Source organism: Moorena sp. SIO3B2 (genome assembly GCF_010692525.1).
In the GTDB taxonomy this organism is placed as follows: domain Bacteria; phylum Cyanobacteriota; class Cyanobacteriia; order Cyanobacteriales; family Coleofasciculaceae; genus Moorena; species Moorena producens.
The window spans coordinates 1-57,671 of record NZ_JAAHHE010000025.1 but is presented as its reverse complement, the minus strand read 5'-3'; the positions used below and the strand labels follow the sequence as shown (position 1 = coordinate 57,671).

Sequence of the window (57,671 nt, the reverse complement as noted above, 5' to 3'; positions counted from 1 at the left end):
TAGCCACCGCTACGGATGCTAACATAATTGTCAATTATCCCAATCCCAAGCGACTGCGACCCACTCAAGTGGCAACTCGTGCTGATGTGGCAGCGTTTATCTATCAAGCTTTGGCGTATTTGGGTCAGGTGCCAGACCTAAACTCAAAATACACGGTTGCTTTCCAAACCACTAGGGAGGTTAGCCATCAGCGAGAGTTTCGGGGAGTTTGGGTTGCCAGTGTCTGGAACATTGACTGGCCCTCTGAAAAGGGTCTAGCTGTAGAAAAACAGCAAGAGGAACTGATCGAGATTATTGACCGGATTGAGGAACTTAACCTCAATGCTATGTTTTTCCAGGTACGACCGACGGGAGATGCGTTATATGCCTCAGAATTAGAACCTTGGAGTGAATGGCTAACAGGTACCCAAGGGCAAGCACCAGAACCGTTTTACGACCCGCTGGAGTTTGCGATCGCAGAATGTCACAAACGCAATATTGAACTACACGCCTGGTTTAACCCGTTCCGCGCTGCAACAGGATCACAAGTTTCCGCAAAAGTCAAGCCTCACATCAGCGTTACCCATTCAAACTATGTGTATCAACACGGTAAACAATTGTGGATGGATCCAGGAGTAAAAACAGTTCAGGACTGGACTTATAACGTGATTCTGGATGTAGTGGGTCGTTATGATGTCGATGGGATTCATCTGGATGACTATTTCTATCCTTATCCTATCAAAGATCAAGATTTTCCTGATCAAAAAACCTATGAAGCTGATCAGGAAGCTGGGGGTGAACTGAGTTTGGGGGATTGGCGCAGGGACAATGTGAATAAGATGGTTGAGCGTCTCTACACTGGCATTAAAGCTACTAAGCCAAAAGTTAAATTTGGGATTAGTCCCTTTGGAATTTATCGTCCTGGACAACCTCCTCAAATTAAGGGATTAGATCAATATGAAGCTATCTATGCTGACCCGAAAAAATGGTTAGAAGAAGGCTGGGTCGATTATATTGCTCCTCAACTTTACTGGCGCATTGAGCCTCCTGCCCAAAGTTATCCGGTTTTACTGCAATGGTGGACAGAAAATAATCCTAAAAATCGACACATTTATTCTGGGAATAGACTCAGTAAGTTAGATGGACAAGAGTGGCCGATTTCTGAGTATGAAGAACAAGTTGAAATTAGCCGCGATCTAGTGTCTCAACTCTCCCTAGGGAATATTTTCTATAGCATGAAAGTATTCACAGAAAATCGTTTAGAGGTGGTTGATCAGTTGAAAAGCTCTATTTATTCTGAACCTGCTGTTGTTCCTACTATGGAGTGGTTAAAGACTGAGCCACCTAAGACACCAGGTAATGTCAGAGCAAGAGATGGTAAGCTAATTTGGCAGAAAGTTTGTGATGGAGAGATTTGTTATTGGACTCTTTATCGACAACAAGATGGGGTTTGGAGGTTGTACAAAATTCTGAATTCAGCCACGCTAGAGATAGCGCTAGAGTCGGGAATCTATGCCTTGTCAGCAGTGGATAGGATTGGGAACGAAAGTTTAGGAGTTGTGGTATCGTTGGGTTAAAGGTTGTTCGCCCTTGGCATCCCTATTAGGGTAGGTTCAATGGTTAAGGCAGATGTTGGCTAAACTCATCTAAAGAATTAGCTGTTAATGCCGTTGTCATTAAGGTGTCCAGTTGTTGGATATTTAAGCCTTGTATTGTTTCAGATATCTTTGAAGGAATCGTTCCAAATCGTAGTTGGAGTATTCGCTCCAAGTTAGCACGACGTTCTTGTTGAATGCCTTCTAATATCCCCTCTTCTCTACCCTGTTTTATGCCCTCTTCTCTGCCCCTTAATTCTCCGACTGCCTCTGCCCCTTCTAGCATACTAATTTCATACCGTTTATCTTCCAGATATTTCTGATAGGCTGCCTTTTCTGTATTTGGTAGACTCTCAATCCTCAGGTTTTCCTTGGCTTGGGCTAATCCCCTGGCTTGGAATTCCTCCTTGATTTCACTATTTTTCAGGAAATATATCCATTCATCCAAACTGTTTCTAGTCACATCATTAAACTGTTTCACTCTCAAGATGTAATATTCGGGAAATATCTGGTACACCTGCTCAATTTTGAACAACTCCTTCTGGAGATTTGATGGCTCTAGTCTATCCTGGATATGACGTCCGATAAAATCTAATTTCCCCTCATATATGTAATCTTCTCCTTGGCCGAGGGGAAAGTAAACTATATTAATGGAGTAGACCTTTTTGACTTTACTATAAGGCTCTCCTTTATCCAGATATTCGGTAATCAGAGTCGAAACTCCAAATAACATCCGCTGAAAGTAATCATTTTCCGAACTATTTTGCACCTCCACCAGCAATAACTCTCCCGCACTATTGAGAGCTAGAATATCCACCCGGTTGAGTTTATTGTCTTGTGTCCCTCGATTACTTTCGCTTTCTAATATCGATTCAATGGTAATCACTTCCCCGAGTAATTCGCTGATAAAGCCTTCGAGGACAACATAATTAGCTTTATCCCGCAGTTGTTTTTTGATCGCCCAGTCAAAGCGTATGTGTGTTGCTGCCATGATTAGTCTTGCTATCTACAAGCACTATGCCATCTCGACTTAATTTCCTTTAGACTTCTAGTTTAACACCTGGCCATTACTTCGGCAGATGTTGGCTAAACTCATCTAAAGAACTAGCTGTTAATGCCGTTGCCATCAAGTTGTCCAGTTGTTGGATATCTAAGCCTTGGATTTTACCAGATATCTCTGAAGGAATCGTTCCAAATCTTAGTTGGAGTATTCGCTCCAAGCTAGCACGACGTTCTTGTTTTATGCCCTGTTCTATGCCCTGTTCTATGCCCTGTTCTATGCCCTGTTTTATTCCCTGTTTTATGCCCTGTTCTCTACCCTGTTTTATGCCCTCTTCTCTACCCCTTAATTCTCCGACTGCCTCTGCCCCTTCCAGCATACTAATTTCATACCGTTTATCTTCCAGATATTTCTGATAGGCTGCCTTTTCTGTATTCGGGAGATTCTCAATCCTCAGGTTTTCTTTGGCTTGGGCTAATCCCCTGGCTTGGAAGTCTTCCCTGATTTCACTATTTTTCAGGAAATATATCCATTCATCCAAACTGTTTCTAGTCACATCATTAAACTGTTTCACTCTCAAGATGTAATATTCCGGAAATATCTGGTACACCTGCTCAATTTTGAACAACTCCTTCTGGAGATTTGATGGCTCTAGTCTATCCTGGATATGACGTCCGATAAAATCTAATTTCCCCTCATATATGTAATCTTCTCCTTGGCCGAGGGGAAAGTAAACTATATTAATGGAGTAGACCTTTTTGACTTTACTATAAGGCTCTCCTTTATCCAGATATTCGGTAATCAGAGTCGAAACTCCAAATAACATCCGCTGAAAGTAATCATTTTCCGAACTATTTTGCACCTCCACCAGCAATAACTCTCCCGCACTATTGAGAGCTAGAATATCCACCCGGTTGAGTTTATTGTCTTGTGTCCCTCGATTACTTTCGCTTTCTAATATCGATTCAATGGTAATCACTTCCCCGAGTAATTCGCTGATAAAGCCTTCGAGGACAACATAATTAGCTTTATCTCGCAGTTGTTTTTTGATCGCCCAGTCAAAGCGTATGTGTGTTGCTGCCATGATTAGTCTTGCTATCTACAAGCACTATGCCATCTCGACTTAATTTGATTATACTGGATCAGTGGCTCAGTCCTGAGCAATGGTCTTTAGACAAACCTAGCCAAGAGGGATTAAACTGAAACAATAAGCAATAAGCGAATTTTGTCCATTTGAGTTGGTTACCGTGAGAGAGATTTTAAAGGTTATTCTTCCTCAACTGCGTCAGCACTTCGAGAAAATTTACAACGATATGAGGGGATTCGGGTCTCGTCAACATTGGGACTCTACCCCCCGATTCATAATGCGATGTTCCGTTCGCGAACGCAAACTAGAATCGAGTGAAATAATATTCAGGGGTAATCCCTGATGGCTGAGTCTTGTTAAGATGCCATGTTCCGTTCGCGAACGCAAACCAGAGTCGAGTGAAATATGTTGACGGCTGACGGCTGAGTCTTGTTAAGATGCGATGTTCCGTTCGCGAACGGAACAAGGAACAGCTTCGCGATCGCATTAGACAAATGACCAATGACTACTGATTAATGACTAATCAAGGGATGATCCCTGACAGCTGAGAGCTGAATGTTTACCTGATCAGTGTTTTTGGCGATATCCTTTTAAAAAAACTATAATCAATCTACCATAGCTAGAAAATTGACTAATTATTTGGTCCTAATTTAGGATAGTATAATCTAGGGGAGTAAGATTAATGAACAATCAAATTATTGATCAAGTATTGTACAACCACAAACTTTATATTGATGACCTATTACAAGATTTGCATAAATTTGTTATTCAAATCAATAAACCGGAATTACAGTCAAAAATAAGGACGATACAAAAAAATAGTAATGAACCGTTTTTGTTAGTTATTGTTGGAGAAGTAAAAGCCGGAAAAAGTAGCTTTATTAATGCCATAATTCAAGAAAAAATTTGTCAAACTGATGTTGAGCCATGTACGGATGTTATTCAAAAAATTGTTTATTCAGAGGAGCAGTTTGAAAAAGAAATTAGCCCAACGTTACGAAAAATTGGTTTACCCATTGATATCTTGAAAACTTTATCAATTGTCGATACTCCTGGAACGAATACGATTCTGGAAAACCACCAAGAGATTACTGAAAACTATATTCCTAACAGTGATTTAGTGTTTTTTGTCTTCTTCGCTAAGAATCCCTATCATAAAACAGCTTGGGAACTCCTGGATTATGTTAGTGAGCAATGGCGTAAAAAAGTAGTCTTTATACTTCAACAGTCTGATTTAACTAAACCAGAAGAATTAAGCCGAAATACTCAGAGAGTTAAAGACTATGCTAGTCAACGACATATTGAGTCTCCTATAGTTTTTGCGACATCAGCGGAATTAGAAAACAATGGAAATGAAGAGGGGAGTGGGTTTAGGGAAGTGAGAGGATTTATTAATGATATGGTTACCGGTGGGGAGACTTACAAAATTAAACTTAAATCAATTAGCGATCGCACTCAAAACGTGATTGATGAATTAGAGCATGAATTAAAATCTATCCAACGGCAACTAGAGCTGGATAAATCATCAGTAGAACGAATCAAAACTAAACTAGCTGTCGGTGAAAAAAAGTCTCAAGATGACATTACTAAACTGGTGGATAAGTTGGCTGCCAACTATGATCTAGTTGCTGAGCAAATAAAATCTGATTTTAGCGCTGGTTTCACCTTTCCTAAACTAATCAATAAGTCCGTTGTTGGTACCGTTAAGAAAAATGCCTCAATCCAAGCCTGGATCGATCAGATCAAGGCTAAGTATGAACCAGAGCTACAGCTCTCGTTAGAAGAAACCTTAAAAGAGGGGACACTCCATTTTTTAGGGGATATTAAAAACCTAATTGATTCGTTAATACAAGATTTGGAGACTATCCAGAATTATTCCAGTAATAGCAATCTATCTATCCGAGTTATGGAGCGCCGTCATGAGGTGTTTGAAGACGTTAAGCAAAAAGCGTCTAAGCTCCTTGAAGATGCTGAGTTTATCAATTCCTTAAAATCAAACGCTAGTGGAGTCGCTACCAATATATTAGGTGGAGCGGCAGTAACAGTAATTGCTGGCCTATTTATGGCGATAACGGAAATAGTAATATTGGATCTTATCGGTGCTGCGTTTGCCGGAGTTGGAATTTTAGTCTCCGGGGGAGCGCTTTATCTGAAAAGAAGAATGATAATTAGCAAGATTGGCAAAAAATTAGAGAGTGATAAAACTAAGTTGATATCTGATATTCATCAGCAACTTACCTTAAAGTGTACTCTGATTTATGAAGAAATTAAAAGAGTATTTGGAGATTTAGACGATTATGTTGAAAAAGAAGAAGAAGGACTAGAACCAATCCTTAAGGACTATAGAACAATCCAGAGCAAGGCTAGAGATTTATTAGTGATTAGTAATGATTAATGGTTATTGGCCGTAACTATTGGGTTATGGCCGATGAATCTGTTCACTATTGCTGGCACAATCATAGTTGTTGAGGCCAACATCTAGAGTACTCATGCCCTGAATAGCTTTAACTGGTAGCTGTATTGCTAGCTTTACTGGTAACTGTACTGATCTCTCAATCAATCCCAAAATCTACTAAACATCACGGGGGAGCACTGTGGCTGTGGTAGTTCTAGCAACTTTAGCTATAGAAAGGCTATCAAATGTGATAGTATAACCTTGAGTGAAAAATTGGGTAGTTTCAGGGGTGAGGTCTATACGCCTCTAGCTTTAGATACGGGGTTAGTCTGACCCCTCACTTAAAAGAATTGAGCTTTTAAAGTATTGAGCGATTCGGCGTTTTATTTCTTTTATTTATGTTATAATGCTATGGCTGGCCTACCACAGGTGAAAATTCGTCGGTATCACCAATTAATCTACGACGTAAAGCGATGGTAGTAGCAAGGGAGCGAAAAACCCTTAAAACGCATGGACTCGACAGAGTACCGACCAAAGCGCCAAAGTTAGTTTTTTTAGTGAAAGGTAGGGCGGGGCACGCCCAAACCCTGGATGACTTATTCCAGTACGCTTGTGGAGATCAGACCGCTGGGTACACTTGCTCAAACTAGATAATACGTTTGTACACGGTTATTCGGTGCGAGGAACGGCAAAACCCTTGTGTATTAAAGTCAGTTCGTCGAAGCAAGAATCCCCCGGCATAAGCGCCGTGGGGAGTGTCAATGTAAGCCTAACTTGGTCAACTTAGACCAGACTTAGCTATATAATAAGGTATTTTTGACTCTAACTCAGGAGTCCCAGGAGGGATATGAGCAGCACAGATAGCAATAAAGACAAGGAACTCCAATTCACTGCTAAAGGAACTGGATCCTCTGGATACATCGATAGGAAACAGCTGAGCGTAAAGCCATTACCCCAAAATCGTCCTATTGCTACAAATGTTAGTGAAGGGACAGATGAACTAATGGGCTATCTTGACTAAGGGATTACTTGTCTGGTAAACCAGTGCTTCCGGGTGTGGTTAAGTCGTTAGTGTCTACAGTGTCATCTTTAACACTTCACCCGGATTAAGCGTGTGCTAGCGCCATACTAACGTTCTAAAACCCCTCAGCATAACGCTTCAACTCCCATGCCATTCGTTTAATACCTCGTAACTCATCCTCTCGGATAAACGGTAGAAACACCCGAGACAATATACCGGAATAAGAGTGTTTGTGGACGTATTTGGTACGACCCACTCCTATTTCTTGCAAATCAAATACACATTCACTACGAAAGCCAGGGATAGAAGACACCCAACTTAGACACACACCAGGCTGAAGTTGTGTCACCAATGGCTCAAATTCTGTCTCTTCTTCATTGGGAAGCCGTCGCAGCGACAGAAAGACTTCTTTCCCCTGCTCAAACCGTAAAGTTGAGTCACAATCAAACAGAAATGTGTTCCAGTACTTCCACTGCTGTTTATGGAACAAAATTTGCCAAACCTTCTGCCTTGGGACATTGATCTCAATGTCAGTATAGAGACTTGTCATGTTAGTAAATAGCAGTTTTACCGGCTTCAAGTACTGTTATTTTAGATTATGGTAAATGGGAAAGCATAGAAGGGTGGACTACACACAATAATAACACGGATGCACGGATGACTTAATCCATGCCCTAAATCCGCTGTTTGATATTATTAGTTATCAGTATCTTATGTCTACTGGTTCCTTTGAAAAAAACAGTTTGGATTGGCAGTTGCAGCTGCTGCAACGACAATTCGGGGAGTGGTGGGAGCTGACAATGTCTCAGGTGCCTCTTGACCAACCCCAAAGCTCACTGCCATCTTGGTTACTGTCTCCTATACTAGGCCAGGGGATTAGGATAACGTTTTGGTTACTTGTGGCTGTAATCCTAAGCTGGCTAGGGGTGCGACTGATCAGAGCATTACATCCTTATATTATTTCTTATTACCAACAACTTACTCAAGCTGCAAACAGAGTGACAAAACGACCAGTTCGAGAATTATCAGTGGTCAATTGGTGGGAGCGATCGCAAAACTATCAGCAGCAGGCTAACTACAGGGAAGCCTGTCGTTGCTTGTATATGGGGATGTTGCAGCAATTACACGATACTGGCATTGCCCCTCGCCATCCTAGTCGCACGGATGGAGAATATCTACAACTCATCCAGCAATTACCGCAACCTAAACCATACCAAATCTTACTGATCACCCACCAGCAGTTGTGTTTTAGTAACGCCGAAGTCTCTAGTCAGGTTTTTGAACGGTGCAAGGAGGCTTATCAACAGATGAAGGTTGTTCGCGTAGCGTGGCCGAAAGGCCAAGGATAAAGTATGTTCGCGTAGCGTGGGTGAAAGGCCAAGGATGAAGGATGAAATTTCCTAAGCGTCGGTTAGGGGTAATTAGTGCGATCGCAATCGTGGTACTAATGATGATTACCCTGGTAGCTGCTCCAGCTAATAATAAAATCAATAGCGGTTCTACTTACAGCCGCGCTCCCTATGGCTATGGCGCTTGGTACGCTTACATGGCAAAACGGGGAACTCCTGTACAGCGTTGGCAAAAACCCTTTGAGGATTTAGCGAATCAGACGGATGCTCAAGGCTCGGTTACCTTATTGCGTGTCACTAGTTGGTTGACAGTAGATGCTATTTATGGTAAAGAGCGAGAATGGATTAAACAGGGCAATAGGATGGTGATTTTGGGAGTCAAGCAGCCGGTTACTGACGCTGCTTTTAGTACTCTCCAAGAGGCTTCCACGGGAAAGGTTAAGGTTAACACCAGGCGGCGATACAAGGGTAATCAGGGGAAGAAAATTTTAAGCGATCGCTTTGGTGCTGTGGTTTGGGAAAAGCCTATTGGTGATGGTAGAGTTATCTTTGCCACTACATCGGATCTGGCTGCCAATGCCTATCAGGACTTTCCGGCTAACTATGAATTATTAGCCCAACTGGTTACTCCCTTGAAAGCAGAGGGGAATTTAACTAAGCAAAATCCCGTTTGGGTGGATGAATACCTCCACGGTTACAAAGATGTAGATGTGATCAAGCGAGAGGTAGGTGAGACTCTATTCAGTTATTTAGCGAAAACCCCTCTGTTGCCAGCCTTTATCCAAGGATTAATCATTCTTCTGGTTGCCATCTGGGCTCTGAATCGCCGCTTTGGACAACCATTGACCTTATCTGAACCAGTGGTGGATAACAGCGAAGCCTACATCCGAGCATTAGCAGGTGTTTTGCAAAAAGCAGGCAGCAGTGAGTTTGTGTTGGAAGTTGTGGGAAAAGACGAACAACTGCAACTGCAAAAAGCACTGGGATTAGGACAGACTCTGCTTGAGGATCAAGCTCTAATTGATGCTTGGGTTGAGCAAACTGGACGTCCAGCTACAGAACTGAAACAATTGCTGGAAATTCAATCTAGTAAACGTCGTATTAGGGAGTCAGACTTACTAAAATGGTTGGGAAAATGGCAGCAAATTCGTGTTGATTGATGGGATTATCAGAACTGCCCGATTGTGTAAACTACCGCATACCAAGCTAACTAATCCCAACCCCAATCAACCAGAGTTTGCCCATGCTATTGTGGTACCACGAAAACTGTCCCACAGGATAGCGAATCAACCCAAATGAGCAATGATATCCCTGTCTTGAACCGCCTCAAGCAAACCCTTGGCAAAATAATTGTCGGTCAATCCACCCTAGTCGAACAGTTACTCGTAGCGTTGCTTAGTGGTGGACATGTCATTATTGAGGGGGTACCAGGAACCGGTAAAACCTTGCTTGTCAAAGTTTTAGCAAGGCTAATCCAAGCCGAATTTCGGCGGATTCAGTTAACCCCAGATATTCTACCATCGGATATTTTAGGAACCAATATCTTTGACCTGAATACCCGCAACTTTACCCTCAAAAAGGGACCAGTCTTTACTGAGATTTTGCTAGCTGATGAAATTAACCGCACCCCACCCAAAACCCAAGCAGCGCTGCTAGAGGCAATGGAAGAGCAGCAAGTCACCTTGGACGGGGAAACATTGCCCCTATCTGAATTGTTTTGGGTGATTGCTACCCAAAACTCTCTAGAATTTGAAGGCACCTATCCCCTACCAGAAGCTCAGTTAGACCGATTTTTATTCAAGCTGGTAGTGGATTACCCAGATGCAGCGGCAGAAAAGCAAATGTTGCTCAATACTCAGAAAGGATTTCGTGGACGCCGTTTGGATTTAGAACGTCTGAAACCTCTAGCAACTGTAGAACAAATTTTGAGTGCTCGTCAAGAGGTTAAAGCTGTCCAAGTAGACGAGAAGGTGCTGGATTATTTGCTAGCCTTAGTTCAGCAAACCAGGCAAAATCCTGATTTAGCCTTGGGAGCATCCCCGAGAGCTGCTGTAGCTTGGTTACAAACCAGTAAAGCCCAAGCTGTGTTATCAGGACGGGATTATGTGACACCGGATGATGTAAAAGCGATCGCACTCCCTCTACTCCGTCACCGTCTGATTCTGAAACCAGAGGTGCAGTTAGATGGGTTACAGATCGATAGCGTAATAGCTTCATTACTCAAGCAAGTTCCAGTGCCTAGGTGAGTGGCTCAGCACTCAGCACTCAAAAAAAATTATGATTCCCTCACAACGAACCTATTTACTGTTAATACTAGGTATTGCGATCGCATTATTACTCGCTACTGTTTTTAATCAGCAAATCAGTCTAATTAGTACTCTTGTCTTTGATGGAATTGTCCTTGGTATAGCCTTATGGGATGGAAAACGGGTCAAACCTAACCGAGTCAAGGTAACCCGCACCCCTTTACAACGGTTATCCATTGGGCGAGATAATCCGATCGTGCTGTCAGTGGAATCTAGAAATCAGGTTGCTCGAATTCTGATTAAGGACTACTATCCATTAGAGTTTGCTGTTTCCACCCCAACCATCACTGCTACCCTTGACCGGAATAGTAACAAGGAACTAACCTATACGGTTCACCCAGCCAAGCGAGGTCAGTTTCACTGGGGAGATATTCACGTGCGCCAGTTGAGTCCTTGGGGCTTGGTGTGGCATGATTGGAAAATCCCAGGGAGTCAGAACGTAGCAGTTTATCCAGACTTAGTTAGTTTGCGATCGCTTTCTATTCGCCTGACCCTGGAAAATACTGGTACCATCGGCCGTTCCCGACGCTTGGGTGGTGGCACAGAATTTGCTGAACTGCGGGACTATGGCATTGGTGATGACACTCGCCTGATTGATTGGAAAGCCACCGCTCGCCGCTCTCGCCCTTTAGTAAGGGTGCTGGAACCGGAAAAAGAGCAGACTTTAATTATATTACTGGACCGGGGACGGTTGATGACTGCACAGGTACTTCAACTGAAGCGGTTTGATTGGGGATTGAATAGTACTCTAGCCCTAGCATTAGCTGGGTTACATCGGGGCGATCGCGTGGGCGTGGGTGTCTTCGATCGAGACATAACGACCTGGATTCCACCAGAACGGGGTCAACATCAACTATCGAAACTCATAGAACGCCTCACTCCGATTCAGCCAGTGTTATTAGAACCGGACTATTTTGGTGCTGTATCAAAACTCGTGAATCAGCAAACTCGTCGTGCTTTAGTCGTACTGATTACAGACATCGTGGATGTTACTGCTTCCGCTGAATTGCTAGCAGCCCTAGAACGCCTCACCCCTCGCTACTTACCGTTTTGTGTCACCCTTCGAGACCCCCTTGTTGACCAATTGGCGCACACTCCGCCTAATACAGCTGAGTTAGAGAAAATTCCTAGTGAAGACCAGCTTTGGCACAGGGAATACCAGGCCCAGGGGAGAAATAGCATTAGTGTTGATCTCAACCCTGACCCGGGGCAAGCCGCTTATACCCGTGCTGTGGCTCTGGATTTAATTGCCCAGCGCCAAGTTGCCTTTGCCCGGTTGAAGCAAAAAGGAGTTTTGGTCTTGGATGCACCAGCGAATCAGATTAGTCAGCAACTGGTTGAGAGCTACTTACGAGTTAAAGCTCGGAATCTACTTTGAACAAACATGCGACGCATTCCCCCACCTGGCCGTAGGCCACGCTGCGCGAACGCTCAGGTGGGGGTCAAGGAGCATTGATAAGTCGATTGCCATCTTATCTTTTGTAGGTTAAAATATTAACTATAGGAGATTTTATTAAACCAGTGAAAACGCCAACTAAAGTTATACGAACTGACAAGTGGCAACTTAGTCCGACCCCCGATCAAAAACTACTATTAGGGGAAACGGTTAAAGTATATCGCCGCGCTTGTCGGTATTTGGTTGGTATTATTTATACTCATTGGTCTGAGCTTGGCAATTTAACAGCAGATCAATTAACTCCTGCTGTTGAGCGGCTAATGCACCAAACAGCCAAGCGACCTGACATAAAATATCCCCAGTTCAATAAGACTTTTTATAAGTTTCCTAGTTACTACCGTCGAGCAGCAATTGCATTTGCAGCTGGGCAGGTTAGTAGCTATGTAACTCGATACCGCGAATGGCAATCTGGTAGTCGAAAAAGAAGAGATAGTAAGCCACCAAGATTAAATGCTGATACTGGCTGCTATCCAGCTTTGTACAAAGGACAGTGTTACAAGCTGCATGGTTTCGACCAAGTAGAAATCAAAGTTTTTGATGGCCAAAACTGGGTCTGGACTATGGTTCAAATCACCGGTTTAAGAGAGCGCCACCAGGTGACTACAAACAAAATGATGTCTCCGTCGTTGATTTTCAATGATAGGTGCTGCCATCTGTCTGTTCCATTCACTTGTAAGCCAGAAAAACGCAAACCAGAGGCTAATGTTACTGCGGTAGATTTAGGTATAAACACTACTGCTACCGTAGCAGTCGTAACCCATGACGGCACTGTAATCCATCGTGATTTTCTTCACCTTGGAAGAGACATAGACCGCAGGGATAAACGACTAAAGTCCGTATCAAAAAGAGCATCAAAAACGATGGGCAGAGGAGGAAAACTGCATAAAGGGTTTTGCTCCAAGACTTATCAAAAGTGCCAAAGAATTAATAATCAAATTAGCCATGTTGTCTCCAAGCGGATTGTAGAGATTGCTGAAAAGTTTAATTCTGTTCGCGTAGCGTGGCCTACGGCCTTAGCAATTGTCTTTGAGAATCTTTTGGGGTGGAAGCCAAGAGGTGGGAAAAAGCGCTCTAATTTAAGGCAAAGATTCCACGGATGGCTCAAAGCAAAAATTCGCAGCTTCACGGAAATGAAATGGGCTGAATTAGGTGGCAGAGTAATAGAGGTTGTTGCTGCCTATACTTCAAAGTTGGCTTTTGATGGCTCTGGTACGGTCAAACGAAATTCCCAACAATACTCCAAGGCAACCTTCCCTTCAGGTAAGCGGTTTAATGCAGATTTAAACGGTGCTTACAACATCGGTGCTAGAGGTGTGCTTAAACTCGTTCGTAGAAATAGCAACGAGGGTCGTTCCAGCAAAAGCTCTGGACGACCGCCTAGAAGCTGGGCGTGCTTGTGTGACCTGTGGACTAGGGGTAGTTCCAGGTTAGCATAGGACACCACCACCTCGTTCAGGTGGTGGAAGCTTCATGTATCCTCAAGTTTCTGACTACTACAATATATAACCAAAAGGGTAAACAGTCCGATTCCAACCAAATACTTGAGGAATGATGGCACTAAGGGACTGGGAGATAAAAACCCTTCAATAATACCAGCAATAATCAACATCGGCACAATCCCAAACATCAACTGAGCCGCTTGGGAGCCATAAAATTTCAATGCATCTACCCGGCGATATTGGCCTGGAAACAGAATTGCTCTAGCGATGAGTAAACCAGCTCCACCAGCAAAGAAGATAGCGGGTAATTCCAGGGAACCATGGGGAAACACAAATGCCCAGAAGGGATAAGCTAAGTTATTTTGACCCACTAAGGTTCCAATGGCACCAATCAGTATTCCGTTGAATGCCATGATATATAGGGTAAAGGCACCGCAGGTAATCCCACCAGCCACTGCCCGAAAGCATACCGATATATTGTTAATCATAATGCCACTGGAGGCTAAGGGTTTCATGCCCAAAATCGAACCCATCCACAATTCCTGGCGATCGCGTACTTGTTCAATTAACTGTTCCGGAACCACCAGGGAGATAAACACTGGATCTTGCCAAGCCAACCACCAGGCAATTAAGGCTCCGAGCAGAAACACTGCGGTTGCGATCGCAATATAACTCCACGTCTGTTGCACTACAGCAGGGAAACCCCACCGACAAAACTCCCCTAAGCCTTGCCAGTCTTGACGGCGAGAACCTTGATAAACCTGGTTATAGCCCCGAGAGGTGAGTCGTTGTAAATCCTTGACCAGGGTATGGCCTACTTGGTTAGTTCTAGCACGGGCTAAATCCGCTGAGACGGAGCGATACAAACTAGCGAGTTCCTTGATTTGGGATGCTGGCAAAGACTTGATTCCTCGTTTCTCCACTTGTTGCAGGAGAGTATCCAACTGTTTCCAATTTGCTTCCCGCCGCCCAATCCAACGTTTAATATTCATAAAGTTTCCGTGTAATTTTCCTAAACCTCCCTTAAGATAGCGTTAAAACTTGTCTTGCCATCAATAGCCCCATCGACCCATGTCTTATGAGCCTAGTCCCAACCAATCTTTAGGACCACTCAGTATTGGTAATGTCGTTAATGTCGGTTTGCGGATCTACCGCGACAATTTTAAGTTATATTATCGTCTAGCTTTTATCGGTTATCTATGGCTATTAGTTCCCATATATGGCTGGGCTAAGTTTTGTGCCATGTTTGGGCTAATTTCACGTCTAGCCTTTAGGGAAATCATTGAACGTCCAGAAACAGTGAATGAGGCTCGCCGCCATGTCAATGCTCGGATGTGGAGTTTTCTCAGAGCAGGCATCCTAGTATCCTTGATAACGTTTGGAGCAGCAATCCTAGTATCCTTGATAACTTGGGTGGCAATAATGGTAATTATTGTTCTTCTTAGTATCTTGATCGGAGTCCTTGCTTCAATTTCTGGGAATAGCAGTACTATTTTAGATAGTCTCGATACTCTCCCTGAGAATAGTGTTGCTATGCTTATCATAGGATTTCTGGTTTTGAGTATTTTTATGATTGCTTTTTTATTTGGATTTATCTGGTTTATATCTCGGTTGTTGATTTATGAAATAACCCTGGCTATAGAAAATTCTATCGGTGCCAGGGCAGCCATTGGTCGCAGCTGGAAATTAACTCAGGGATTTATATTACGTATTCAAGGGATAGTAGTTGTTGGATTTTTAATATCACTACCAATTTCGATTGCTGTACAGATAGCTACATTCATCATACAAACTCTATTATCTCTTTTGTTTCCTCAAGAATCAGCAATTTTTATCTGGCTTTATTTAGTGCTAGTTTTTGGGTTGAGCTTTGCTAGTGGTGCCTTGTTGGTTCCTTTCTGGCAAGCGATTAAATCAGTGATATACTACGATCTATGTAGTCGTAAAGAAGGCATAGATTTACAGCTATGGGGAAGCTAAGCTCAACACCGATTAATTTTTTTAATCGAGTCACTATACAAACCCCAGAAAGTGTTGAATTAGAATTAACCTTAGCAGGGATTGGCAGTCGAGCTTATGCCTTGCTAATTGATTATATTGTCTTAGGATTAATTTTATTAGTATTTCTAATTGCTTGGGGCTTTTTATCTTCCCAACTGCTGGACTTATTAGACTATTTTTTTGGTATTAATGATTTAGGGTTTTGGCTATTAGCAATTTATCTATTTATTACTTTCTCGATTTACGTGGGTTATTTCGTTTTGTTTGAAACCCTATGGCAGGGACAAACACCGGGTAAGCGCTATGGCAAAATTCGTGTCATTCGTGATGATGCTAGACCAGTGAGACTACAGCAAGCTACCCTACGTGCTTTGCTGAGACCTGTTGATGATTTATGGTTCCTGGGAGTATTTTTAATTATCTTTAGCAAGGGAGAGAAACGCTTGGGAGATTGGTTAGCAGGAACCCTGGTAGTCCAAGAAGAGCAGCCTATGGCTTCTGCTAGCTTCGAGATCTCCGATCAGGCTCAAGCCTTAGCCAATCAGCTCCAAACCCAGGCAGATTTCTCCCCCTTGCAACCAGAAGACTTTGCTATGATTCGAGAGTATTTGCAGCGGCGCGAGGCAATGACATTTCAGGCAAAAGCGAAGTTAAGCCGACAACTGGCTGATCAGGTCAAAGACATGATTGCCTTGGAAAAGGTACCGTCAGTTGTCACGGCTAACTTGTTTCTGGAGGCTGTGTACCTTGCCTATCAGCAGTTATCATCCCAGGATTAGTGACCCACGCACCCTTGCTCCAGCTTGAGCCATGGGTTGGTTATCTGGGAACAAAATACCCTATGCACTCAAGAGTTAAGACGGATGATTCCCTAAAATCTGGTAAAAAACCGGATTTTAGGCTTGTAAGGCTAAATTAATGTCGCTACTATTGTACTTGAATACTTATACTAGCTTCTCATCCGGCTTTTGCCGTTAGTTGCTCATGGACATTCAGCTGATTAATATTGGTTTTGGTAACATTGTTTCAGCAAACCGAGTTGTAGCAATTGTTTCTCCAGAGTCTGCTCCTATCAAGCGGATCATTACTGAGGCAAAAGAGCGTGGATATCTCATTGATGCAACCTACGGGCGTCGCACCAGAGCGGTAATTGTGACCGATTCCAGCCATGTCATCCTCTCGGCAATTCAGCCAGAAACTGTTGCCCATCGCTTCGTTATCAATAAAGATAGTCACAATGGTAACCATTAAGCTTGAAGCTTAACTAGACTCAACATGGAAGCAGGGAGACTCATTGTATTGACTGGTCCTTCTGGTGTTGGTAAAGGAACCTTGCTGCGCCAGCTCCTGAAGCGACACCCGGAACTTGAGCTTTTGGTTTCAGCAACCACCAGGCAACCACGTCCTGGGGAGGTGCATGGGAAACACTATTACTTTGTCACTCGTGACCAGTTTGAAGAAATGATCATAGGGGATGAGCTTTTAGAGTGGGCTGAGTACGCTGGTAATTACTACGGTACACCTAGTTTGCCAGTCAAGCAGCTTCTTGAGAAGGGTAGGTCAGTTATTTTAGAAATAGAATTGGTTGGGGCAAGGAAAATCAACAAAACCTTTCCCTCTGCCCTGCGTATTTTTGTACTACCCCCAAGTCTAGATGAATTAGAGCAGCGGATTCGCTTGAGGGGTAAGGATACTGAAGAAGTAATCGCCCAACGCCTTTCTATTGCCAAAGCCGAAATTGAAGCTGCTGATGAATTTGATGTGACTATTGTTAATCAAGACTTCAAAGAAGCCCTACAAAGGTTGGAAGCAGCTATCAAACCATCTTAAAACTAAGTATTACACACAAAGGTAATTACACACACACAAAGGTAATATTATATCTGGTAGCTTCGTTATTGATCCTGGTATCGATAACTGGTTGAGATCTGTCAGGTTAGAATCCCCTGTGGGTGAGCCTCCGGAGAGTTCAACGAGTAGAGATAACACCTAGTACAGATAACAAGCTACTGGATAATAGTTTAAACCCTGCTTAATACTTGCTGAATACTGGTCACTAATGACTAATGACAACATCTAACCAAGACACGGAAACCCCTAACAGTACTCAAGCGCTACCTTCCCCCTGGCGCTGCCTTACGGGAGCATTGATTTCTGGAGGATTGACGAGCGCTATTTATTTTATAACTGCCTCGATTGCTACAACCTTTGCTAATAAACCCCTCACCTCTAACTCTCAGACAGCCCTCAAAATTGCGATCGCAGTTCGGACGCTGGTAGTGGGAGTCAGTACCCTAGCCACGTTTATCTTTGGTATTACTACCATTGGTTTGGTAGCTTTGGCAATTCAACAACTCTACCGAACGAAGTTCGGCACTCTACCGCCCAAGTGAGGGTCTACCGATAGGTTATTGTCTGGTAGTTGTTGACTTTCACTACAGCAGTGGACAAAAGGGTTAACTAACAGATATGGTCAATTAACAAACAATTAACAATTAACCATCTCGGTTTGTAAACCATCTAAACTCCAATTCCCCTCCCGTTATAGCCCTTAGACAAGCGCGGGAGACGGGGCGTATAAAGTGCTCCTGCAGGTGACCCACACAGCCCCTTGGAAATTGGATACCGAATTTGTTGCGTATCCTAAATATTTCTGCTATAATAGATATATTATTACACTCGTTCGCTTAGCGTCTCCTAGGGAGAGAAGAGTGTCGGTTTAAGTGCAAGCTGAAAAGCCTCTGCTGGAAACTTAAATCAACAAAAACCTTGAAAAAGTAAGCCCAAGGATTTGATCTGAGGGTGTAGAGGCTGTTTGGTTCAGCCGTTAAGGGTTTTATACTCTTAAGAATCCCTCGCTATAATCTCGTGATTTAGCGACGGGAGTATCAACAATCTCAAACAACTCTGGAGAAAACTCTCCACAAACCGTGTAGACAATCCCACGCACTAGGGCTTCAGCCTTGAGTAGGGTTTCTTCAAATTCCAGCTGGGGATTTGATAACGCAATCAGAGCACCACCGATACCAATCGATACTTGATTGGGAGTAATCTCAGCAGTTCGGATCACAATGTTAAGGTCTGCAGCACCGTTGAGTGCGAGAAACCCGATCGCTCCGGAATAGATTCCCCTGGCCTGAAGTTCCAATCGATCAATAATCTCCATGGTTGAGATCTTAGGAGCACCAGTCATGGATCCTCCAGGAAATGTGGCACGGATACAGTCTCCCACCCTTACATCTGGACGCAAACGACCCCGAATTGTACTCACCAGTTGATGAACTGTGGCATAGGTTTCCACATCCATTAACTTAGGGACATGGACACTGCCAATTTCGCAAACCCTGCCCAAATCGTTCCGAAGTAAGTCTACAATCATTATGTTTTCACAACGGTTTTTTTCCTGAGTGCGTAACGCTTCGCACAACAGTCGATCTTCTTCTTCTGTTTGGCCTCGTGCGGCAGTTCCTTTGATGGGTTTAGATTCCACCCAACCTGAGGGGTCAATTTTCAGGAATCGTTCTGGGGATGAACAAGCCACAGCTAGCTCGCCAAATTTTAGGAAGGCAGAGTAGGGTGCAGGATTGAGTTGGCGCAACCTTCGGTAAAATGCCAAGGGGTCAAGTTCGATATTGGCATAAATTTTGTTAGTCAAGCAAATTTCGTAGCTTTCTCCAGCTTTAATTTGATCGAGACTTTCTTGAATATCTTCCAGATATCTCTGGTAGGAACGACTCAATCGAAAGCTAACTTTTCGATGAGTATAGTCTAACTCAATGGGAGGCAAAGGAGGTAGAGTACAAAGCTGTTTTTCGATACCTTCAAACCAAGCATTTGTTTGCTCAGTTTCCCCTTTTTTAGTCAGACACAACAGATAGGTTACTTGCTCTTGATGGTCAAAAGCAATAATTCGGTCTGCTAAGAGAAACATCGCATCTGGAAATTGCGATTGATGGACTATATTTCCTCCACATTCTGCTTTTAGTTCGTAACCAAAGTAGCCAACAAAACCACAGTTAAAGTCAAACGGAAGCCCTTCTAAACAGTTGTATCGACGCTCAAGTTCTCTGTGTAGATAGGAGAAGATACTTTCTCTACGATGTGTTGTTTGGCCTGAGCAGTTAATGGTAAGTTTTTGGTCAGTAATCGAGTATTGCACTACCAGGCTGTTTGGTCCTGTACCATCTCCCATAAAAGAAAAACGAGATAGACCAGGTTCTACGCGAGAGCTGTCTAGCCAGAATGCTGTCGGTTGTGAGCCAAATAGATGAACAAACACTCGTTCCGAATCAGGGTAGACCGTGAGCTTGCGACTATGAATATTAAAAATCATTTGATGAAACAGCCGTGACTTAAGCATTCAGCCGTCAGCTATCATGCTTAAAATAAACATCGACAGGGAGAATTTAATAGTTCGAGATTTTACAGAATTGAAAGTGTGGGCAAAAGCCCATCTAAGCATATGCGCTACGCGCACGCGTGCGCGTTCAGCAGTCAGTGGTCAGCGGTCAGTGGTCAGCTTATTTTATTCAAAAGCACGGATTGCGCTACGCGCACGCTGCGCGAACAGTAACCTGGCCAATAACTGATAGCTGATAGCACCTCAAGTAGCACCATCTGTAGCGCATAAGCTGATAACTGATAGCTGATAGCTAATAGCTGATAGCTGATAGCTGAATGCTTACGCTGTGACAGCTATAGCTGCTCTACCTCCTTTAAAATATCGTTAATCTCCTGCCGGAGACTTTGTAAATTATCCTCCAATGATTGACTGGCAGCGAGTTTATGCTCAATTTCCCCCAGTCTCGGCTTCAGAGAGTCAGTGAACTGCTTGAGGCTGTTTACCAATTCTTGCTGCAAACCTTGTTTTAGCTTATCGGTATAGTTATTCTGCAACTCACGCAAGGTTTCATCAAGCTGTTGGGTTGCCTTATCACGCTGCTTAGGAACCGCATTGAAGCTAAACATGGTCAACATCAGAGCTAGTACAAAAGCTGACAGATCAAATAGTGCAGCAGTGGCTACCACATGTCCGCCAATTCCTGTTGCTGCGGCGGCAGTTCCCAAGGTCAAAAAATTGTTGAGTCCCTTTTCTGAGGCTACCTTAAGATTTTCAGAGATAGAAGTGGTATCAATTTTACCACTATTAAGTTCGGGAACCTGAAACGAGTCTTCTGAGAGGCTTGCTGCTACTTGTAAATCTTCCCTAGCTTCCCGAATAATTTGTTCTCGATATTTCACAAGAGTTGATGCTGCTTCCTTAACAATTTCCTCCATCTGCTGCTCAAGTTTTACCTCCTTAATCGCCCTAGCTACTTTTTCTTCCAGTAGGTCGTCTTCCCTAATAATACGCTTTTTCAATAGGCTAATGAAGGCGAAATTATCCTGGATTACTTTATGTAATTGTTGAATTAGATTGGTAAACAGGTCACGAATTTTTTCTCTAAAGACACCAAAAATCAGGTCATATTGCTCAATTCGCTCATCGATTCGCAACAGAGATCGGTCAAATATCGTCTTTTCGGCAATGACTTTCTGCCGTGCCTCATGGTTCTTTTTCTCTAACTGCTCTAGGTAAACTAACAAAGAGTTCTGAGGACCCTGAAGTTTTAGCCGTATTTTTTCGGTTTCTGCCAGAAACTCTAGTAGGAAGTCTCGTAGGGTGTCGATGTCGTTGCCAGTGCGTGTTGATACTGTAAATAAAGGTGGTACTTCTGTAAAGACATCATGAAGTCCATCTTTGACGTGTGAGATAATCTGTTCACTCTCTTGTGGGGTGACCAGATCCACTTTATTAATAATAACGATTACTTTACGTACCCAGATCTTACTGACTAACGAGAGAAAGTCCAGCTCTGATTTAGTCAGAGGTCGTTCCACTGAGGTGACAAACAGGATGATATCAGCATGCTGTAGATAATTCTCTGTAAGTTCTTGGTGACGTTCAATGATAGAGTTTGTGCCTGGGCTATCAATAAAGACAATGCCATCAAACCCCTCTGGGTAATAGGGTTGAATCGAGTTTGTGGTCGGAAGTATGCCCACAGCAGCTAGCTCGTCATTACTCAACCGATTCAGCACACTGGATTTTCCGGCATTAAATTCTCCACAGACAAAGATCGAGAAGGGATTTTCCAGTTGCTGTTTGAGGGCATCAAGATCAGGGCAAGAGACATTGAAAAGCAGCTCTGCTTCCACAAAGAGTAGTTTTACACCTTTGATGGTGTTGAGGCTGCGGTTAAAGAGATGCTCTTGTTGAACAGGAAGGGTCACCACGTTACTATGAGCGAAATGAGCGAACAGATCTCATTATATTAGCAAGTATTAGCAAGATACAGAAGAATAAATCCAAAGCATACGCTAATTAACCATAGGCCCAGCGTCACTTTAAGGTAAGTTTATTGACTGGCGGGATAGATTACCCTCACTTCCGTGATCAGTTTAGCCGTGAGGTCACCAACCTCGATTAACCAACCATTAACACTTGAAAGTCTGGCTTGCTAGATTAGAAACTGAAAGGCTTGACAGCCTGACGCTGATACTATCTCAGCTCTAACTGGCTTCCCAACGCTCCAAATAACTATGAAACTCCCAAAAGATCGTATCCCTGAAGACCAAGCCCACCAAGTATTCGCCCTAGCGGCTCAACTCTATGCTCAGCACAACCAAAGCTATTCTGTAAAGGAGTTGATTGAAGCAGGTAAAGAGGCACAAATTCCGCCAGAATTTATGGAAAAAGCCCTTGCTGAGATTAAAAAGCGATCGCATTCTAAATCCCTACTCCCCAAACATCATAGTAATCGGTCTGGTCTGATGTTGATTGGTATGGGTACAGTCTTACTCGCTCTTGCGGGTATAGGATGGTTAGCTAATTTTGTAGAACCTAGACGAGTCGCAGAAGCGGAGCTATTGGAATCTACACCAGTCCCAGAAGCAGCGCCAACAGAGGTAAGTGTGCCTCAAGACCAATCCACAGCGTTTGGGGATAATCTAGGGTCAGGGCATATTAATAAGTGTACACCCCTGATCGATAAATACCTCAGCGGTGCTAACCTAAGTGGAGCAGATTGTACGAATGTGGACTTGTCAGGAGCAGATTTGACTAATGCTAACCTGACTGGTGCTAATTTCAGCCGTGCTGATTTAAGTCAGGCTAACTTAAGTAATGCCAATCTCACTGGTGCCGATTTTGCTGGAGCAGATTTAGCCAATGCGGATTTAAGCGGTGCTAACCTGACTGGTGCCAATTTAAGTAATACAGATTTAAAAGGATCTAACTTGACTGGTGCCAATCTCAATGGTACCGATCTGGCGAGGGCAGACTTAGAAAGGTCTGATCTCAGGGATGCTATGACCAATGGTGCTAATTTCGAGAATACTAATCTAAATCAGGTAACTTGGCCTAACGGTAGCATTAACCAGTAAAAAAACTACTTATAAGCGTTCTTTGCGTCTTCGTTGACTAGGTCAGCACCGGAGAAAGGGGACGCACTGGACGCGGAAAAATTTGTAATATGGGTAATTAAACAGAAATAGTATGATATAATAAGAAACTAGTGGCGGCATAGCCAAGTGGTAAGGCAGGGGCCTGCAAAGCCTTTATCCCCAGTTCGAATCTGGGTGCCGCCTTTTTTAAATGGATAAGCTCGGGAAAATCTCGGAGATATTGAGTAGGAGAGCGCTCCTGCTAGTAATCAACTTCCTCTGCCAACAGAAGGTCAGTGTCAAGAGTTGACAAATCCTGGACTTTAGATTGAAATTGATCACAGATTGCCAAGGGATCAACCCTCCGCTCAAACAAAGGACTATCAGGAGATTCACAAAATCTACCACTGAAAAACTGACACACGGCACAGCAATCCTTTCCACTCTTAAGCCCTGCTTCAATTTCTTCTTCCTGAAGTATCATTTCCGGTTGCATGGGAGCAAGCTTGAGATTCACACCATCCCATCGCGCTTTGATAATGCCGCTGATACTCAAGGTCTGCCATCGAGGGTCTTTTTCCACTACCTCTTCGGGAACTCGCAACCAAGCATCGGTCCCAAAGGTCTCCACCATCACGTCAAACTCTTGGGGTTGCTGAATCTTAGCAAGCTGCTGTCGGGAAAGCTGTTCCGGTGCTACTCCTAATTCAATTTTATCCCCCACAGCAGGAATATGAATATAGAACAAGGACTGATTGTCTCCAGACCGGGCTACTTGGTGTAAGGCTTCTAATTCTCCGTGAATTAAGACTAGGTGCTTGGGCTTTACCTTGTTGATTACTTGTCCGAGTCCCACCTTATCGGTATGGGCAGAGAGGTTAAACCGTTTGATTTGAGCTTTGACGGTAATTGGTTTCCCATCTAGTTCAATAGTGTCCCCAGTCTTGAGACTTTGCAGGAGTCGGCCAGGGGATTCTTCATCAGTGTAGCCAGAAATAAAGATGGCAGCATTCTCTCGCTCTAGCAGTACTGAGGCATAATAGACTGAAGGTCCACCGGTCAGCATACCGGAACTGGCCACAATTACACTGGGTTTTGCGATCGCAATCGGACGTTCCCGAAAGTGTTCGATAGAAATAATCGGGGGTGTACTGGTTTTATCAAAGAATGGTTCCTGGCCGTTAATCTTAACTAAGTTTTGAACTGGAACAGGTAACAAGTCCAGGTTTTCTCGAAATACCTCTGTGACTGCTCTGACCAATCCATCCACAAAGATGGGAACTGTTAATTTATTAAATAACTTGGAGGTGCGGATCCCTAACAAGATTTCCTGAGCTCTACCCAAGGCAAAAGAGGGAATCAAGACATTGCCCCCAGCTTGCACTACTTCAGCAATGGATTCCATCAATGCAGTTTCTTGATTTCTTCTAGCGGGGTGGACAGAGGAACCATAGGTAGACTCAGTAATTAAAATATCCGCTTCAGGAAGCTCAGCTAAATTCAATCCGTTAGTGGTGCGACTATTGGTGGTGTGGAAGTCTCCGGTGTAGAGTAAAGACATATCCTTATAGCGCAGATAGATACAAGCCGCACCCAAGATATGCCCGGCATTGATAAACCTTACCATTAGTCCTGGTAAGGGCTCAAAGTCTTTGCCTACTGGTTGAGTTTCCAATTGAAACAAGGTTTGTTCTAAATCGGCCTCATCAAATAACTCGGGAGAGTCTTCATTCAGTTGCTGTATCTTCAGTCCATCCCTGAGCATGACATGGGCAATTTCTCTGGTGCCATGAGTGGAAATCATCCGCGCACCAGGGTAGCGGCTGTGAAAGACGGGGACAGCACCAAGGTGGTCTTGATGGCTATGGGAGATCAGGAGCAGGTTAGGATTATCCAGATAGTCCAACGCGGGCAAAGGGTCGTAGCCTTTGGGTCGAGTGCCACAGTCTAAAACTACTTCATAGGGACCAATCAGAATTTTGAAACAACTGGCACCAATGCTTCTAGCTGCTCCTAAAGGAGTAACAATTAAACGATCATAGGATTGAGAATCAACACTTGCAGATGGGATATCCGGAAACTGGTAATAATATACATGGATATAGTTTCCCTTCAAACTCACTCGTGCTTGTTGCTGGGTTGAAGGGGAGAACGCTTCCCATTCCCATCTTGTTCGACCTCGCTGTTTAGGCAAGTCTAATTGCCAATCGTTGACACCAGTTTTCTGTTTCAACGTGGCTAAGACTCTATCAATGGTTTCCGTCGGGGGAGCAGCTAGTGTGGATTTGGAGGGATTTAGGTCATCTGATAGCCTGGTCAGAGCCTGCTGTAACAAGGTTGTTTGGGTTTGTTGAAATGTTGACTCATGTTTATACTTCCTAGACTCGACCGGTTTGTGGCTGCGGTTTTTCTTCGAAGCTGGGCGGCTATTGGAATTGTGCTCTACTTGGGGTAAAGCTCGATGTAAAATCAGGGTATCCCGTTGGCGCTTAGCAACTACTTCCCACAGTTCCCCAATTTTCATGTGCTTGCTAGAGCCTAAGACACTGATTTTTAGGGTTTTCTGTCCTGGTCTGGACACTTTAAGTTGTACAAACTGTCCCCGTTTGCCTAACTGCACGACTCTGCCAGCGATTAACCATTGCTCCTCCTGGACTGTCTCAGTCATCGCTTCTAGGTAGAGAGAGCCAATTACACCATCTGAGCTAGTATTAGGGGCGACTTGCCAGGAATGGATTCCAGTAGGAATCTCATCAGTGGGTAAGGTTTTGATTTTGAATCGAAGGCCATCCTGACTTAGGAGATAGTTTACCTGAGCTACTGACTCGATGTTTCCAGTTAAGGTGCATTGGATGGTGTTGGTCATCGCTGTAGTGCCATTAGCAGTGGACTGTGTGACTATTCCTACATCAAATCAAAGATTATGATGTAGGCTTCTCAGATTTACAAATGAGACTTGCTGATCCTCAATATCTTGTATCGATTTACCACAGCCATTCAGCGGCAGTCCAACCGCCATTAACGCACGATTCAAAATGTTGATACCACTGTTCCAGTCACGGTCAATCGAAACACCACAACTGGAACAATGATGAACGCGCTCACTTAAACTTTTCAAGGGCCCTAGATCCACAATTGAAGCACTCAATACTTGTCCGACGGGGGTCAACTTTCTGGAGTAACAAACCGCGTTTGACCGCTACTGCTTGTAAAATTTCCATAAATGCCCCCCACGCCGCATCATGTATTGATTTGGCCAGTTTTGTTCTGGCAAGTCCTTTGATGTTTAAATCTTCATGAGCAATCAGGTCGTAATTACTACATAACCAATGAGCAACTTGATAATGAAATTCCTTTCGGCAACGGGTTAAATGAAGGTGCAATAAAGCCACTTGATTCTTAGCTTTTTCCCAGTTTTTAGAACCCTTAACACGACGCGACATAACCCGTTGGGCTTTTGCTAACTTGTCTTGAGCCTTTCGGTAAAACTGAGGAATTGCAATAGCCTCACCATCTGATGTGGTTAAAAATTTTTCTAAACCCACATCAATACCAACAGACGATTTAACTGAATCTACAGGAAGAAACTCAGGGACAGTATCATCTTTCATTGAAATGCAACAATACCAACCGTCTGCTTTTTTAACGATAGTGCATTGTTTGAGAGTGAAACCGTCCGGTATAGGTCTGTGCATTACCACAGGTATCTCACCAATCCGACTCAGCTCAAGCACTCCATCTTTTAGATGTGCTCCCGCTCTGGAATTGTTAACCCGTGGGAATACAAAAGATCGCAAGTCACCAGTTTTCTTAAACCGTGGTCGTCCCCCTCGTTGACCATTAACATCAGGTTTTCGCCATCTATCCCATGCTTTATTAAGCCGTTGTAGGTTAACCTGCTGAGTTTCTGTGTAGATTTGTTTGTACTCAGGGAACCACCGCTTAGTTTCTTTAAGGGCGGCTTGCTGGGTGTAGTAGTTGACAGGTTCCGGAATTTCACCAATCGGCTCACTCACAAGACTGCAACGGTCAATCGGGGTTCTAGTCCGCTTGAGCCAGTCAAGCCGTTGCCCTAGAGCATAGTTCCAGTGACGACGCAACAATTCAAGCCATCTCTCCATGATGGCTATCTGTTCGTCACTAGGCTTGATTCGATAGCAGTAAGTTAACAGCATAATGTGATTGTACTACTTGCGTACTGTTGAGAACCAAGATACCCCGTCGGGCAATTCCCCTCCCGCGCTTATCAAAGATTATAACGGGAGACCCCTTGCCCGTTTAGTTAGGAATTTTCTGGATTAGTTGCCACTTTAATGGTAGACAAGAGAATGGGAAATGATCCCAAATTACTTGGGTAGTTACTGATAATCCTCTATTATACCAGATCCGGTAGAGTGTAGCAGATATCGGATTCACTGATTAGGCTCAAAGGCTCGCGACTGAGGTTCAGAGGATAAACCGACCCAACAGTTGTTCAAAGAATGCCTCGTCGTGCTTTAGGGATGGTCGCCCGATCACCCCAAAGGGATGCTCCTTCAGAGCCGCTACGGGAACGCAATAATAGTGCGATTCGGGCAAAGCCCGACCCTTCGCGAACGCTATATCGCCATATCGCAATAATAGTAAGCCTAACTCTGGGATACATTGCCAATACTATCGGACAGGATACTATATCAAATCCGTTTAATTGTCCATAATAAAAATTACGATATTGTTAATCATCACTAATCCTCCAGACGTGATATAAAAATTTGATACTGATTACCTTTGATTTGGTGAGCAGGATACTTTATGATTAGACTATTATTTATTTGGAGCAGAATAGTAGGTTATAGCTTAGCTAAACTATACTAAGCTATCAGCTAATCAGCTATTCATGATGAGTGTAAGATAACAGACCAAAAAGACCCAAGTAACGTCAGCATCACCCACGAGGAAAAAACCTCTCCTCTATAGACGTTAACTCTAACGTCTATACTCTCCTAGGTTGATCAACCCAATGATTGCCTTAATTTAGCTATCATTTGATAGCTAAATACTTACAAATTACGGTATTTTTAGTCAGCATCTAACACCAAAAAATGAAAGCGATAGTAACAGAATACAATAGAGAGCAAACATCAGAATTACTACCAATACTATTATTAGTAATTGCCTTACTTGCTTTATCTATAACAGCCATCTTAATCAGGTTTTCTCTTCAAGAAATAAGTGCTAATGCCACAGTATTCAATCGTCTTTGGATAGCTACTCTAGTCTTTGGTTTGTGGAATGGATTCAGCCAAGTACGTACTCAAACATCCCAGAAGAACTCTGAACCACAGTCAGGTTACAAAATTGTCGATATCTTACTTTTGGTAGGCGTAGCGATCTCTCATCTGGGTGGTCGATTTCTATGGACTTGGTCTTTAACTAAGACTAGCGTTGCTAATGGTAATGTACTAGGAGCTCTAACACCATTTTTCGCTACTCTAGGAGGATGGTTATTATTTAAGCAGCGTTTTGACCGTAGATTTCTCATTGGTCTGGCACTTGCCTTGTTAGGGGCAACTACTTTACAAATAGAGGATTTTCTAAAGTCGCCCAATAACTTTATCGGTGATAGTGCTGCCTTAGCATCTTCTGTATTTTATGCAGTCAACTTTTTACTATTAGAACAACTGCGAACCAAGTTTTCTGTAGAAGGAATCCTGATTTGGCGCTGTGCTTTGGGAACACTTTTTATGATCCCAGTGGTTCTGATATTCAGTGATCAAATTTTCCCGATTTCTTGGTCAGGATGGTTAGCAGTGATTTCCCTAGCTGTTGTATGCGAAGCTGTGGGACATGGTTTAGTAGTATACAGCCTCAAGCACTTTTCTTCAGGCTTTGTTTCCTTAGTATTGCTTCTCGATCCACTAGTTGCTGCTATTCTGGCCTGGATTCTATTTTCAGAAAACTTAAGTATTCTTAACTTACTAGGTTTTGCTGTGATTATGGAGGGAATTTATCTAGCAAAAACTGGCAAAGGTGCTGATAAGCCAACTATTAAGGAAGAAAACAGCTAATACCATTGGCCGTTATGGATGCTATAATTATTTAGTCGGTAATTGGGTTAGTCGGTAATTGGTAATTGGTATAGCAGTTTTCACTGGATTGAGAACTGCTATAACATGCTTACCTATTAATAAATTAGGATTAGTTATGTTGAAGATAGACTTCTGCGAGCATACCAAGCAGCACCCTGCAAAGCGGCCTGGTCATTAAGAATCACATATATAGGAATAGACTTCAGCAAATCCACCATCTTATCCTTATTAATAAAATTTTCCATAAACAGAGGTTCACGCAGCTTATCGAGAATGCGAGGGGGAATCCCTCCACCGATATAAACACCCCCAGTTGCGAAAAACTTAAGGGCAGCATTTGCGGCTTCAGATGCCAAGATTGAGACAAACATCTCTAAAGCTTGCACACAAAGGGGACATTTATTGGCCAGAGCTGCATTACTAATCGCTGCGGCTGGCTCTCCTTTGCTCATTTCTTCTGCTAACCATTCAGGGGTGTTTCCATGTCCGCTATCCCGCAAATAATTATACATACGAACCAAGCCAGGACCTCCTACAAGAATCTCGTAGCTCACCCGTTTGTATTCTTGCTGAACATAACGCATTAGTCCAACTTGAAGCTCATCCAAAGGAGCAAAGTCAGTACTTCCACCTTCAGATGCGATCGCATGAACTCGACCTTTCACCTCAACGGTTGCTGCTTCTCCTAAGCCAGTACCAGGTGATACTACTGCTCGATTGCCCCCTGGTATTTTAGTGCCGACATTAAGAGTGACTAACTGATCATCTTTTAGGGTTTCTATGCCATAAGCATTGGCTTCTACATCGTTGAGCAAGTTAACCGGAACACCTATAACTGAAACTAATTTAGCTGCTTCTACTTTATCCCAGGGTAAATTAGTCAATTTACACACACCTTCCTTGATTGGACCAGGTAAGCCGAAACAAGCAATTTTAATGGGATGGTCACAGCTTTCAACGAAAGCCCCTACCAGCTCCTCAAAACTGTGATAGTCTTTGCACTTATAAGTGCTTTTTTGGACTACAGAGAGGTTCTCGTCAAATATCGCTAATCGGCAATTTGTTGCCCCTAAGTCACCTGCTAATATCATAAGTAATTCAAAATTACAAATAAAAAAATGCTATCAACGTTTTAAGTTAATTATACCTTAATCAGTAAGCATTCAGCCGTCAGCATTCAGCCGTCAGCTGATAGCTGATAGCTTACCTTAATCAACTTCTTAAAAATCAATCACTAAAGCTCGGCAATCCGGTTGATTGTGGATATCAACTGCTTCTGTTGTTAATTTTGAGAAGGGAACAGTATTGGTAATAATCGGTTCTAGATCAATCTTCTTTGTGCAAATTAGTTCTATGGCCTGACGAAAATGCTCTGGAGTATATCGATAGCTACCATAAATCTTGAGGGAACGATAATGAATTAAATTAGGATTGCCCCGAAACTCAGTTCCCGGGGGTGTTCCACCAAACCCAACTGCGGTACCGCCACACCTGAGCAGGGTTAATGCCTGTTCATAGGTTTCCCCAGAGCCAACGGCTTCAATAACCACATCAGCACCATAACCGTCGGTTTGAGCCATCACTATCTCTTTGAGAGACTCTCGGGTAACATTAACGGTACAATCAGCCCCCAAAGCTGATGCCTGTTCCAGAGAATCATCATGTTTGCCAGCTAGAATAATTTTGGTAGCACCTCTCAAGCTCGCTAGCTGAAGGAAGGTCAGTCCGACACCGCCATCACCAATAATTACCACGCAATCGGACAAACCAATATTAGATAAGTCAATACCCTGAAGGATACAGGCTAGTGTTTCTGTAAAGGCAGCAAACTCATAGGGAATTGATGAAGGCAGCTCAACGATACCGCTAGCCAGGGAAGCCGGAACGCATACAAACTCAGCCATGCCACCGGGTTGTAACTTAGTTGGGTTGAGGCAATGGCCTAATGCTCCTCGCTGACAGTAAAAACACTCTCCACAGGGTTTTTCTGGGTTGACGGTAACGCGCATCCCTGGCTTGACTTTGGTAACACTCTCCCCTACAGCAACAACATCTCCTGCCAGCATCCTACCAAAAATGACTGGAGGATTATGTTTGGCGTGTCCCACTAATACCGCCCGTGCGTGCATCGCACAAAAGAAACACTTCTGAACCTTTATCAATACTTCCCCTGCGCTAGGTAATGGTCGGTCTATTTTTTCTAAGCGAAAGTTCTCACGTCCTGGACCATACCAGACCGCAGCCTGCATGGTTGTCATAATATTTTGCTCCAATGTTGTTTACTGTGGGTGCATCTCATTAAAGCTGTTTGACTCTGTGGGTGGAATGGGCATCTGGGTGGAATGGGCATCTGGGTGGAATGGGCATCTGGGTGGAATGGGCATCTGGGTGGAATGGGCATCTGGGTGGAATGGGCATCTGGGTGGAATGGGCATCTGGGTGGAATGGGCATCTGGGTGGAATGGGCATCTTGCCCGTTTCATTTCCGAGCGGGCTGTCCTAACTCTGGCTACGAGGCGGAAAATTAGGGCCCCCCTAAAGCACCACTAGCAACTCATTAAAGCTGTTTGACCCTGTGGTGCGTTACGGGCAGCAACCTAACCCTGGCTACGAGGCGGAAAATTAGGGCTCCCCTAACGCACCCTACGAAACTAACCTTTAGTGCTCTGCTAGTTTAAGCTACATGTTTAGCCTAGGTTGAGCCTAGCTATCATGAGCTAAAAACTTTTTCAGCCAAGGCTCAGTGATCTGTTCTAGTGAATTAAGGGTGACATCTGCGATCGCAAAACGTTTATCCTCTAGATTTTCTGGTGCTGGAACTGCAATACATGCCATGCTGGCAGCTTTGGCACTAATCACGCCACGAACCGAATCCTCTAAGGCAACACACTTGGTTGGTTCTATACCCAGACGACGGCTAGCGGTGAGATATACTGCTGGATGGGGTTTACCAAATTCCTCGGCTTCTGCTGATGTAATCACATCAAAGGCATCCTTTAAATCGAGCCGTTTGAGTACTGTATCAATTAGACCGATGGGAGATGACGTGGCTAGGGCTAGGGGTAAGTTTAATTCCCGACACAAGTTTACGGTTTCAATTGCACCTGGCATCGGTTGTCCCATGGTCATCAATAGGTCACTCATCCGAGCAATCATTGTTCGACATACCTCAGCTTGGCTCATACCAGTCCAAGGAAATCGAGCATACCAATACTTGACCACCTCATCGTTTCGCAAACCCATTGTTTGAGAAGACATCTCCTCGTTCATGGGAATGCCAAGGTCATTGAAGACTTCGATTTCTACCTTAGACCAAAACGGCTCACTATCAATTAGTAAACCATCCATATCAAAGATCACAGCTACATCCTGCATCAGAATCTTCCTCAAGCGTCGAGATCTACAACAGTTCGGGTTCCAGGCTGTGGACTCCAATTAGTCAATTCTATAGGAAGCTTCTCGAGAGGGATAAACCGACCCAACAGTTGTTCAAAGAATGCCTCGTCGCCCTTGATGGATGCGATCGCCGCCGCAATGGTTTCGTCGGTAGCGCCAGCAAAAGACGTCACTACCGCAATCTCTCGCATAAATAACTCATGGGGAGAAATCGGTAAAGAAATTCCTTGTTTAGGAACACCATAGATACAGACTAAACCGCCTTTACGAACAAGATCTAGTGCTGTAGCCAGACCCCCTGGTGAACCGGAACATTCCACCACCACATGTGCCTGGTTTGGTTCTGGAACTTCGATCCGTTCAATTCCCAATTTGTTTAGCCAAGGGAGCGGCTCTTTGGTGATATCGTAAACTTTAATTTCTCCCTTGAAGTTGGGGGAATGATTTAGGAGGTAGGTAATTAGAGTACCTGAAATACCCCCCCCAATCACCAGGACTTTAGGGCGTGAAGTAGCTAATATATTAACACCAGCTAGAATCCGTTTTACTCCCCTTACTGCACAACTTAAAGGCTCAATGAGCACCCCTAAAGATGGATTGGAGAATTCAAAAGGATGTAGGGAATTTATAGGAGCACAAATTTGCTCAGCATACCCTCCATGTTCATTTACTCCAAGTTCTTGGAGATTGATGCAATGACTAGTTAATCCCTCTAAACAATAACTACATTTTCCACAGGAAATCTCATTATTGAGGGCAAAATGACCTTTTTGATTAGGCAGGCTACAGACTACTTCATGACCAAGAATACAATCTTTATCTAAGCCTGCTGCGGTTAGTTGCTGGTCTGTTTTACAGACTCCCACAAATTCTACCTTAGCAATGACTTCATTATCTTGAGTCTTGCTAGGCTCAGGAAAATCGCGAATGTCTACTTGATTGGCTTTGGATAAAACTGCTGCTCTCATTAAATAGCTCCTGCGGTTTCAGGGGTTGGACATAATAGGATATCAAGTTTGTGTAGGACTTGATCTAAAACACCAATAGTGCAATCAATTTCCTCGTAGCTGATATCAAGATAAGGAGCAAATTTCAAAACGTTCAGGTCGTATCCTCCGGTTTGGAGAATCATGCGCCAACTCTGGTCTTTCCAAATAAAATCATTATCCTGAGCAATGCTTGCTGCTAGTTTGGCAGACCCTTTGTAAGGTATACCCTTTTCATCAGCAAAAACCATGTTAAGTATAAGTCCGAGTCCATCTACGCTATAGACACAGGAATGACGGGCTTGGAGTTCTTTTAGTTTGCTCAAAAAGTACAAACCTTTTGCTGGTACTGATCTTTCGTAGTCTTGTGCCAGCATATAACGCCATGTTGCTAAAGCAGCAGCAGTTCCGAGAGGATGGTTAGCAAAATTGCTGTGAGCGTGTCCAGGAGTGAAAAAGTCTGGTGCTACTAGGTCTTCTCGCGCCCAGACTAAGCTAACTGGACTCAAACCATTGGTGAAGGATTTGCTCAACGTAATAATATCTGGCACAAACCCAAAATGTTCGAAGGCAAATAATTTACCAGTACGGTACATCCCAACTTGAATTTCGTCATCAAAGACAAGAAGTCCGTGCTTTTGTCGTAACTCACTGATAAACCCTTTAAAGAAATCCCTGGGTGGGATGGTGTAGCCTCGTCCTTGACAAGGTTCTACAACTATCGCACCGACTTCTGAACTGGTCTCACTTGCGATGCCATAAAATTCGTTGGAGAATGCCTTCCGAATCATGCTCTCGCAGTATAAGTCACAGGTTTCCCGTTCCTTTTCATAGAAACACTGAGCGCAGTTAGCAAACGGAAACATAACTGCCCGTTCTGAGAACTCATTAAAATACTGTCGATATCGATGACTACTCGAAAGGTTGAGAGTACCAAGAGAGCGACCATGATAACCACCCATCATCACAGCTACTTTATTCTTGCGGGTGTTTTTACGAATAATCTTTAGGGCATCTTCCACCACAAGTGCGCCGCCCACATTAAAAGATACTCGGCCTTTGACACCTGTTCTTTCATACATCGCATCTACTACTTGTTTGGCGATTAATAATTTTTCACGATGTAGAAAGTCGCCATTGGCTTGAGGTAATGTATGGAGTTGTTTAGTAACCTCTGATTCAATCTCTGGATTGCGATACCCAAAGTTACAACTTGAGTGCCACATTCCCGTATCGATATAAGATTTGCCTTCATCGTCGAAAACCAATCCACCCTTACAACCAGTTACAATGATCGGTCGCTCTTGATAGTGAACAGTATCCCCCCAACATAGATATTCCTGATCAATTTCGCGCAGAGCCTGGCTATCGATTGTAGTTGGTGAATCTAGTCTTTCTTTATCTAAGACCGAATTTATTTTGATGCCTTGGTGCAAGGACATTTCTGTACTATTGCCACACCATTCTTCAGCCGTTTTTGACGATCCTTGATTAATCTCGGTCATGATATCACTTTTTTTCTTGTTTTACCTTTTTTGCACAGGGTAAGCGCAATAATCAATAAAGATGCAGTCTGATCAGCACTATTTAAAACAATTACCATAGTACTACAAATCACTTCTTAATATGAGCCTAATCCTTGCTATTGCTCTGGATCAGATTTTGGGTTAATTTTTATTGCGCTTACCGGAATTTTCTGCACCCAGAGTATCCTATCACAGGATAATGAAATGATCTGGATTTAAAATATTAAAAAATTGTTAAGCTTAACCAAAACAAGATTATTACCCAGAAATATTGACAATCTATTAAATATATGATAAAAAAAAAATTATCAAAAATACTAACTATAAACGGTGTAACTTCAAGTCAGTTCCATAACACTTTATAAATTTTTATATATGTGATAATTTTTTATTATCAAAAACCCTAACTATAAACGGTATAACTTCAAGTCAGTTGCTTTATCCTTTACGCCATAAAGCTTTGATTAGTATTTTAGGGAGCAGGGACTTCGGAGCAGGTAACAGGAAATAAGGAATAGCGATGCAGCAAGGGAACAGGGGAGGCAGTGCGGTCTTGGGGAGGCAGCGCATGGGTCTGTGTGCGGACGCAGGTTCCGCACACAAACCCATGCGCCACTCGCGGTCTGCCGTGGTTCCCCCCACTCGCGCTTGGGATCAAGACGGGAACAGGGAAAAAATTCTGTTTACCTCAGGTGCGACCTGAGGGTCGCACCTGTGGATATTATTTCTACGGCTATTTTTTTTGAATTTTAATTTAATCTAATCGACAAGCTATCAATAAAAGGTTTTTTTTCGGGAAAGACTTAGGGAAAGTTAACTCTTCTTTGATGCCAACAACGAACACCCGTTACCGCTGTTGAGTAATGCCATAATCAGCGGCATCAACTAATCGAAAAACTACCTGGTATTTAACCCCGTCATAGTTACCTGAAGTATGGAGTTGTTCCAGTCTCTTAAGATGATCATCCCAGTCTTGCCAATCCTTCGTTGTTTTAACTAACACGACGGCATAGTCACTCTGGAAGAGCCCTATAAATATCGTAAACATGGGCTAATTTTTGTAAAGTTTTGTTTCACAAGCAAACACCTCTCCCAAAGTACTATTTAGAATAATATTGGTTTCCTAACGACTTGGCAATAATGGCGTACGCAGAACACGAATACTAGGGATTTGCCAGCTCTACCTTGAGCACTAAAAGCTAAATTGCTCGATTAATTTGCCTGATCGTTTTGTCTTACTATATAACCTAATTCGATGCTCTCACTTTCAACGCACAATCACTCACTTATCGCCCTTAGTAAGGTGGTAATACCTTGACCTAATAAGCACCTGGGTCGAACACAAACGCAGCCAAGTTACGAGCCGTGAGTAAGCTAAATAATTCAACTAGTTCTTTGGCTTGACTTTGGACTGACAACTTGATTAAAGAATTCTTGGTATCTGAATTTTTTGAACTGCTTGTATTGGGAGTAGCAGAGTGGCGAGTTGTGTAAATTATTTCCCCAATGGGGAGTCGAAATTCTTGAGTTTAGTTGATTTATTAGGCGATAGAGCGCGTACTATGCCTAATCAGCTTGCTTATATCTTTCTGCAAAACGGAGAAACCCCCTCAGGAAGTCTTACCTACGGCGAATTAGATAGACAAGCAACAGCGATCGCATCTCATCTCCAATCAATGCCAGGAGAACGAGCTTTACTGTTATACCCTTCTGGATTAGAGTTCATTAGCGCTTTTATGGGCTGCTTATATGCCGGGGTAGTGGCTGTTCCGGTTTATCCTCCCAGACGCAATCAGAAACTATCTCGGTTGCTTTCTATTGCCAATGATGCCCAAGCGAAGCTAGCACTTACAACTACATCAATATTGGCTGACATTGATCGAAGGTGGGAACGGGAACCTGAGTTATCATCCGACTTGAAGTGGGTAGCTACAGATACCATTGAAACTAATCGGGGCGAGTTTGTACCTAAATCAATAAAGCGGTCGAGTTTGGCGTTTTTGCAATATACTTCCGGTTCTACAGGAACACCCAAAGGGGTAATGGTTACTCATGGGAATCTGATCCAAAATTCCACAGACCTAGATCGCGGATGGGAGCATAACTCGGATAGTGTAATTGTAACTTGGCTCCCAACATTCCATGATATGGGACTCATATACGGGATGCTCCAACCCATATACAAGGGATGCAAATGTATTATGCTGCCACCAGCGTCCTTCATACAAAAACCGATTCGCTGGCTAAAGGCGATTTCTGATTACGGAGGGACTCATAGTGGCGCACCTAATTTTGCTTATGCACTGTGTGTCGAAAAAACAACTCCAGAACAAAGGAATCAGCTAGACCTCAGTAGTTGGAGCATGGCTCTTAATGGAGCAGAACCTGTTGGAGCCGATGTTTTAGAGAAGTTTGCACAAGTTTTTGAAGTCAGTAGATTCGACAAAAGGGCTTTCTGTCCCGGTTATGGCATGGCAGAAGCAACTCTAAAGATTTCTGCTGTACGCGCTAAAGATAAGCCGATTTACTATCATATTGATGCCACTGCTCTAGAACAAAATTACGTTGTAGAATTTACTGATGAGAAACATTTAGAAAAACGAACTCTTGTTGGTTGTGGTAGAAGTGAGATGGATACCAAAGTTATCATTGTTAATCCACAAACCTGTTGTCGTAGTGCTTCTGAAGAAATTGGGGAAATTTGGGTTAGCGGTGGCAGTGTAACTTCTGGGTATTGGAATCGCCCCGAAGCCACACAAAAAACGTTTCAAGCTTACTTGAAAGATACAGGAGAGGGACCTTTTTTACGTACAGGGGACTTAGGATTTTCTAGTAAGGGGGAACTGTTTGTTACAGGAAGACTAAAGGATCTAATTATCATTAGAGGTCGCAATCATTATCCCCAAGATATTGAATTAACAGTTGAAAACAGCCATCCTGCTTTACGAAGTCATTGTAGTGCTGCCTTTTCTGTGGAGAGAGAAGGAGAGGAACGCTTGGTGGTTGCTGGTGAGGTGGAACGAACTCACCTACGCAAGCTGAACACAGAGGAGGTAGTTAGAGAAATTCAAATCGCCGTATCAACAGAACATGAATTAGACGTTGATGGGGTGGTCTTGTTGAAGACGGGGAGTATTCCTAAGACCTCTAGTGGAAAGATTCAACGGCGTGCTTGTAAGCAAGGATTTTTAGAAGGGAGTTTGAATGTCGTAGGCCAGTGGCAGAAAACTTTATCCCAGCCTGAATACGTAGCACCACGCACCCCAACCGAAGAAATAATCGCCAACATCTTCGCTCTGGTTCTAGGAGTGAAAGATGTAGGAATACATGACAACTTCTTTGAAATCGGAGGACATTCTCTACTTGCCACTCAATTAATTTCCCAACTGCGAGTAACCTTCAACAGAGAAATACCCCTAAGACAAGTATTTGAAAGCCCGACAATCGCTCTTATTTCGCCGAAATTAACCCAATTACTGACCACAGAAAACCAATTAAGTCTTCCTTTGATTCAACCAAGAACCGATAGTGAACAATTACCCCTATCATCGGCTCAAAAAAGACTGTGGTTCCTCAACCAACTAGAAGGAATTAGTGTCAATTATAACATACCAGCAGCCTTTAGAATCACTGGCAACTTGATCATTAACGCCCTAGAACAAGCCTTATCAGAAATAATCAGTCGTCACGAAGTAATACGGACAAGTTTCTCCACTATTAATGGCACACCAACACAGGTAATTCACCCCGACAGCACCATTAACATCAATGTGGTGGACTTACAACAATACCCAGAACCAGAACGGGAAACTATCTTACAGCAACTTGTACAACAGGAAGCAACAACCCCCTTTGACCTAGAGATAGCACCATTAATCCGTTGTAAATTATGGCAACTAGACACCAGTGAGTATGTGTTAGTGCTGACCATGCACCACATCGTATCGGATGGTTGGTCGAGCGGAATATTAATCGAAGAACTCTCAAGTTTATATCAAGCCTTTTGTGTAGGAGCTCCATCCCCCTTACCGGAATTACCGATTCAATATGCCGACTTTGCCCTTTGGCAAAGACAATGGTTAAGTGGGGAAATCAATGAAACCCAAATCAATTATTGGAAACAGGCATTAGAGGATGCTCCAGAATTATTACAACTGCCAACAGACCGTCCTCGTCCCCATGTAATGAGTTACCAGGGGAGTAGTGAAAGTTTTACTTTAACCGCTGAACTAACCCAGAAGCTGCAACAGTTGTCCAGGAACGCAGGTAGTACCTTATTTATGACCCTGCAGGCAGCGTTTGCCACCTTACTGTATCGTTACAGTGGACAATTTGATATTTTAATTGGTTCACCGATAGCCAATCGCAACCGCCGTGAAATAGAGCCACTAATTGGCTTCTTTGTCAATACCTTGGTGTTGAGAACTCGTTTTGAACATAATCCCAGTTTTTCCCAGTTGCTCAGGCAAGTCAGGGAAACCACACTCAACGCTTATGAACATCAGGATGTACCTTTTGAACAGGTGGTCGAAGCATTACAGCCCCAACGGTCATTAAGTCATGCCCCCCTGTTCCAGGTGATGTTTGTGCTGCAGAATGCACCGATGGGGAAATTAGACTTACCAGATCTAACCTTGAGTGAATTAAATCAACACAGTACTATTGCTAAGTTTGATTTAACCCTGTCAATGACAGAAACAGAGATAGGATTGGTGGGTATATGGGAGTACAACACGGACTTATTTGATGGGTCTACTATTAAACGGATGGCCACTCATTTCCAAAACTTGTTATCAGCAATTGTGGAAAATCCCCAACAAGTAGTCTCAGAGTTACCTTTATTGAGTGTAGAGGAACGTCATCAACTGTTAGTGGAGTGGAATGATACTGCCAGTGAATACCCAATAGATAAATGTATTCATCAGTTAGTTGAAGAGCAGGTAGAGAAAACACCCGATGCTATAGCCGTGGTGTTTGACCAGGAGCAGTTGACTTACCATCAATTAAATCAAAGGGCTAACCAATTAGCACATCACCTACTTTCAATGGGAGTAAGACCAGAGGTACTGGTAGGTATTTGTGTGGAACGTTCTGTTGAAATGGTGGTAGGACTTTTGGGGATACTGAAGGCTGGTGGTGCTTATGTACCCCTGGATCCTAATTATCCTCACCAACGACTGAGTTATATGTTGGCCGATTCCGGTGTTGAGGTGTTGTTGACTCAACAGTCGTTACTAGAATCTTTGCCATCACATACAGCACAGATGGTTTGTTTGGATAGTGATTGGGGTGCCATAGAGCAATATAGTGGACAGAATCTTGATGTCGGGGTTCACTCGGATAATTTGGCTTATGTGATTTATACCTCTGGTTCTACCGGTAAACCTAAGGGAACAATGATTCTCCATAGTGGTGTGGGGAATTATTTAAGCTGGTGTACAAAAGCTTATAATGTTGCCGATTCAGAAGGCTCTACTGTTAATTCTTCTATTGGCTTCGATGCCACTATTACCAGTTTATTTTATCCTTTGTTGGTAGGACGTAAGGTAGTTATTTTACCAGAGGAAGGAGAAATTGAAGCCCTTAAAGCCGCCTTGTGTTCTGGGACTAAGTTTAGCCTGGTTAAAATCACTCCGGCTCATTTAGAAATCCTCAGCTATTTATTGGCTCATGAGCAAGTCACAATTGAGAATAAAGCCTTTATAATTGGTGGGGAAGCTTTGTCAGTAAACCACATTAAATTCTGGCAAAAATACGCTCCTCAGATTAGATTAATTAACGAATACGGTCCCACAGAAACTGTTGTAGGATGCTGCATTTATGAAGTTGGAGAAAAAACCTTTTCTGGAGGTAATATTCCCATCGGTCGCCCCATAGCCAACACCCAAATTTATATCTTAGACAAACACCTGCAACCAGTACCGATAGGAGTACCCGGAGAACTCTACATCGGAGGTGATGGCTTAGCCAGAGGATACCTCAAGCGCCCAGAACTAACATCGGAAAAATTCATCCCAAATCCCTTCTGTAATTCCAAATCACAACGACTCTACAAAACCGGAGACCTGGCGAGATACCTACGAGACGGTAACATCGAATTTAAAGGACGTATCGATAACCAAGTCAAAATTCGAGGCTTCCGTATCGAACTAGGGGAAATCGAAGCAGTCCTGTCCAGCCACCCCCACATCCAACAAACCGTAGTTATTGCCCGAGAAGATATTCCTGGTAACAAACGCCTAGTCGCCTACATAGTCAGTCAGGAGGAATCACTAAGCACCAACCAACTACGTGAATTCCTTAAACAGAAACTGCCAGAATACATGGTGCCCAGTGCCTTCGTTACCCTAGACACCTTGCCGTTAACACCAAACGGCAAAGTAGACCGCAAATCACTACCCGCACCAGATGGGGTTGTCACATCAGTTGAGGAATATGTAGCTCCACGCACCCCTACTGAAGAAATAATCGCCAACATCTTCGCGAACGTTCTAGGAGTGCAAGATGTTGGAATACATGACAACTTCTTTGAATTAGGAGGACATTCTCTACTGGCTGTCCGTTTAATGTCCCAGATTCAACAACAATTCCAAATCAATTTACCTTTAGCAACCCTTTTCCAAAGTCCCACCATTGAACAACTAGCGAGCCTTCTGGGTTCTTCAGTAAATACACAAAACCCCATCTTAGTGGGCATTAAAACCAGTGGAAACCAACCTCCATTATTCTGTATTCACCCGGTTGGTGGCAATATCCTCTGTTATGCAGAGTTAGCTCGTCATTTAGATCAAGATTATCCAGTATATGGTTTACAATCTCTAGGTTTAGATGGGCAACAGCAACCCTTAACTTCTGTTGAGGAGATGGCATCCCATTATATTCAAGCAATACAGCAAATTCAACCCCAAGGTTCCTATCATCTCATCGGCTGGTCTTTTGGAGGTGTAATTGCCTATGAGATGGCACAACAATTACAGAATAAAAATACTTCAGTGGCTCTTCTAACTTTAATAGAAAGTTATGTACCCACTTTAATTCTGAAACCTTCAGAAATAGATCAAGCCATGATAGTAAATCTATTCATTGGCTGGTCTTTTGGAGGTGTAATTGCCTATGAAATGGCACAACAATTACAGGCTAAAAATGAGCCAGTGGCTCTTATAACGTTAATAGACAGTTATGCACCTACTGTAATTCAGATGCCTTCAGAAATAGATCAAGCCATGATAGTAAATCTATTGGCTCAAGATTTGGGAGGTCTCTATGGTCAAGAGTTAGATATATCCCATGAAACACTTAGACAACTTGAACCAGACGAACAAGTTTTGCATCTATTTGAGCAAGGCAAACAGCAAGGGATATTCCCCTCAGACCTAGAAATAGAGCAAATGCGTTCTTTATGGAAAGTTTTGAAAGCAAATATTACGGCATATTATCATTATAAACCAAAAGCTTATCCAGGTTCACTTCTCCTTATAAATGCTAGTCAAACTTCCCCAGCAGTAATTGAAGACCCAACCCACGGCTGGGGTTCTCTAGTTAATGGTGACATCCAAACTCACACTATTACTGGAGACCATTACACCATTATCAAAGCCCCCCAAGTTGAGGCTCTGACTACAGAATTGAACAAGTATCTATTGAACAACTAGCACGTCTTGGCCGCACTGGCTCCCCTGTTCCGAAGCTGCATCGCGGTCATACTAAGCAGATTTAGCTAGTAAAGGTTCTACCGTCTGGGAGGATTCACCCACCTGCTCTAAAATCTCAATCAATTCCCGTTCAAAGGTGACCAAAGCACGATTGGTTTTCCCACCAATATAAAAGCGATCGCCTTTTTGTAATGCCCAAATCTGAGAGTGGGAGACATAACTCATCAGTACCCCTAACATCAGTAAACCAAAGCCAGTGTAAACAAAGGGAATACCCGGGTCAGCTTTAATTTGTAAGCCAGTGCTGCCGATGACATCTTTAATTTTAAGTATCACCCCATTGACCTTAATCCCCATACCAGAACGAACACTTGAAACGAGATTACCCGTTCCATCATAAACAAACAGGGTTCCCTGCAAATCCCTAGCTAAAAGGGATACCCCTTCACTTAAATCAGGTTTTGTGGGAACCCAAGTGCCCCAAATCCGTCCCTCACCATTAGTGGGGAGTTGTGCCATGGGAAGCTGGAAAATTGGACTATTATTCAACTGCACCTGAACCCCAGCAATCCCCCAATCCGTTTGGTAAAAGGTGACACCTCGATATCTTAGGGGCTTATTCACATAGATAGTCTCTTGGTCAATGTCCTCACCTTGACTATCCAAAACTGACAGATTGGAGTAAAATTGATCAATATCCCCGGATGGAGTGTAATCAATCCAGAAACGATTCACCCGCACTGACAAATCTTTGGGGATTTGGGGCCAAGCAAACGGACCGGCATCAATAATGTTTCTAACTTGGAATGTATTGCCACTGGTAACCATTTCCTGAGCCGTAAATCCTGTCATTGAGCCCCAAATTGACCCTCCCAGGATAATCAACATACTGGCATGTACTACAATTGGACCAATCCGTCCGATAATTCCTTTACGGGCGTAGATAGTATCCCCCTCTTGGAATACCTTGTAACGCCGCTTCTCTAACAACTCAGTGAGGGAAGTAAAAGACCCCTTGTCCAACTCTACACTCAAAGCAAGTTTCCCAAACTGGCGGGGTTCTTTGTAAAACTTCCAATTCCGGGCTGCTTTTAAAGCTGGAAATTGACGAGTGAAGGTACAGGCGGTCAGACTACTACCGAATAACACTAATAAGGACAAAAACCACCAAGTCCGGTAGACATGATCTAACCCTAGCAGCAACAACACCTTCCAGCTCAGGAAACCAAACAACGCTGGGTCTTCAGGATAATTAGCTTGGTAAAATGCCAGAGATTCCCCCTGTTCAATAACTGTACCGCTGATGCTAAAGAGTGCGATCGCAAGTAGCAAGATAATCGCTAGCCGTAAGTTAGCCAGCACTGATACTAACCGACGCCACAACCGACTGCTACTATTCAATGATGAGTTATTTGATGAGTTATTTGATGAGTTATCTGATGAGTTATTTGATGAGTTATCTGATGAGTTATCTGATGAGTTTTCTAAAGTCATATTCAGTCTAGTTAATTACTTGTTTTCTGAATAGGATGAGCAGATTTATGAAAAGAATCTCAGTAGCATTCAGCGGTCAGCAGTCAGCGGTCAGCGGTCAGCGGTCAGCGGTCAGCGGTCAGCTTAAAATAAACCCAGCGTAGCGTGCGCCGTTCCCGTAGCGTGCGCAAACGAGAGAATTTAATAGTTCGAGATTTATGATAATTGAAAGTCACCAGAAAAGTCCATTGCGCGTAGCGCATAAGCTGATAGCTGATAGCTGATAACTGATAGCTGATAGCTGATAACTGATAGCTGATAGCTGATAGCTGATAGCTGATAGCTGATAACTGATAGCTGATAGCTGATAACTGATAGCTGATAGCTGATAGCTGATAGCTGATAGCTTACGACGCACTCAGTACTCAGTCAAAAAATTCCCACAGGAATCCGAGACAACAACGAAAACACACCAAATGCCACCAATAGCGCACCACTTACTGGTGTAATCCAACTCGACCACTGTCGCAATTCTAATAATCGTTTAATTGAAGCAGTAAACGTACCTGCCAAGATCAAGGGTGCCACATAACCAGCTGTATAAGACAACAGCAAGGCACCACCTAACACTAAATCTTTAGTTGAGACAACCCAAGCCAGTAACGTTGCTAATACCGGTGTACTGCAAGGAGACGCAACTAAACCGAAGGTCAAACCAATGAGATAAGAGCGTAACCCTTTCGGCCATTCCTGGGAAATCCAATCCATACCACCCCAACTTGGAAACTGTAGCGGTAGTGCTTCTAGTAAATTCAACCCCATAATAATGGCGATTAGGCTCACAATAATCGGTAAGCCAACACCGATTTGACCATAGACTCGCCCGATAGATGCTGCGATAATTCCTAATGCAGCTAAGGTTGTGGCTAAGCCTAAGGAAAACCATACCGATTGGGTAGCAGCTTGCAGCCGTCCTTGATTTTCATAACCACCGATGTAGCCAATCGTGATCGGTAGCATTGATAGCATACAGGGGGTTAGGCTAGTCAGCAACCCAGCAGCAAAGATGATGGCTATGCTGACTAGGCTCAGGTGAGTCAGTTGGCTGTCAACCAGGTTATTAGCGAATTGTTGGAGTTGATAGAGTTGAGTCGAGAATGTGTCAAGCATAGGGAATTTTAACACCCAGTTTGCTTGAATTTTAGCGTATTGAACCCCTCAAGTAGAGTGGCCAAATCCCAGGGATATAGCAGTCGCCAGGGCAGTTAGGACATGACAAAAGTCTCACACCCTTTGTAAGCGATGCAGCGCGGTCTTGGGGGTTTCCCCCATGAGCGACTGCATCAAGAAGCGCAAGAGTTTTACTTCTGACAAATGACTTCTGACAAATGACTTCTGACTTCTGCTATATATACCAAAAAGCTTGAATCACCATCTTGTGCCCACCCTGATCAAGCTGCCTCAATCCCCTAGCTTTAGCTAGGGGCAGCTGTCAACAATAACTATTCCTGTACTGTTACAGATGTTCCCAAAGCCACTCTGTTATACAAAGCTTTGACATCATCATTACGCATCCGGATGCAACCGTGAGACACTGCTTGTCCCACCAGTTCCTCATCATTGGTACCATGAAACCCGATGTAGTTTGTTCCATCACTCCAAAATGCCATCCACCTTGGACCAAGAGGGTTTTCTGGTCCTGGAGCAACGACTTCACCAGTTAGAGGATGCTTCCAAACTGGATTTTGAACCATCTGTGTCACTTGGAAATTGCCTGTAGGGGTTTCCCAACCAGGCTGACCGATGGCAACTGGATAACTGGCTTCGAGTTTATCTCCTCGATAAACATAAAGACGACGCTCACTTAGTTTAATCACTAAACGAGGGGTATTATTAAAGAATTCTTCTTCTTGCCGCAGATAGTGATTGACTTCTTCGAGAGGCGACGACAATTCTGGTGTTTCAAGCCTTGGCAGAAAGCTTTCATACTGAATTTTTTTCCAGTTAGTTACACTAGTATTGGTTAGATCAGCGGCGGCGGTGGCTACCTCTGCGTAGAATAACGGGATAGCTACACCTAAGCCGCACACAATTAAGTGTTGGGTGGAAAGTTTTCCGTTCACGATTTCCTCTTAGCTATTTGATATTTTATGTGCATATTTTAATTGATCATGTTTTGTTCACTGTTGAGCGTTGACTGTTGACGGTTCTACAGCTGCAGGGCTTTGATCTAAACACCCATGATCTAAACACCCATGATCTATAGCGTTTCTCACAGTTATGAGGTACAGTATTCTTTGAAGCTGATTCCCTGTTAGGTGCGCTCTTACCATTAAGAATTAAATTCGCCACGGGTCGCACCTCTTGATGCAGCGCATCCCTATTACTATTACCTATTACTATTACCTATTACCTATTACCTATTACCTATTACCTAAAATCCCGAAATTGTGTACCTCATAGCTATGATAATTGCTATAAACACCCATGATCTAAACACCCATGATCTAAACACCCATAGCTATCGGACTTTATCCTTTAGAGGTTGCTGAACTAAGGAACTGACTCAAACATAGTTGGGTCAGTTATAGCGTTTCTCACTCCTTATCAGGTACATTCAATTTTATTACCCCGACTCCCCACTCCCTCGGTGCGCTTGACCCGTAATTAAATTCGCCACGGGTCGCACCGCTCCCTACTCCCTAATCCCTAATCCCTAAAACCAAGATAGATTTCAAACTGACTGCTTAATGTTAAGTTGTGACAGCTCACTGGGGGCTAATGCGCCTTTTTCAGTAATAATGGCAGTGATTAACTCCGCTGGAGTTACATCAAAAGCTGGGTTATAAAATTCCACTTTAGGAGGACAAATCACTGTCTCCCCAATCTGATAAATTTCTGAGGGGTGACGTTCTTCAATGGGAATCTCTTCGCCAGTAGATAGCTGAAAATCAATGGTTGAGATCGGAGCAGCCACAAAGAAAGGTATCTGATGAGCTTGAGCAATCAGAGCTACACTATAGGTACCAATTTTGTTAGCCGTATCCCCATTGGCAGCAATGCGATCAGCTCCCACTACAACCGCATCAATTAGCCCTTGTTTCATACAATGGGCGGCCATGCTATCGGTAATTAAAGTAACCGGAATACCTTCTTCGACGCATTCCCAGGTCGTTAACCTAGCACCTTGCAAGCGGGGGCGGGTTTCGTCAGCATATAATCTGGCTAATCGCCCATCCCGCCAGGCCGAACGCACCACTCCCAAGGCAGTACCATACCCAGCTGTTGCCAACGCTCCTGCATTACAATGGGTCAGAAGACAGAGTTTGTCGGGGGTTGTCGGTAATACTTCTAATCCGCGATCGCCTATGGATTGACAGGTTTGTAAATCCTCCAGCTGAATTTGTTGAGCTGTTTCAAGTAAGGAAGCTTTAATCTCTTCTACTGTCCCGATCGTTTCATAGGCATTTTTAAGCATCCGCATGATTGCCCAAAACAAATTCACGGCTGTAGGACGAGTTTGCCGCAACTGTTGCGCTACAATTTCAAGCTCTGCGAGGAAAGCCTTACGTTCTTTTGTTTTAATCTCTCTTGCGCCAAGGTAAATGCCATAAGCCGCTGCTACTCCAATAGCTGGCGCTCCCCGAACAATCATAGTTTTAATCGCCTCAACCATATCTTCACAGCGGCTGATTTCTACAATGGAATATTTGCCGGGTAAGCGGTTTTGGTCAATGAGGATAACTCGGTCGTTTTCCCAAACAACGGGATAAACTTGGTATGTGGATGGGTTCATATAAGTTCGATATATTGTTAATTGTTAATTGTTAATTGTTAATTGCTATTTTGTTAACGGTTAACAGTTAACAGTTAACTGTCAACTGTTAACATTGATAGATTAACTAACAGAAGATGGCTGTCTATTAAAGAACGCTGCCCTGATCTGTTCAGCAATTTGAGAGCCAGTCAGCCCCAAATCAGCTTTTGATTCATCGGGCTTGGCATGATCCACTAATTGATCCGGTACACCAAAGCGCTTGAGGGGAACTAATATATCATTGTCCATGAGTGCTTCTGCCACCGCTGAACCAAAGCCACCCATTAAGCACCCTTCTTCTAGGGTAACTACACGACCAATTTTCTGAGCCAAGGGGAAGATTAATTCTGTATCTAGGGGCTTGACAAAACGAGCATTAATCACCGTTGCTTCAATACCATGCTCGCTAAGAATTTCAGCGGTTTGCATGGCGGTGTAAACCATAGTGCCGTACCCTACCATTAACAGGTCGTCACCATTACGCAAGAGTTCTGCTTTACCAATGGGTAGTGCTTCCCAACCATCTTCCATCAGGGGAACGCCATAGCCACTACCCCGAGGATAGCGCATGGCAATCGGACCATCGGTGTGGTTTATTCCTGTAACTACCATACGTTGCAGTTCAGCTTCGTCTTTGGGAGCCATAATTACCATATTGGGAATGCATCGCAAATAGGAGATATCATACATCCCTTGGTGAGTAGGGCCATCAGCACCCACAATTCCTGCACGGTCGAGGCAGAAAAAGACCGGTAGGTTTTGGATACAAACGTCGTGAATAATTTGGTCGTAAGCCCGTTGTAAGAAGGTGGAGTAAATAGCTGCAACCGGTCGCATTCCTTCACAGGCTAGGCCAGCTGCTAGGGTGACGGCGTGTTGTTCCGCAATCCCCACATCTATGTATTGGTCAGGGAGTTTTTCTTGCAATTTATTCAACCCTGTCCCGGTAGCCATAGCTGCCGTGATGCCAATGATTTTGGGATTATTCTGAGCTAGTGTGACTAGGGTGTGGGCAAAAACTTTGGAATAGCCGGGGGGTTTGGGTTTTTTAGCTGGAAGGGCTTTACCCGTAGCTAGGTTGAAGGGACTTTGGGCATGGTAACCCACTTTGTCCGCTTCTGCGATCGCATACCCCTTGCCTTTCGTAGTTGCCACATGCACCAGCACTGGTCCATCTAGCTTGTGGGCGTTGGTAAAGGTGGAAATTAACTCCTCTAGATTGTGACCATCTACCGGTCCGATGTAAGTAAAGCCAAGTTCTTCAAATACTGCTCCGACCTTAGGTACGGCTAAACGCTTCATCCCTTCCTTGAGCCGTTGCAAGTCTGGGGATAAAGACTCACCGACAAAGGGGAGATTTTTGAACTGTTCCTCTAAATTGTCAGTAAGAAACTGCATCGGCTCAGAAAGCCGCACTTTGTTGAGGTAACGGGGAATAGCCCCCACATTGGGGGAGATGGACATCTCATTATCATTGAGCACCACCAGTAGTTTAGTATGGGGTAAATGCCCTGCATGATTGATGGCTTCCAAAGCCATGCCACCGGTCAGAGCACCATCACCAATAACTGCTGCCACTTTGAAGTTTTGCCCTTTGCGGTCTCGGGCGATCGCCATACCCAAAGCAGAAGAAATACTGGTGGAGGCATGACCGGCTCCAAAGTGATCAAACTTATTCTCGCAGCGCTTTAGATAACCAGCAATACCATCTTTCTGCCGTAGGGTATGGAATCGGTTATAGCGCCCCGTGAGCATTTTGTGGGGATAAGCTTGGTGTCCAACGTCCCAGACTACCTTATCATAGTCAAGGTCAAGTGTTTGATACAGACCTAAGGTTAATTCTACCACTCCCAAGCCTGGTCCTAAGTGACCACCACTAGTAGCTATGGTTTGGAGATGTTTCTCGCGAATTTGACGGGCAATTTCCTCTAGTTGACGAATCGATAGACCGTGCAACTGATTTGGATGAGTAATTTCACTGAGATGCATACCGTCTCTTTGAATTGCTACTGGATTGTGTTAATGTTTATCTTTCGACTCCCTAAAAGTATCCAATAATTTGGCGCTTCAAGGGTTATATGGAAGCTAAAGATTACCTGAAAAATGGCATTTCTGGTCAACTTTCCATTGTAAATTTTCCTTGCGACCAGCAGCCGATCACCATTGCTCCCGATACTCCAGTAACGGAAGCGATCGCTACGATGAATCAAACTCGAAGGAGTTATGTGCTGGTAGTACAGCAGCAGCAATTGGTAGGCATTTTTACAGAACGGGATGTGGTCAAAGTAGCATCAGCCGGAATGGTCAACTCAGGGGTTTCCATCGCTGATGTGATGACTCAAGAGTTAATTACCTTGCCCATCATAGCGAAACCGGACATTTTTTTGGTAGAGTCCCGATTACGTCAACACCAGATTCGTCACCTACCCCTAGTGGATGAACAAGGTCAAGTAGTGCGTGTGGTGACCCCCCACACCATGCCAGCCATCCTCTCTGCTATTGTTACTAAGGTCGAAGACTTACACCAACAGTTGAGTCAAAAAGAAGGGGAATTAGTGGCAGCTAATCAGCGATGGCAGCAGGAAGTTGCTGTCAATCAGCAGTTTGAAGAAGAATTGGGGGAAAATGAACATGCCTGGCAGTTGAGCCAAGAACGTCTTGAGAGTATTCTGACTTCCCTAGAAGCAGTGGTATGGTCTTTTGATCCTTCGATTGACAAACTGCTTTATCTTAACAGTGCTACCGAGCAAGTCTATGGTCGCAGTATCACTGAGTTCTTCGGAAACTTACGCCTGTGGGAATCAGTGGTTCACCCAGAGGATCTCGAAACCTATGAACTGGCACACCAAACCCTGCTGTCAACTGGTGCCAAAGATATTGACTACAGAATTTTGCGACCGGATGGAGCTGTGAGTTGGATTCGCCATCGTGCTCACCTCCTCACAGATGCTAATAACACTCCAATTCGGATCCATAACATAGCCATCGACATCACACAGCTCAAACAGGTCGAGGAAAACCTCAAAGCTACCCTAGTTGAGAAAGAGGTGCTGCTCAAAGAAATTCACCATCGGGTCAAAAACAACTTACAAATTGTTTCTAGCTTACTACACTTGCCATCTCTGACAGTAGATCAACCCCAAACCCGAGTACACCTGTCGGAAGCTCGCCATCGCCTTGAAGCCATGGCTCTCATTCACAAGAAACTTTATGGTGCCTCAGTGATAGGCAACCTGGATGTAGTGGATTATATCCAGAACCTAGCGGTGAACTTACTGGTAGCTTATCAAGTAACTAGCGATAGGATTCAGTTGCACACGACTATTGAACCCATTTCCCTCAGTATTGATCAGGCCATCCCTTGCGGTCTAATCATCAATGAACTGGTATCCAATTCCCTGAAGTACGGGTTTCCCAATGGACGCTATGGTGAGATTCACATTGAATTGCACCATAGCGGGGACGATCAGGTTGAATTGATTGTCCGAGATAATGGGGTTGGTTTACCAGAAGAGTTAGATTGGCGTAATACCCAGTCTTTAGGATTATCGTTAGTTTATGACCTGGCAACGGAGCAACTAGACGGGAGTATGTTTCAGGGCCATAGCGAGGGCACAGCTTTCAGAATAGTATTCTCAACAGCAACAATTGTAGAAGCAATAGGACAACAATAGTGGTTACCAGGGTGTTAGTTGTAGAAGACGAAGTTATTGTTGCTAAGACAATTGCTAGCCAGCTTAAGCAACTGGGTTATATGGTATCAGCTACTGCTTCATCTGGCTCTCAAGCCATTACCAAAGCCGCTCAAACTAAGCCTGACTTAGTGCTGATGGACATTTTCCTCAAAGGCAAGATGGATGGTATTACTGCTGCTAGGCAAATTCGTGAACATTTACGTATTCCTATCGTCTATTTAACTGCCTATGGGGATGAAGATACCTTGCAACGGGCTAAGGTTACCCAACCCTTTGGCTATGTTACCAAACCGTTTAACGAGAGAGACTTGCGGGTTGCCATTGAAATGGCTCTCCAGCAATACCAGATGGAGCAGTCGTTGCAGAACAGCCAAGCTCAGTTGGCATCCATTTTAAACTCTATCGATGATGCAGTTATTGCTACCACGACCCAAGGTACCATTACCTTTATGAATGCTCCCGCTGAAGCTCTGACTGGTTGGAAGGCATCGGAGGTATGGGGGCGAGATGTGACCTCAGTGTTCCCAATTGTTAATGACCTGACCGGTAATCTAGTCAAGTATCCCCTAGATAAAGTGATCAAGACCGGACAAGTTGTCTATCTGGGCGAGCATAACGCTTTGATCGCAAAGGACGGTGGTCGAATTCCTGTTGGTAATAGTGCTTCACCCCTAAAAGACCAACTGGGAAACGTGAATGGAGTAGTGCTCGCGTTTTGGGATATCAGCGAGGATCCTCAGACAGAAATGTTAGAGCAGGTGTTGGCAAAAGAGCAAGAAATCCAAGATTTCCGCTCCCAGTTCGTCTCCACCGTTTGCCACGAATTCCGTAATCCCCTCAGTGTGATCCTAACTGCCGCTGAATTACTTAAGCGCTATGGTAATCTGGCCACTCAGGAGCAAAAGCAGCGTTATCTAAAACGAATTACTCTTTCAGTAGAGCGCATGACTGAGTTGATGGAAGAGGTGTTGCTAATCGGTCAAGCTGAAGTAGGTCGGCTAGAATTTATTCCAACTCCGATGAACTTAGAGCAATTCTGCCAGGATTTAATTGCAGAACTATGCCTAGATCAAGCCAGCCGCAACCGGATTGTTTTTACCTCTGACGGGGTCTATACAGAAGTCTGTATGGATGATAAACTTATACATTACATTATAACTAATCTGCTTACCAATGCTTTGAAGTATTCTCCTTCTCATGAAATCGTGACCTTTAACCTAACTTGTGATCTGAAACAGCAGTTGGTTGTGTTCCGCATCCAGGATAAAGGAATTGGGATTGCTGAAGCAGACCAAAAGAAAATTTTCGAGTCTTTTTATCGAGCCAAAAATGTGGGGACAATTCAAGGGACTGGTCTGGGACTATCGATTGTGAAACGCTGTGTGGAACAGCATCAGGGAGAGATTGAACTGACTAGCGAAGTGGGCGTTGGGACAACATTTACGATTAAAATTCCCATAGTAAGTAATGGGGAAGTCAGAGGTCAGAGGTCTGAGGTGAGAAGTTCTGATTCGGAATGGCTCGGGAGTAGTCGCAATTAGCTATAGCAATTCTCAAACTAATGAGGTCAAAATTATGGGCTTTAGGGAGCAGGGAGCAGACAAGAGGAACCCACCCCTAACCCCTCCCAGGAGGGGAAGGCAAGAGGAACCCACCCCTAACTCCTCCCAGGAGGGGAAGGCAAGAGCAACCCACCCCTAACCCCTCCCAGGAGGGGAAGGCAAGAGGAACCCACCCCTAACCCCTCCCAGGAGGGGAAGGCAAGAGCAACCCACCCCTAACCCCTCCCAGGAGGGGAAGGCAAGAGGCAAGAGGCAAGAGGTAAAAAAATATTTGTACCTCATAGCTATGAGAAACGCTAGATCTTTTTCCCGATAAGCGTGAGGGTGTGTTGAAAACAAGAGTAGTTTTAAAAAAGCGAAACTTTCTGGAGCTTAATACCAAGGACAAATGACAAAGGAAAAATGACCAAAAAACCTGGGTTAAAACTTGTTATTACTGCGGCGATCGCATTTTTTTTATTCACCTTAATTTTTACTCTACATCGACACTATACTTTTTATTCTTCCTACGATCAAGGAATTTTTAATCAAGTCTTCTGGAATGGAATTCACGGTCGCTTCTTTCAGAGTACTCTTTCATCCCAGCTGTCTACTAATGTAGTTCATAATGGGGAAGTTCCAAATGTCTATTACCACCGATTAGGGCAACATTTTACTCCCGCCCTGTTACTTTGGTTACCGTTATATGCTTTGTTTCCATTTCCCGCTACCCTAACCGTTTTGCAGGTAACGTTGGTAACAGCTGCTGGTGTAGTTTTGTATATCCTGGCTAGACAGTATCTGCAACCGATGTTAGCAGCAATGATTACGGTTAGCTTTTACTGTGCTAATGCTATTCTCGGTCCGACCTTAGCCAATTTCCATGACATCTGCCAAATTCCGCTATTTGTATTTGGGCTACTGCTAGCTATGGAAAAACGCTGGTGGTGGCTGTTTTGGTTGCTGGCAATTTTGATTTTAGCTGTACGGGAAGATTCCGGGATAGGTTTGTTTGGTGTGGGATTCTATTTAATAGTCAGTCGGCGCTACCCTCGCATTGGTCTGGCAGTTTGTACCCTCAGTTTCGGTTACATACTTGTCTTGACCAATCTAATTATGCCCCTATTTTCGGAAGATATTTCTCAACGGTTCATGATCGAGCGTTTTGGTCAGTACGCTGATGGGGATGAGGCGTCTACTCTGGAAATTATTAAGGGTATGCTGACTAATCCTTGGCGTTTACTAGTAGAACTGTTTACTCCCTTTTTTGGCACCATTCAGTATTTATTAGGTCAATGGTTACCATTAGCATTTATACCAGCTATTGCTCCCGCTTCTTGGTCTATCGCAGCATTTCCCTTGCTAAAACTTCTGTTGGGTAAAGGTCAATCAGTGCTTGCGATTAATATCCGCTATGCGATGACCGTAGTACCTGGGCTATTCTATGGCGCGATACTTTGGTGGTCAGCTCATACCCAATTTAGTCAAGCTGTGATCTCGGCTAGGTCTAAGTTTCGGCGCTTTTGGATTTTTTGTCTAACCCTTGCGGTAGTGTTGACTATTACCTCTAGCCCAAATCGAACCTTTTATTTCCTCCTTCCCGATTCCTACCAACCCTTCGTCTATGTGCCGTTAACCCAACAGTGGTCTCGTGTGGGGTCGATCCGGTCATTACTGGCTCAGATTCCCCCAAATGCTAGTGTCTCAGCTACTACCTATCTAGTCCCTCATTTGTCAGGACGTCGGGAAATTATCCGCTTAGCAGATTTACAGTTGCGCAATGATAATGGCGAGGTGGTGAAGGTGGATTATGCGATCGCAGATTTATGGCGGTTACAACGCTATCAAATTGCCTTTAAGCATGATGGTCAGCGGTTGCGCTCTTTAGTTAACATGATTGACCGGGTCACCAAGACTAACGAGTATGGCATCATTGGTTTTAAAGATGGTGTGATTTTGATGCAAAAAGGAGTAGCATCTAATCCAGAGGCTATGAGAGCATGGCTAAGCTTTAGGCAAGAGTTAGATGTCTCAACTACAGGAGCATAATTGTAATAGCAAAGGGAATAGGAACCCACCCCTAACCCCTCCCAGGAGGGGAACACGGAGTCGGGAATCGGCAAGATGGCATCAAAAATTCTGACAATTCCGACACGGATTGCTAAACTGTCTTCCTGGGTACAGGTCTCCTGGCTATTGAGTGGTTCGGCCATAAACTGATATTTATTAATAAATAATATTAATAAGATCGGTTCAATAAACATTAATGCCTAGCACCAGTACTACGTCCTACGCTATTGACTTTGGCACGAGCAATACGGTAATCACTCGCTGGAACCCAGTCACCGAAACGCCAGAAACTATCACTTTACCAGGACTTGCACTGCAACTTAGTCAAAATCCTCCCTTAATTCCCAGTTTGGTGTATGTGGAAGATGCTGCTCAGGGTAAGGTTATGGTTGGACAGGCAGTACGCGATCGCGGTTTGGACCTCAGCAGTGACCCTCGATTCTTCCGCAGCTTCAAACGGGGGATTGGTGCTGAGGTTCAGGGATTTCTGCCAGAACTGGATGGCACCGTGATCACCTTTGAACAAGTTGGGGAATGGTTCCTCAACCAAATTATTGAACAGCTATCAGCCCTCCAGTCCGAGGCGGGGGATTCTGCCATTGAATCGGTGATTCTGACTGTGCCTGTGGATAGCTTTGAAGCTTACCGCCATTGGCTTAGTACAATCTGTCAATCCTTGCCAGTGGAACAGGTGAGGATGCTGGATGAACCGACAGCGGCTGCTTTGGGCTATGGTATTGCGGAAGGGGATACTCTGCTAGTTATAGACTTTGGTGGTGGCACCCTGGATTTATCTCTGGTGCAGCTGAATCAGGAGGCTCAAGGGAATAAAAAACCTCTCGGGTTTATTCTTAAGTGGGGGGAAAAGTCCTTTGGTGAAGGGTCTAGCCAGAAGGTGAAAATTGCCCGTGTGCTGGCGAAAGTGGGACAAAATTTGGGTGGGACAGATATTGATAACTGGCTGGTGGATTATTTTGTGGAAACTCAAGGGTTAATGCGATCGCCTTTGACTACTCGACTAGCAGAACGCCTGAAAATTCAACTATCTGAGCAGTCTGAAGCTACAGAAGTCTATTTTAATGATGAAACCTTTGAGAGTTACGAACTAAAACTAGACCGGGAGACTTTTGAAACTATTCTCAAAGAACACCAGTTTTTTGATACCCTTGATGATAAGATGACGGAAGTGCTGCAACAGGCAAGACGCAGCGGTATAGAAGTGCCAGATATAGATGGTGTCTTGTTAGTGGGTGGGACGGTGAAGATCCCAGCAGTTCAGGCATGGGTAAACCGGTATTTCGATTCAAGCAAGGTTCGTTGCCAAAAACCTTTTGAAGCGATCGCAACTGGCGCACTTCAGCTCAGCCAAGGTATCGAAGTCCAAGATTTCCTCTACCATAGCTACGGAATTCGCTATTGGGATAGACGGTTAAAGCGTCACAACTGGCACTCAATCATTAGAGAAGGACAGCCTTACCCCATGAGTGAGCCAGTAGAACTATTCTTAGGAGCATCGGTAGAGAATCAACCGAGTATAGAGCTAATTTTAGGAGAGTTAGGCTCCCAAACTGGTGGCACAGAGATTTATTTTGAAGGCGATCGCTTAATTACTCGTCAGTTAGGCCAGGGCGAAAACGCTGTGCAACCCCTCAATGATAGGGATGGGGCAAGAAGTCTGGCTAACTTAACACCCCTGGGCAATCCCGGAAGCGATCGCATTAAACTCCAGTTTCAAGTTGATGCTGAACGTTACTTGAGAGTTACTGTTGATGATTTACTTACCAATGAAACCTTATTGACAAATCAGGTAGTGGCTCAGTTAAGTTAATTTTTCATATCATCTTCCGTTGAACACTTATAAATAGTAGGTGATAGTGCGTAGGGTGAGTTAGGGGCGGGCTTGCCCTCATGTTAAAACCTAGCGCTAGTGTTGAAATAGCCCGTCCCGTAACGCACCACCCAAGGGCTCGCTGCTAATGTTGGAGGCAGTCGTGCGTCGTGCGTAGGGTGAGTTAGGGGCGGGCTTGCCCTCATGTTAAAACCTAGCGCTAGTATTGAAATAGCCCGTCCCGTAACGCACCACCCAAGGGCTTGTTGCTAATGTTGGAGGCAGTTGGGCATCAATCCAAATGTTCATGCTGTCAGTGTTCAGCTGTCAGCCGTGGCACAGGCTTTGGCCTTGGCCTTTTGGCCTTTTGGCCACGCTACGCGAACGGCCACGCTGTGCGAACGATGCTGTGGCTTAACTCAGATTAAAGCAATGCTTACCTGTTTTATTCAAAAGCACCTCAAGTAGCGCATAAGCTGATAGCTTACATTTTAGTTAGGTGTTGATAACAGTAAGGTTTTAGTAGGAGACCGCTCTATGATTTTATCAGCAACCACAACCGGTAT

Annotated in this window: 44 protein-coding genes, 1 tRNA gene and 1 pseudogene (1 of these 46 running past the window's edge); 23 read left to right on the top strand and 23 right to left on the bottom strand. The window is 43.9% G+C overall.

The annotated features are described in order from the left end of the window. Positions 1 to 1,556: the 3' portion of a glycoside hydrolase family 10-like protein gene (locus F6K38_RS08995; protein ID WP_287356477.1), read on the top strand. Its footprint begins 445 nt before the window's first position; only the last 1,556 of its 2,001 coding nucleotides appear in the window; its start codon lies beyond the left edge, outside the window; the stop codon is at positions 1,554 to 1,556. Positions 1,557 to 1,599: 43 nt separating this feature from the next. Here the strand turns inward: F6K38_RS08995 and F6K38_RS08990 are convergent, their stop codons facing one another. The 3 genes from F6K38_RS08990 to F6K38_RS08980 form a co-directional block, all read right to left on the bottom strand. Then, entirely contained in the window at positions 1,600 to 2,565 is a 966-nt protein-coding gene (locus tag F6K38_RS08990; protein WP_287356475.1) for an Rpn family recombination-promoting nuclease/putative transposase, read from the bottom strand. A gap of 76 nt (positions 2,566 to 2,641) precedes the next feature. Further along, a complete protein-coding gene (locus F6K38_RS08985) occupies positions 2,642 to 3,658 on the bottom strand; it encodes a PD-(D/E)XK nuclease family transposase (protein WP_287356473.1) in 1,017 nt (338 codons plus the stop codon). 307 nt (positions 3,659 to 3,965) lie between these two features. Further along, complete coding sequence (locus F6K38_RS08980) at positions 3,966 to 4,163, bottom strand: hypothetical protein (protein WP_131826841.1); 198 nt, start codon at positions 4,161 to 4,163, stop codon at positions 3,966 to 3,968. Between the two features lie 180 nt (positions 4,164 to 4,343). On the opposite strand from F6K38_RS08980, the gene F6K38_RS08975 reads away from it, so the two are divergent. Next, complete coding sequence (locus tag F6K38_RS08975; RefSeq protein WP_008191396.1) at positions 4,344 to 6,056, top strand: dynamin family protein; 1,713 nt, start codon at positions 4,344 to 4,346, stop codon at positions 6,054 to 6,056. 24 nt (positions 6,057 to 6,080) lie between these two features. Here F6K38_RS08975 and F6K38_RS08970 read toward each other — a convergent pair whose 3' ends face one another. Next, entirely contained in the window at positions 6,081 to 6,221 is a 141-nt protein-coding gene (locus F6K38_RS08970) for a hypothetical protein (RefSeq protein WP_154659988.1), read from the bottom strand. A 682-nt stretch (positions 6,222 to 6,903) separates the two neighbouring features. Here F6K38_RS08970 and F6K38_RS08965 point away from each other — a divergent pair. Continuing rightward, positions 6,904 to 7,077, top strand: coding sequence for a hypothetical protein (locus tag F6K38_RS08965; protein WP_008191390.1), 174 nt, complete (start codon positions 6,904 to 6,906; stop codon positions 7,075 to 7,077). Positions 7,078 to 7,192: 115 nt separating this feature from the next. On the opposite strand, the gene F6K38_RS08960 is transcribed toward F6K38_RS08965, so the two are convergent. Then, complete coding sequence (locus F6K38_RS08960) at positions 7,193 to 7,627, bottom strand: SRPBCC domain-containing protein (protein WP_008191388.1); 435 nt, start codon at positions 7,625 to 7,627, stop codon at positions 7,193 to 7,195. Positions 7,628 to 7,790: 163 nt separating this feature from the next. Between F6K38_RS08960 and F6K38_RS08955 the strand changes: the two genes are divergently transcribed. The 5 genes from F6K38_RS08955 (at position 7,791) to F6K38_RS08935 (ending at position 13,624) form a co-directional block, all read left to right on the top strand. Beyond that, positions 7,791 to 8,426 (top strand): DUF4129 domain-containing protein, encoded by a 636-nt coding sequence (locus tag F6K38_RS08955; protein WP_008191386.1) that lies wholly within the window; start codon positions 7,791 to 7,793, stop codon positions 8,424 to 8,426. Positions 8,427 to 8,467: 41 nt separating this feature from the next. After that, a complete protein-coding gene (locus F6K38_RS08950) occupies positions 8,468 to 9,586 on the top strand; it encodes a DUF4350 domain-containing protein (RefSeq protein WP_008191383.1) in 1,119 nt (372 codons plus the stop codon). Between the two features lie 135 nt (positions 9,587 to 9,721). Beyond that, positions 9,722 to 10,672 carry an AAA family ATPase gene (locus F6K38_RS08945; RefSeq protein WP_008191379.1) on the top strand — a complete coding sequence of 317 codons (951 nt, stop codon included), beginning with the start codon at positions 9,722 to 9,724 and terminating at the stop codon, positions 10,670 to 10,672. A gap of 31 nt (positions 10,673 to 10,703) precedes the next feature. Further along, positions 10,704 to 12,110, top strand: a complete 1,407-nt coding sequence (locus F6K38_RS08940; RefSeq protein WP_008191377.1) for a DUF58 domain-containing protein — start codon at positions 10,704 to 10,706, stop codon at positions 12,108 to 12,110. 143 nt (positions 12,111 to 12,253) lie between these two features. Continuing rightward, positions 12,254 to 13,624 carry a zinc ribbon domain-containing protein gene (locus F6K38_RS08935; protein ID WP_008191375.1) on the top strand — a complete coding sequence of 457 codons (1,371 nt, stop codon included), beginning with the start codon at positions 12,254 to 12,256 and terminating at the stop codon, positions 13,622 to 13,624. Between the two features lie 32 nt (positions 13,625 to 13,656). Here F6K38_RS08935 and F6K38_RS08930 read toward each other — a convergent pair whose 3' ends face one another. Continuing rightward, positions 13,657 to 14,619, bottom strand: a complete 963-nt coding sequence (locus F6K38_RS08930) for a stage II sporulation protein M (RefSeq protein ID WP_008191372.1) — start codon at positions 14,617 to 14,619, stop codon at positions 13,657 to 13,659. A gap of 79 nt (positions 14,620 to 14,698) precedes the next feature. Here F6K38_RS08930 and F6K38_RS08925 point away from each other — a divergent pair, with 79 nt between their 5' ends. The 5 genes from F6K38_RS08925 to F6K38_RS08905 all read left to right on the top strand — a co-directional run bounded on the left by F6K38_RS08925 (position 14,699) and on the right by F6K38_RS08905 (position 18,021). After that, on the top strand, positions 14,699 to 15,607 hold the full coding sequence (locus tag F6K38_RS08925) for a hypothetical protein (RefSeq protein ID WP_008191370.1): 909 nt from the start codon (positions 14,699 to 14,701) through the stop codon (positions 15,605 to 15,607). Continuing rightward, complete coding sequence (locus tag F6K38_RS08920; RefSeq protein ID WP_287356471.1) at positions 15,595 to 16,407, top strand: RDD family protein; 813 nt, start codon at positions 15,595 to 15,597, stop codon at positions 16,405 to 16,407. The genes F6K38_RS08925 and F6K38_RS08920 overlap by 13 nt, the downstream gene beginning before the upstream one ends. Positions 16,408 to 16,612: 205 nt before the next feature. After that, on the top strand, positions 16,613 to 16,879 hold the full coding sequence (gene remA, locus F6K38_RS08915) for an extracellular matrix/biofilm regulator RemA (protein ID WP_008191366.1): 267 nt from the start codon (positions 16,613 to 16,615) through the stop codon (positions 16,877 to 16,879). 24 nt (positions 16,880 to 16,903) lie between these two features. Beyond that, positions 16,904 to 17,458, top strand: a complete 555-nt coding sequence (gene gmk / locus F6K38_RS08910) for a guanylate kinase (protein WP_287356469.1) — start codon at positions 16,904 to 16,906, stop codon at positions 17,456 to 17,458. A gap of 236 nt (positions 17,459 to 17,694) precedes the next feature. Continuing rightward, positions 17,695 to 18,021: a DUF3082 domain-containing protein gene (locus F6K38_RS08905; protein WP_008191363.1), complete on the top strand. Its 327-nt coding sequence runs from the start codon at positions 17,695 to 17,697 to the stop codon at positions 18,019 to 18,021. Positions 18,022 to 18,464: 443 nt separating this feature from the next. Here F6K38_RS08905 and pabB read toward each other — a convergent pair whose 3' ends face one another. Beyond that, complete coding sequence (gene pabB / locus F6K38_RS08900; RefSeq protein WP_048815372.1) at positions 18,465 to 19,988, bottom strand: aminodeoxychorismate synthase component I; 1,524 nt, start codon at positions 19,986 to 19,988, stop codon at positions 18,465 to 18,467. 335 nt (positions 19,989 to 20,323) lie between these two features. Next, a complete protein-coding gene (locus F6K38_RS08895) occupies positions 20,324 to 21,901 on the bottom strand; it encodes a dynamin family protein (RefSeq protein WP_202799293.1) in 1,578 nt (525 codons plus the stop codon). Between the two features lie 309 nt (positions 21,902 to 22,210). On the opposite strand from F6K38_RS08895, the gene F6K38_RS08890 reads away from it, so the two are divergent. After that, positions 22,211 to 23,053 carry a pentapeptide repeat-containing protein gene (locus tag F6K38_RS08890; RefSeq protein WP_008191356.1) on the top strand — a complete coding sequence of 281 codons (843 nt, stop codon included), beginning with the start codon at positions 22,211 to 22,213 and terminating at the stop codon, positions 23,051 to 23,053. 133 nt (positions 23,054 to 23,186) lie between these two features. Next, positions 23,187 to 23,257, top strand: a tRNA-Cys gene (locus tag F6K38_RS08885). 58 nt (positions 23,258 to 23,315) lie between these two features. On the opposite strand, the gene F6K38_RS08880 is transcribed toward F6K38_RS08885, so the two are convergent. From F6K38_RS08880 to F6K38_RS08870, 3 genes and pseudogenes are all read right to left on the bottom strand, one after another. Continuing rightward, complete coding sequence (locus tag F6K38_RS08880) at positions 23,316 to 25,919, bottom strand: MBL fold metallo-hydrolase (RefSeq protein ID WP_008191354.1); 2,604 nt, start codon at positions 25,917 to 25,919, stop codon at positions 23,316 to 23,318. Between the two features lie 48 nt (positions 25,920 to 25,967). Then, positions 25,968 to 27,228: pseudogene (locus F6K38_RS08875) on the bottom strand (RNA-guided endonuclease InsQ/TnpB family protein). A gap of 271 nt (positions 27,229 to 27,499) precedes the next feature. Beyond that, positions 27,500 to 27,631: a hypothetical protein gene (locus F6K38_RS08870; protein ID WP_267872131.1), complete on the bottom strand. Its 132-nt coding sequence runs from the start codon at positions 27,629 to 27,631 to the stop codon at positions 27,500 to 27,502. A gap of 503 nt (positions 27,632 to 28,134) precedes the next feature. On the opposite strand from F6K38_RS08870, the gene F6K38_RS08865 reads away from it, so the two are divergent. Next, the gene (locus F6K38_RS08865) at positions 28,135 to 29,100 is read left to right on the top strand and encodes a DMT family transporter (protein WP_287356467.1); all 966 of its coding nucleotides are present in this window, start codon (positions 28,135 to 28,137) and stop codon (positions 29,098 to 29,100) included. 134 nt (positions 29,101 to 29,234) lie between these two features. Here the strand turns inward: F6K38_RS08865 and glk are convergent, their stop codons facing one another. Together glk and F6K38_RS08855 are read right to left on the bottom strand one after the other, a co-directional pair. Then, positions 29,235 to 30,212, bottom strand: a complete 978-nt coding sequence (gene glk / locus F6K38_RS08860) for a glucokinase (RefSeq protein WP_287356466.1) — start codon at positions 30,210 to 30,212, stop codon at positions 29,235 to 29,237. A 129-nt stretch (positions 30,213 to 30,341) separates the two neighbouring features. After that, positions 30,342 to 31,379, bottom strand: a complete 1,038-nt coding sequence (locus F6K38_RS08855; RefSeq protein ID WP_229419737.1) for a zinc-dependent alcohol dehydrogenase — start codon at positions 31,377 to 31,379, stop codon at positions 30,342 to 30,344. A gap of 84 nt (positions 31,380 to 31,463) precedes the next feature. Between F6K38_RS08855 and F6K38_RS08850 the strand changes: the two genes are divergently transcribed. Next, positions 31,464 to 31,649, top strand: a complete 186-nt coding sequence (locus F6K38_RS08850) for a hypothetical protein (RefSeq protein ID WP_271969539.1) — start codon at positions 31,464 to 31,466, stop codon at positions 31,647 to 31,649. A gap of 175 nt (positions 31,650 to 31,824) precedes the next feature. On the opposite strand, the gene hxpB is transcribed toward F6K38_RS08850, so the two are convergent. The 4 genes from hxpB to F6K38_RS08830 form a co-directional block, all read right to left on the bottom strand. After that, a complete protein-coding gene (gene hxpB / locus F6K38_RS08845; RefSeq protein WP_071102373.1) occupies positions 31,825 to 32,496 on the bottom strand; it encodes a hexitol phosphatase HxpB in 672 nt (223 codons plus the stop codon). Between the two features lie 11 nt (positions 32,497 to 32,507). Beyond that, complete coding sequence (locus F6K38_RS08840; protein ID WP_071102372.1) at positions 32,508 to 33,485, bottom strand: zinc-dependent alcohol dehydrogenase; 978 nt, start codon at positions 33,483 to 33,485, stop codon at positions 32,508 to 32,510. Then, a complete protein-coding gene (locus F6K38_RS08835) occupies positions 33,485 to 35,008 on the bottom strand; it encodes an aspartate aminotransferase family protein (RefSeq protein ID WP_083373510.1) in 1,524 nt (507 codons plus the stop codon). Before F6K38_RS08835 ends, F6K38_RS08840 begins: the two co-directional genes overlap by 1 nt. Positions 35,009 to 35,876: 868 nt before the next feature. Further along, entirely contained in the window at positions 35,877 to 36,077 is a 201-nt protein-coding gene (locus tag F6K38_RS08830) for a hypothetical protein (protein ID WP_287356464.1), read from the bottom strand. Positions 36,078 to 36,507: 430 nt separating this feature from the next. Here F6K38_RS08830 and F6K38_RS08825 point away from each other — a divergent pair, with 430 nt between their 5' ends. Continuing rightward, positions 36,508 to 42,681, top strand: a complete 6,174-nt coding sequence (locus F6K38_RS08825) for a non-ribosomal peptide synthetase (RefSeq protein WP_287356462.1) — start codon at positions 36,508 to 36,510, stop codon at positions 42,679 to 42,681. Between the two features lie 51 nt (positions 42,682 to 42,732). Here the strand turns inward: F6K38_RS08825 and F6K38_RS08820 are convergent, their stop codons facing one another. From F6K38_RS08820 to dxs, 6 genes are all read right to left on the bottom strand, one after another. Further along, positions 42,733 to 44,175, bottom strand: a complete 1,443-nt coding sequence (locus tag F6K38_RS08820) for a cytochrome c biogenesis protein (protein WP_287251387.1) — start codon at positions 44,173 to 44,175, stop codon at positions 42,733 to 42,735. Positions 44,176 to 44,386: 211 nt separating this feature from the next. After that, positions 44,387 to 44,572: a hypothetical protein gene (locus F6K38_RS08815; RefSeq protein ID WP_008191315.1), complete on the bottom strand. Its 186-nt coding sequence runs from the start codon at positions 44,570 to 44,572 to the stop codon at positions 44,387 to 44,389. Between the two features lie 11 nt (positions 44,573 to 44,583). Continuing rightward, positions 44,584 to 45,324, bottom strand: a complete 741-nt coding sequence (locus F6K38_RS08810) for a cytochrome c biogenesis protein CcdA (RefSeq protein ID WP_287251388.1) — start codon at positions 45,322 to 45,324, stop codon at positions 44,584 to 44,586. A gap of 332 nt (positions 45,325 to 45,656) precedes the next feature. Continuing rightward, positions 45,657 to 46,277: a L,D-transpeptidase family protein gene (locus tag F6K38_RS08805; RefSeq protein ID WP_287356460.1), complete on the bottom strand. Its 621-nt coding sequence runs from the start codon at positions 46,275 to 46,277 to the stop codon at positions 45,657 to 45,659. Between the two features lie 611 nt (positions 46,278 to 46,888). Beyond that, a complete protein-coding gene (mtnA, locus tag F6K38_RS08800; protein WP_008191309.1) occupies positions 46,889 to 47,950 on the bottom strand; it encodes an S-methyl-5-thioribose-1-phosphate isomerase in 1,062 nt (353 codons plus the stop codon). Between the two features lie 102 nt (positions 47,951 to 48,052). After that, positions 48,053 to 49,960 (bottom strand): 1-deoxy-D-xylulose-5-phosphate synthase, encoded by a 1,908-nt coding sequence (gene dxs, locus F6K38_RS08795; protein ID WP_287252519.1) that lies wholly within the window; start codon positions 49,958 to 49,960, stop codon positions 48,053 to 48,055. A gap of 89 nt (positions 49,961 to 50,049) precedes the next feature. Between dxs and F6K38_RS08790 the strand changes: the two genes are divergently transcribed. From F6K38_RS08790 to F6K38_RS08770, 5 genes are all read left to right on the top strand, one after another. After that, positions 50,050 to 51,645 carry a sensor histidine kinase gene (locus F6K38_RS08790; protein ID WP_287296896.1) on the top strand — a complete coding sequence of 532 codons (1,596 nt, stop codon included), beginning with the start codon at positions 50,050 to 50,052 and terminating at the stop codon, positions 51,643 to 51,645. Beyond that, entirely contained in the window at positions 51,645 to 53,207 is a 1,563-nt protein-coding gene (locus tag F6K38_RS08785; protein WP_287252521.1) for an ATP-binding protein, read from the top strand. The genes F6K38_RS08790 and F6K38_RS08785 overlap by 1 nt, the downstream gene beginning before the upstream one ends. Positions 53,208 to 53,630: 423 nt before the next feature. Beyond that, positions 53,631 to 55,256 carry a DUF2079 domain-containing protein gene (locus F6K38_RS08780; RefSeq protein WP_287356458.1) on the top strand — a complete coding sequence of 542 codons (1,626 nt, stop codon included), beginning with the start codon at positions 53,631 to 53,633 and terminating at the stop codon, positions 55,254 to 55,256. Positions 55,257 to 55,473: 217 nt separating this feature from the next. Then, positions 55,474 to 57,105 (top strand): Hsp70 family protein, encoded by a 1,632-nt coding sequence (locus tag F6K38_RS08775; RefSeq protein WP_287356456.1) that lies wholly within the window; start codon positions 55,474 to 55,476, stop codon positions 57,103 to 57,105. A gap of 285 nt (positions 57,106 to 57,390) precedes the next feature. Continuing rightward, the gene (locus tag F6K38_RS08770; RefSeq protein ID WP_131826829.1) at positions 57,391 to 57,573 is read left to right on the top strand and encodes a hypothetical protein; all 183 of its coding nucleotides are present in this window, start codon (positions 57,391 to 57,393) and stop codon (positions 57,571 to 57,573) included. Positions 57,574 to 57,671 lie beyond the last annotated feature (98 nt).

Excerpts from the sequence above, each read along its gene's own strand:
- F6K38_RS08990 (WP_287356475.1), bottom strand. The coding sequence starts at position 2,565 with ATGGCAGCAACACACATACGCTTTGACTGGGCGATCAAAAAACAACTG.
- F6K38_RS08985 (WP_287356473.1), bottom strand. The coding sequence starts at position 3,658 with ATGGCAGCAACACACATACGCTTTGACTGGGCGATCAAAAAACAACTG.
- F6K38_RS08975 (WP_008191396.1), top strand. The coding sequence starts at position 4,344 with ATGAACAATCAAATTATTGATCAAGTATTGTACAACCACAAACTTTAT.
- F6K38_RS08965 (WP_008191390.1), top strand. The coding sequence starts at position 6,904 with ATGAGCAGCACAGATAGCAATAAAGACAAGGAACTCCAATTCACTGCT.
- F6K38_RS08960 (WP_008191388.1), bottom strand. The coding sequence starts at position 7,627 with ATGACAAGTCTCTATACTGACATTGAGATCAATGTCCCAAGGCAGAAG.
- F6K38_RS08955 (WP_008191386.1), top strand. The coding sequence starts at position 7,791 with ATGTCTACTGGTTCCTTTGAAAAAAACAGTTTGGATTGGCAGTTGCAG.
- F6K38_RS08950 (WP_008191383.1), top strand. The coding sequence starts at position 8,468 with ATGAAATTTCCTAAGCGTCGGTTAGGGGTAATTAGTGCGATCGCAATC.
- F6K38_RS08945 (WP_008191379.1), top strand. The coding sequence starts at position 9,722 with ATGAGCAATGATATCCCTGTCTTGAACCGCCTCAAGCAAACCCTTGGC.
- F6K38_RS08940 (WP_008191377.1), top strand. The coding sequence starts at position 10,704 with ATGATTCCCTCACAACGAACCTATTTACTGTTAATACTAGGTATTGCG.
- F6K38_RS08930 (WP_008191372.1), bottom strand. The coding sequence starts at position 14,619 with ATGAATATTAAACGTTGGATTGGGCGGCGGGAAGCAAATTGGAAACAG.
- F6K38_RS08925 (WP_008191370.1), top strand. The coding sequence starts at position 14,699 with ATGTCTTATGAGCCTAGTCCCAACCAATCTTTAGGACCACTCAGTATT.
- F6K38_RS08920 (WP_287356471.1), top strand. The coding sequence starts at position 15,595 with ATGGGGAAGCTAAGCTCAACACCGATTAATTTTTTTAATCGAGTCACT.
- remA (WP_008191366.1), top strand. The coding sequence starts at position 16,613 with ATGGACATTCAGCTGATTAATATTGGTTTTGGTAACATTGTTTCAGCA.
- gmk (WP_287356469.1), top strand. The coding sequence starts at position 16,904 with ATGGAAGCAGGGAGACTCATTGTATTGACTGGTCCTTCTGGTGTTGGT.
- F6K38_RS08905 (WP_008191363.1), top strand. The coding sequence starts at position 17,695 with ATGACAACATCTAACCAAGACACGGAAACCCCTAACAGTACTCAAGCG.
- pabB (WP_048815372.1), bottom strand. The coding sequence starts at position 19,988 with ATGCTTAAGTCACGGCTGTTTCATCAAATGATTTTTAATATTCATAGT.
- F6K38_RS08890 (WP_008191356.1), top strand. The coding sequence starts at position 22,211 with ATGAAACTCCCAAAAGATCGTATCCCTGAAGACCAAGCCCACCAAGTA.
- F6K38_RS08880 (WP_008191354.1), bottom strand. The coding sequence starts at position 25,919 with ATGACCAACACCATCCAATGCACCTTAACTGGAAACATCGAGTCAGTA.
- F6K38_RS08865 (WP_287356467.1), top strand. The coding sequence starts at position 28,135 with ATGAAAGCGATAGTAACAGAATACAATAGAGAGCAAACATCAGAATTA.
- glk (WP_287356466.1), bottom strand. The coding sequence starts at position 30,212 with ATGATATTAGCAGGTGACTTAGGGGCAACAAATTGCCGATTAGCGATA.
- F6K38_RS08855 (WP_229419737.1), bottom strand. The coding sequence starts at position 31,379 with ATGACAACCATGCAGGCTGCGGTCTGGTATGGTCCAGGACGTGAGAAC.
- F6K38_RS08850 (WP_271969539.1), top strand. The coding sequence starts at position 31,464 with ATGGGCATCTGGGTGGAATGGGCATCTGGGTGGAATGGGCATCTGGGT.
- hxpB (WP_071102373.1), bottom strand. The coding sequence starts at position 32,496 with ATGCAGGATGTAGCTGTGATCTTTGATATGGATGGTTTACTAATTGAT.
- F6K38_RS08840 (WP_071102372.1), bottom strand. The coding sequence starts at position 33,485 with ATGAGAGCAGCAGTTTTATCCAAAGCCAATCAAGTAGACATTCGCGAT.
- F6K38_RS08835 (WP_083373510.1), bottom strand. The coding sequence starts at position 35,008 with ATGACCGAGATTAATCAAGGATCGTCAAAAACGGCTGAAGAATGGTGT.
- F6K38_RS08830 (WP_287356464.1), bottom strand. The coding sequence starts at position 36,077 with ATGTTTACGATATTTATAGGGCTCTTCCAGAGTGACTATGCCGTCGTG.
- F6K38_RS08820 (WP_287251387.1), bottom strand. The coding sequence starts at position 44,175 with ATGACTTTAGAAAACTCATCAGATAACTCATCAGATAACTCATCAAAT.
- F6K38_RS08810 (WP_287251388.1), bottom strand. The coding sequence starts at position 45,324 with ATGCTTGACACATTCTCGACTCAACTCTATCAACTCCAACAATTCGCT.
- mtnA (WP_008191309.1), bottom strand. The coding sequence starts at position 47,950 with ATGAACCCATCCACATACCAAGTTTATCCCGTTGTTTGGGAAAACGAC.
- dxs (WP_287252519.1), bottom strand. The coding sequence starts at position 49,960 with ATGCATCTCAGTGAAATTACTCATCCAAATCAGTTGCACGGTCTATCG.
- F6K38_RS08790 (WP_287296896.1), top strand. The coding sequence starts at position 50,050 with ATGGAAGCTAAAGATTACCTGAAAAATGGCATTTCTGGTCAACTTTCC.
- F6K38_RS08780 (WP_287356458.1), top strand. The coding sequence starts at position 53,631 with ATGACCAAAAAACCTGGGTTAAAACTTGTTATTACTGCGGCGATCGCA.
- F6K38_RS08775 (WP_287356456.1), top strand. The coding sequence starts at position 55,474 with ATGCCTAGCACCAGTACTACGTCCTACGCTATTGACTTTGGCACGAGC.